This window comes from Vibrio sp. G-C-1, from assembly GCF_021728015.1.
Lineage (GTDB): Bacteria > Pseudomonadota > Gammaproteobacteria > Enterobacterales > Vibrionaceae > Vibrio > Vibrio splendidus.
Window position 1 is genome coordinate 1 of sequence record NZ_JAKKCR010000013.1, and the last position, 57671, is coordinate 57671.

53 protein-coding genes, 2 tRNA genes and 1 rRNA gene (1 of these 56 running past the window's edge) are annotated in these 57671 nt (G+C 43.4%); 40 read left to right on the plus strand and 16 right to left on the minus strand.

Features of this window, described 5'->3' with window-relative positions:
* The 5 genes from rrf to L3V36_RS17875 form a co-directional block, all read left to right on the plus strand.
* Positions 1-102: ribosomal RNA gene (gene rrf / locus L3V36_RS17855) — 5S ribosomal RNA — on the plus strand; the annotation flags it as partial.
* Positions 103-169: 67 nt separating this feature from the next.
* Positions 170-246 (plus strand) — tRNA-Asp (locus L3V36_RS17860).
* 34 nt (positions 247-280) lie between these two features.
* Positions 281-357 (plus strand) — tRNA-Trp (locus L3V36_RS17865).
* A gap of 308 nt (positions 358-665) precedes the next feature.
* Complete coding sequence (gene mepA, locus L3V36_RS17870) at positions 666-1505, plus strand: penicillin-insensitive murein endopeptidase (protein WP_017095424.1); 840 nt, start codon at positions 666-668, stop codon at positions 1503-1505.
* 275 nt (positions 1506-1780) lie between these two features.
* A complete protein-coding gene (locus L3V36_RS17875) occupies positions 1781-2089 on the plus strand; it encodes a hypothetical protein (RefSeq protein WP_017095423.1) in 309 nt (102 codons plus the stop codon).
* 42 nt (positions 2090-2131) lie between these two features.
* Here the strand turns inward: L3V36_RS17875 and L3V36_RS17880 are convergent, their stop codons facing one another.
* The 3 genes from L3V36_RS17880 to rdgC all read right to left on the minus strand — a co-directional run bounded on the left by L3V36_RS17880 (position 2132) and on the right by rdgC (position 4957).
* On the minus strand, positions 2132-2386 hold the full coding sequence (locus tag L3V36_RS17880; protein WP_004735061.1) for a YfhL family 4Fe-4S dicluster ferredoxin: 255 nt from the start codon (positions 2384-2386) through the stop codon (positions 2132-2134).
* Positions 2387-2418: 32 nt separating this feature from the next.
* Positions 2419-3837, minus strand: coding sequence for a tRNA 5-hydroxyuridine modification protein YegQ (gene yegQ / locus L3V36_RS17885; RefSeq protein ID WP_017095422.1), 1419 nt, complete (start codon positions 3835-3837; stop codon positions 2419-2421).
* 205 nt (positions 3838-4042) lie between these two features.
* Positions 4043-4957 carry a recombination-associated protein RdgC gene (gene rdgC / locus L3V36_RS17890; protein WP_004735063.1) on the minus strand — a complete coding sequence of 305 codons (915 nt, stop codon included), beginning with the start codon at positions 4955-4957 and terminating at the stop codon, positions 4043-4045.
* A 193-nt stretch (positions 4958-5150) separates the two neighbouring features.
* Between rdgC and phoB the strand changes: the two genes are divergently transcribed.
* Genes phoB through L3V36_RS17905 form a run of 3 tightly spaced genes read left to right on the plus strand, consistent with a single transcriptional unit; the run spans position 5151 to position 8146 of the window.
* Entirely contained in the window at positions 5151-5840 is a 690-nt protein-coding gene (gene phoB / locus L3V36_RS17895) for a phosphate regulon transcriptional regulator PhoB (protein ID WP_004735064.1), read from the plus strand.
* A gap of 33 nt (positions 5841-5873) precedes the next feature.
* Complete coding sequence (gene phoR / locus L3V36_RS17900) at positions 5874-7172, plus strand: phosphate regulon sensor histidine kinase PhoR (protein ID WP_004735065.1); 1299 nt, start codon at positions 5874-5876, stop codon at positions 7170-7172.
* Positions 7169-8146, plus strand: a complete 978-nt coding sequence (locus tag L3V36_RS17905; protein ID WP_102447145.1) for a phosphate ABC transporter substrate-binding protein PstS family protein — start codon at positions 7169-7171, stop codon at positions 8144-8146. The genes phoR and L3V36_RS17905 overlap by 4 nt, the downstream gene beginning before the upstream one ends.
* An 89-nt stretch (positions 8147-8235) precedes the next feature.
* Here the strand turns inward: L3V36_RS17905 and ppx are convergent, their stop codons facing one another.
* Together ppx and ppk1 are read right to left on the minus strand one after the other, a co-directional pair.
* A complete protein-coding gene (ppx, locus tag L3V36_RS17910; RefSeq protein WP_102447146.1) occupies positions 8236-9747 on the minus strand; it encodes an exopolyphosphatase in 1512 nt (503 codons plus the stop codon).
* Positions 9738-11834 (minus strand): polyphosphate kinase 1, encoded by a 2097-nt coding sequence (ppk1, locus tag L3V36_RS17915; RefSeq protein ID WP_102447147.1) that lies wholly within the window; start codon positions 11832-11834, stop codon positions 9738-9740. Before ppk1 ends, ppx begins: the two co-directional genes overlap by 10 nt.
* A 200-nt stretch (positions 11835-12034) precedes the next feature.
* Here ppk1 and L3V36_RS17920 point away from each other — a divergent pair, with 200 nt between their 5' ends.
* The 4 genes from L3V36_RS17920 to phoU all read left to right on the plus strand — a co-directional run bounded on the left by L3V36_RS17920 (position 12035) and on the right by phoU (position 17682).
* On the plus strand, positions 12035-14251 hold the full coding sequence (locus L3V36_RS17920) for an ABC transporter permease subunit (RefSeq protein ID WP_017087860.1): 2217 nt from the start codon (positions 12035-12037) through the stop codon (positions 14249-14251).
* A 129-nt stretch (positions 14252-14380) separates the two neighbouring features.
* Positions 14381-16090 (plus strand): phosphate ABC transporter permease PstA, encoded by a 1710-nt coding sequence (pstA, locus tag L3V36_RS17925; RefSeq protein ID WP_017087861.1) that lies wholly within the window; start codon positions 14381-14383, stop codon positions 16088-16090.
* On the plus strand, positions 16091-16909 hold the full coding sequence (gene pstB, locus L3V36_RS17930) for a phosphate ABC transporter ATP-binding protein PstB (protein WP_004735071.1): 819 nt from the start codon (positions 16091-16093) through the stop codon (positions 16907-16909). It begins immediately after the preceding gene.
* 74 nt (positions 16910-16983) lie between these two features.
* Entirely contained in the window at positions 16984-17682 is a 699-nt protein-coding gene (gene phoU / locus L3V36_RS17935; protein ID WP_004735072.1) for a phosphate signaling complex protein PhoU, read from the plus strand.
* A gap of 9 nt (positions 17683-17691) precedes the next feature.
* Here phoU and L3V36_RS17940 read toward each other — a convergent pair whose 3' ends face one another.
* The 5 genes from L3V36_RS17940 to L3V36_RS17960 all read right to left on the minus strand — a co-directional run bounded on the left by L3V36_RS17940 (position 17692) and on the right by L3V36_RS17960 (position 21711).
* Positions 17692-18183: a hypothetical protein gene (locus L3V36_RS17940; RefSeq protein WP_065682643.1), complete on the minus strand. Its 492-nt coding sequence runs from the start codon at positions 18181-18183 to the stop codon at positions 17692-17694.
* A gap of 148 nt (positions 18184-18331) precedes the next feature.
* Positions 18332-18883 carry a porin family protein gene (locus L3V36_RS17945; protein WP_004735074.1) on the minus strand — a complete coding sequence of 184 codons (552 nt, stop codon included), beginning with the start codon at positions 18881-18883 and terminating at the stop codon, positions 18332-18334.
* A gap of 128 nt (positions 18884-19011) precedes the next feature.
* Complete coding sequence (locus L3V36_RS17950; RefSeq protein WP_017095414.1) at positions 19012-19941, minus strand: LysR family transcriptional regulator; 930 nt, start codon at positions 19939-19941, stop codon at positions 19012-19014.
* Between the two features lie 99 nt (positions 19942-20040).
* Positions 20041-20784, minus strand: coding sequence for a copper homeostasis protein CutC (locus tag L3V36_RS17955; protein WP_017087865.1), 744 nt, complete (start codon positions 20782-20784; stop codon positions 20041-20043).
* Positions 20785-21102: 318 nt separating this feature from the next.
* Positions 21103-21711 (minus strand): peroxiredoxin C, encoded by a 609-nt coding sequence (locus L3V36_RS17960; RefSeq protein ID WP_004735077.1) that lies wholly within the window; start codon positions 21709-21711, stop codon positions 21103-21105.
* A 209-nt stretch (positions 21712-21920) separates the two neighbouring features.
* Here L3V36_RS17960 and L3V36_RS17965 point away from each other — a divergent pair, with 209 nt between their 5' ends.
* Positions 21921-22826 carry a hydrogen peroxide-inducible genes activator gene (locus L3V36_RS17965; RefSeq protein WP_004735078.1) on the plus strand — a complete coding sequence of 302 codons (906 nt, stop codon included), beginning with the start codon at positions 21921-21923 and terminating at the stop codon, positions 22824-22826.
* A gap of 829 nt (positions 22827-23655) precedes the next feature.
* Here the strand turns inward: L3V36_RS17965 and L3V36_RS17970 are convergent.
* From L3V36_RS17970 to L3V36_RS17990, 5 genes are all read right to left on the minus strand, one after another.
* Positions 23656-24057, minus strand: coding sequence for a hypothetical protein (locus L3V36_RS17970; RefSeq protein ID WP_017095413.1), 402 nt, complete (start codon positions 24055-24057; stop codon positions 23656-23658).
* A gap of 554 nt (positions 24058-24611) precedes the next feature.
* Complete coding sequence (locus tag L3V36_RS17975) at positions 24612-25052, minus strand: hypothetical protein (RefSeq protein ID WP_102445226.1); 441 nt, start codon at positions 25050-25052, stop codon at positions 24612-24614.
* Positions 25049-25459, minus strand: a complete 411-nt coding sequence (locus L3V36_RS17980) for a hypothetical protein (protein WP_017084401.1) — start codon at positions 25457-25459, stop codon at positions 25049-25051. Before L3V36_RS17980 ends, L3V36_RS17975 begins: the two co-directional genes overlap by 4 nt.
* A 443-nt stretch (positions 25460-25902) precedes the next feature.
* Positions 25903-27843 (minus strand): methyl-accepting chemotaxis protein, encoded by a 1941-nt coding sequence (locus L3V36_RS17985; protein WP_017095410.1) that lies wholly within the window; start codon positions 27841-27843, stop codon positions 25903-25905.
* 276 nt (positions 27844-28119) lie between these two features.
* A complete protein-coding gene (locus tag L3V36_RS17990) occupies positions 28120-28563 on the minus strand; it encodes a CBS domain-containing protein (protein WP_017095409.1) in 444 nt (147 codons plus the stop codon).
* 334 nt (positions 28564-28897) lie between these two features.
* Between L3V36_RS17990 and queA the strand changes: the two genes are divergently transcribed.
* The 5 genes from queA (at position 28898) to secF (ending at position 34561) form a co-directional block, all read left to right on the plus strand.
* The gene (gene queA, locus L3V36_RS17995; RefSeq protein WP_102447149.1) at positions 28898-29950 is read left to right on the plus strand and encodes a tRNA preQ1(34) S-adenosylmethionine ribosyltransferase-isomerase QueA; all 1053 of its coding nucleotides are present in this window, start codon (positions 28898-28900) and stop codon (positions 29948-29950) included.
* Positions 29951-30144: 194 nt separating this feature from the next.
* Entirely contained in the window at positions 30145-31281 is a 1137-nt protein-coding gene (gene tgt, locus L3V36_RS18000; RefSeq protein ID WP_004735086.1) for a tRNA guanosine(34) transglycosylase Tgt, read from the plus strand.
* 111 nt (positions 31282-31392) lie between these two features.
* Positions 31393-31722 (plus strand): preprotein translocase subunit YajC, encoded by a 330-nt coding sequence (gene yajC, locus L3V36_RS18005; protein ID WP_004735087.1) that lies wholly within the window; start codon positions 31393-31395, stop codon positions 31720-31722.
* 20 nt (positions 31723-31742) lie between these two features.
* Positions 31743-33599 (plus strand): protein translocase subunit SecD, encoded by a 1857-nt coding sequence (secD, locus tag L3V36_RS18010; RefSeq protein ID WP_004735088.1) that lies wholly within the window; start codon positions 31743-31745, stop codon positions 33597-33599.
* A gap of 14 nt (positions 33600-33613) precedes the next feature.
* Positions 33614-34561, plus strand: a complete 948-nt coding sequence (gene secF / locus L3V36_RS18015; RefSeq protein WP_004735089.1) for a protein translocase subunit SecF — start codon at positions 33614-33616, stop codon at positions 34559-34561.
* Positions 34562-34796: 235 nt separating this feature from the next.
* Here secF and suhB read toward each other — a convergent pair whose 3' ends face one another.
* Positions 34797-35600 (minus strand): inositol-1-monophosphatase, encoded by an 804-nt coding sequence (gene suhB / locus L3V36_RS18020; protein WP_004735090.1) that lies wholly within the window; start codon positions 35598-35600, stop codon positions 34797-34799.
* A gap of 181 nt (positions 35601-35781) precedes the next feature.
* Here suhB and trmJ point away from each other — a divergent pair, with 181 nt between their 5' ends.
* The 22 genes from trmJ to urtA all read left to right on the plus strand — a co-directional run.
* On the plus strand, positions 35782-36510 hold the full coding sequence (trmJ, locus tag L3V36_RS18025) for a tRNA (cytosine(32)/uridine(32)-2'-O)-methyltransferase TrmJ (protein ID WP_004735091.1): 729 nt from the start codon (positions 35782-35784) through the stop codon (positions 36508-36510).
* 116 nt (positions 36511-36626) lie between these two features.
* On the plus strand, positions 36627-37148 hold the full coding sequence (gene iscR, locus L3V36_RS18030) for a Fe-S cluster assembly transcriptional regulator IscR (RefSeq protein WP_017079865.1): 522 nt from the start codon (positions 36627-36629) through the stop codon (positions 37146-37148).
* 27 nt (positions 37149-37175) lie between these two features.
* Complete coding sequence (locus L3V36_RS18035; RefSeq protein WP_004735093.1) at positions 37176-38390, plus strand: IscS subfamily cysteine desulfurase; 1215 nt, start codon at positions 37176-37178, stop codon at positions 38388-38390.
* 33 nt (positions 38391-38423) lie between these two features.
* Positions 38424-38801: a Fe-S cluster assembly scaffold IscU gene (gene iscU / locus L3V36_RS18040; protein WP_004735094.1), complete on the plus strand. Its 378-nt coding sequence runs from the start codon at positions 38424-38426 to the stop codon at positions 38799-38801.
* A 103-nt stretch (positions 38802-38904) separates the two neighbouring features.
* Positions 38905-39228 (plus strand): iron-sulfur cluster assembly protein IscA, encoded by a 324-nt coding sequence (iscA, locus tag L3V36_RS18045; RefSeq protein WP_004735095.1) that lies wholly within the window; start codon positions 38905-38907, stop codon positions 39226-39228.
* An 80-nt stretch (positions 39229-39308) separates the two neighbouring features.
* A complete protein-coding gene (gene hscB / locus L3V36_RS18050; protein ID WP_009848288.1) occupies positions 39309-39824 on the plus strand; it encodes a co-chaperone HscB in 516 nt (171 codons plus the stop codon).
* Between the two features lie 22 nt (positions 39825-39846).
* The gene (hscA, locus tag L3V36_RS18055; protein ID WP_017090953.1) at positions 39847-41697 is read left to right on the plus strand and encodes a Fe-S protein assembly chaperone HscA; all 1851 of its coding nucleotides are present in this window, start codon (positions 39847-39849) and stop codon (positions 41695-41697) included.
* Positions 41698-41717: 20 nt separating this feature from the next.
* The gene (gene fdx, locus L3V36_RS18060) at positions 41718-42056 is read left to right on the plus strand and encodes an ISC system 2Fe-2S type ferredoxin (RefSeq protein WP_004735098.1); all 339 of its coding nucleotides are present in this window, start codon (positions 41718-41720) and stop codon (positions 42054-42056) included.
* 92 nt (positions 42057-42148) lie between these two features.
* Positions 42149-42349 carry a Fe-S cluster assembly protein IscX gene (gene iscX / locus L3V36_RS18065; protein WP_004735099.1) on the plus strand — a complete coding sequence of 67 codons (201 nt, stop codon included), beginning with the start codon at positions 42149-42151 and terminating at the stop codon, positions 42347-42349.
* Positions 42350-42555: 206 nt separating this feature from the next.
* Complete coding sequence (gene pepB, locus L3V36_RS18070; protein WP_017095408.1) at positions 42556-43851, plus strand: aminopeptidase PepB; 1296 nt, start codon at positions 42556-42558, stop codon at positions 43849-43851.
* A gap of 106 nt (positions 43852-43957) precedes the next feature.
* The gene (gene ndk, locus L3V36_RS18075; protein ID WP_004735101.1) at positions 43958-44392 is read left to right on the plus strand and encodes a nucleoside-diphosphate kinase; all 435 of its coding nucleotides are present in this window, start codon (positions 43958-43960) and stop codon (positions 44390-44392) included.
* A gap of 657 nt (positions 44393-45049) precedes the next feature.
* Positions 45050-46192, plus strand: a complete 1143-nt coding sequence (locus L3V36_RS18080; protein ID WP_004735102.1) for a bifunctional tRNA (adenosine(37)-C2)-methyltransferase TrmG/ribosomal RNA large subunit methyltransferase RlmN — start codon at positions 45050-45052, stop codon at positions 46190-46192.
* A gap of 440 nt (positions 46193-46632) precedes the next feature.
* Positions 46633-47568: a cytoskeleton protein RodZ gene (gene rodZ, locus L3V36_RS18085; RefSeq protein ID WP_017084407.1), complete on the plus strand. Its 936-nt coding sequence runs from the start codon at positions 46633-46635 to the stop codon at positions 47566-47568.
* 7 nt (positions 47569-47575) lie between these two features.
* Complete coding sequence (gene ispG, locus L3V36_RS18090; protein ID WP_004735104.1) at positions 47576-48697, plus strand: flavodoxin-dependent (E)-4-hydroxy-3-methylbut-2-enyl-diphosphate synthase; 1122 nt, start codon at positions 47576-47578, stop codon at positions 48695-48697.
* Between the two features lie 70 nt (positions 48698-48767).
* A complete protein-coding gene (gene hisS / locus L3V36_RS18095; protein ID WP_102447150.1) occupies positions 48768-50036 on the plus strand; it encodes a histidine--tRNA ligase in 1269 nt (422 codons plus the stop codon).
* A 79-nt stretch (positions 50037-50115) separates the two neighbouring features.
* Positions 50116-50730 carry a YfgM family protein gene (locus L3V36_RS18100; protein WP_004735106.1) on the plus strand — a complete coding sequence of 205 codons (615 nt, stop codon included), beginning with the start codon at positions 50116-50118 and terminating at the stop codon, positions 50728-50730.
* Between the two features lie 10 nt (positions 50731-50740).
* Complete coding sequence (gene bamB, locus L3V36_RS18105) at positions 50741-51901, plus strand: outer membrane protein assembly factor BamB (RefSeq protein WP_017084409.1); 1161 nt, start codon at positions 50741-50743, stop codon at positions 51899-51901.
* Positions 51902-52059: 158 nt separating this feature from the next.
* On the plus strand, positions 52060-53541 hold the full coding sequence (gene der, locus L3V36_RS18110; protein WP_004735108.1) for a ribosome biogenesis GTPase Der: 1482 nt from the start codon (positions 52060-52062) through the stop codon (positions 53539-53541).
* A gap of 133 nt (positions 53542-53674) precedes the next feature.
* Positions 53675-54595: an alanyl-tRNA editing protein gene (locus L3V36_RS18115; RefSeq protein WP_208775214.1), complete on the plus strand. Its 921-nt coding sequence runs from the start codon at positions 53675-53677 to the stop codon at positions 54593-54595.
* A gap of 289 nt (positions 54596-54884) precedes the next feature.
* Positions 54885-55886, plus strand: coding sequence for a sensor domain-containing diguanylate cyclase (locus L3V36_RS18120; protein ID WP_102537823.1), 1002 nt, complete (start codon positions 54885-54887; stop codon positions 55884-55886).
* Positions 55887-55922: 36 nt separating this feature from the next.
* Entirely contained in the window at positions 55923-56150 is a 228-nt protein-coding gene (locus L3V36_RS18125) for a zinc ribbon domain-containing protein (protein ID WP_004735111.1), read from the plus strand.
* Positions 56151-56444: 294 nt separating this feature from the next.
* Positions 56445-57671: the 5' portion of an urea ABC transporter substrate-binding protein gene (gene urtA / locus L3V36_RS18130; RefSeq protein ID WP_208775212.1), read on the plus strand. It continues 60 nt past the right edge of the window; only the first 1227 of its 1287 coding nucleotides appear in the window; the start codon lies at positions 56445-56447; its stop codon lies beyond the right edge, outside the window.

Here is a 57671-nt window from a genome sequence, read left to right on the forward strand (position 1 = left end):
CATTGTGGACCCACCTGATTCCATGCCGAACTCAGAAGTGAAACACAATAGCGCCGATGGTAGTGTGGGGTTTCCCCATGTGAGAGTAGGACATCGCCAGGCTTTAAATTAAATCTTTAGGTTGACCGACCTAGAGATATGGACGCTCACTTAGTGAGTTGATCACTGCGGAGTGGTAGTTCAGTTGGTTAGAATACCGGCCTGTCACGCCGGGGGTCGCGGGTTCGAGTCCCGTCCACTCCGCCACTTATTCAGAGTTTCAGCTCTTTAAAACTGAAATAGGGGTGTAGCTCCAATTGGCAGAGCAGCGGATTCCAAATCCGCGTGTTGGGAGTTCGAATCTCTCCACCCCTGCCATATACGAAGCCTCAGCAGAAATGCTGGGGCTTTTTTGCGTCTGTTGTTTCTTCGAAGTAATGTTGTGAGCTGGAACGCCAGCCCGGTCTAATCTCCGGAGTGCCGGCTCAGTCCACCCCTGCCATATTTAAGGCTCTAGACTGCGCGTCCCGGCAGAAATGCTAGAGCCTTTTTGCTTTCTATTATTTGGATATTAACCCTCTCTCCAAATGAAAATGCCTCTTTATCTTGAAAATATCATCCTCGATATGCACCTATTTCCTAATGACGACTAGTATGAAAATATAGATCATTTATTTGGAATTGTTATGAGGTTATTTTGTACATCAGCTCTTATCTTTTGTTCGTTTTACGTATCGGCAACCCCATGGGAAAAAGAAAAGAGCCCGACAAGAAATTCAACCTCATCTATCGGTAGTTACGCTAATGGCTGTCTAGACGGTGCGCAGGCTTTGCCAATTGATGGTCAAGGTTACCAAGTGATTCGTCCTCAGAGAGAGCGCTACTATGGACATACAGAGGCCATTCAGTTTATTGAAAGGCTAGGTGTGACCGCGAGCGAACAACTCAACACTAATTTATTGGTTGGTGATATTTCTCTACCTCGAGGAGGGCGCTTTTCGTCTGGTCATTCAAGTCACCAGACTGGCTTGGATATTGATATATGGTTAAGGCTTACTGATAAGAGGCTATCCGAAAATGAACTCGCTGTTCCTAAGCCAATCAGCGTTGTCGATCTTACCAACTACAAATTACGCAAATCGAATTGGACAGATGATCACTTCCAAGTCATTCGCTATGCCGCGAAAGATGAAAAAGTGGTGCGTATTTTTGTCCATCCAGTGATTAAACAAGCCCTTTGCGAACAAGAAGATCCTGATGCCAATGATAGAACCTGGTTAGGCAAAATCAGACCTTGGTGGGGGCACCATTCCCATTTTCATGTTCGTTTAAAATGCCCTAAAGGCAGTTCTAACTGTATCGCTCAAGCAAATCCGCCAAAAGGTGATGGTTGTGGCGATGAACTTGCAAGTTGGGCTCCGCAGACCATTCCAGTTCCTCCACCTAAAAAGGTGGCTAAAACTAAGAAAAAAAAGAAAGTTAAAGTGATGCCGAGTCAGTGTTTGGCCTTGATATCGAATAGGTAATGTATTTATCGAGGTGTTTTACAGTGGTAGTGCCACTGGTTTTCTCGACTCTAAAACTGGAGAAATGTCACACTTTTGTCTAGAGTTTATAAACACGTAATTAAGAACATCGTTTGATATCAAAACAGACGAATAACGACAAGAGCAAAAACAACGATGAATTTGATAATGCTTAGTCAGGGATGGCGTGTTTCTTGGGTGAAAGATGCGGCTTATGTGCAGTATATGAAAATCAGAGTCTGATACCCGTCTATAAAAATTCCAAGGATAAGACAATGACTATGATTTGTGCGAGGGAATTCTCTAAATGGTTAAGACATAGATTCAGTAGTGAAAATGTCGGTATTTCAATTTCTAGAGAAGATATAAATCACCTAACAGGTCGACAGCGATTAGACCCTAGCTTTGTGAATGATGTTCATTATGAACTGATGCAGTATGGAATGGCGTTTGTCACTGATACCAGTCGGGAGCACTTTTATTTGGTACCGGTATCTCAAGCTAAAAACTGGCGAGAACAACTCGAATATCAATTTGAGAAAGAGATGTTCTGCAACATATACCCCATTGAAAAATCGGGTTAAAAAAAAGGTTCAACTTGATGATTAAGTTGAACCTTTTTTCTTTTAGGTCAAGCCTTGAATGATGACAAACTTTTCTAATAATTCGTCGTCAGTTTCAATATGGTTTGGGTCAGTGATTATGCACTTTGTAATAGGGCACACTGACTGACATGTTGGCTTCTCATAGTGACCTTTACACTCAGTACATAAATCAGGATCGATTTCGAAGATACTGTCACCCATCGTGATTGCGCCATTTGGGCATTCTGGGTCACACATATCGCAGTTTATGCACTTGTCAGTTATTAACAGAGCCATTGCTTTCTTCTCAGTAGAGTTTCTAGGTAAAGTTATTTACCTGAAGCGTTACGTGTATCTTGGCCTGCGCTCAAGTTACGCATTAACAAACCAAATTCTAGGTCAAGATCTGCCGGTACTGGAATAAATACAAAGTGACCGTTACCTTTTGCGTCATCTACTGGCTGAGATTTACGGTTCTCCATAACTTCTAATTTGAAAACGATGTTACCTTTTGGTGTCATCATTTCTAAGCTATCGCCAACTAGGAACTTGTTCTTCACTTCGACTTCCGCTAAGTCACCACGGCGGTTGCCAGTGAATTCACCAACAAACTGTTGAGTATCAGAGATAGAGTAACCGTACTCGTAGTTTTGGTATGTGTCGTGAGTGTGACGACGCAAGAAACCTTCAGTGTAGCCACGGTGAGCTAGGCTCTCTAGCGTACCCATAAGGCTCTCATCAAATGGTTTGCCTGCAACAGCATCGTCGATAGCTTTACGGTAAACCTGTGCTGTACGTGCACAGTAGTAGAAAGACTTAGTACGACCTTCGATTTTCAGAGAGTGAACACCCATCTTAGTTAAACGCTCAACGTGTTGGATTGCGCGAAGATCTTTTGAGTTCATGATGTAAGTACCATGCTCATCTTCAAACGCTGCCATTTTCTCTTCTGGCTTGTGTGACTCAGAAAGCAACACGACTTCGTCTGTTGGCTTGCCAAGGCCTAGAGTGTTATCTGGACGTTCAGTTTGAACTTCAACTTCTTGCGCTTCTACTTCTTGAATAGCGACACCAGTTGGATTAGCTTCAACGATTTGACCGTTTTCGTCTTCTTTCGCAGCTTCTGTTTTGTATTCCCAACGGCAAGCGTTAGTGCAAGTACCTTGGTTCGGGTCACGTTTATTCATGTAACCTGAAAGTAGGCAACGGCCCGAGTAAGCCATGCATAGAGCACCGTGAACAAAGATCTCTAATTCAGTCTCTGGGCAGTGCTCGCGAATCTCTTCGATCTCTTCAAGTGATAGTTCACGAGACAGAATTACACGTTCAACACCTTGGGTAGACCAGAATTTTACTGTCGCCCAGTTTACAGCGTTTGCTTGAACTGAAAGGTGGATCGGCATTTCAGGGAATGATTCACGTACCATCATGATAAGACCAGGATCTGACATGATAAGAGCGTCAGGGCCCATCTCAACAACTGGCTTAAGGTCGCGAATGAATGTTTTTAATTTAGAGTTGTGTGGCTGAATGTTACATACAACATATAACTTTTTGCCTTGAGCATGAGCTTCATCGATACCGATTTGTAGGTTTTCGTGATTGAACTCGTTGTTACGAACACGAAGGCTGTAACGTGGCTGGCCAGCGTAAACTGCATCTGCGCCGTAGGCGAATGCGTAACGCATGTTTTTAAGGCTTCCTGCCGGTGATAATAGTTCAGGTACAAATGGTTTTTGTGTAGTCATTGCTTCGTTCTCTAATCTGATCTCAAGTCAGGTTGATACCACCAAGTGATATCAAAGGGGCGCAAATTTTACGCTAAAATGAGTTTGGTTGATAGCCCTAAAGATAACAATGGTATTGCGAAGAGTGTTGTTAGGTGTTGATAAGCGGGGTGGAGAAGAAAACAAGCTCAGATATCGTCGACACCTGAGCTCTAAATCGGAACAATTAAGCGTTAGGTTGAGTTAACCCGCCTAATGATTCAAATAGGTTTGGAAGGAAAACACTGAACTCACCACAAAGTAGAGAGAAATCTGCATCAAAACGCGCAGCTTGATCTTCGCGAGGAATGTCGTCGTTTTCGTCTTTTAGTTCATCACTGAATTTCAGGCGCTTGATGCTGCCATCTTCTGCAAGAATGAACTCAATGCGATCTTGCCAGTTGATCAGAAGCTTAGTCACAACTTTGTTGGCTTCGATGTGGTTTTTAATCTCATCAGCTTCTAGTTCTTGTTTCTTAACTCGAACAATACCGCCGTCTTCTTGGATTGATTTAAGCTCGGCTTCATCGAGCATGGTGATACCTTGAGGCGTATCACCTGATTTCACCCACTCTGTCAGAGTCGTTTCAATCGCTTGCTCTGGAATAGCGGGTACTACTGGCAGGCTACCCATAGTTTTACGTAGTAATGCCAATACATCTTCAGCTTTTTTGTAGCTGCTAGCATCAACCACAATAAAGCCTTCTTTCGGCATGATCAGTGCGTAAGTGAAGTTACTGCGGCTGAAAGCACGAGGAAGAAGATCGATGATGATGTCTTCTTTTAGGCTGTCTTTCTCTTTCTTTTTTAGAGGAGTACCAGACTCTGCCTCAAGCGTTTCTACTTTTGCATTCAATGAATCTTTGATAACAGAAGCTGGAAGCATTTTCTCTTCTTTCTTAGCACAGATGAGAATGCGGTTTTCTGATACATGCGTCATCATATCGCCGTGTCTACCCATCGCATTTACCCAACCAAACTTCTGTTTGTCTTGGCTACCACAAGGGGTAAAACGGAACTCTTCAAGTTGTTTCTCTAGCTGATCTGCGTTGAAGTCTATATCACGATTAAAGCGATAGACGAGGCAATTCTTAAACCACATAAATATTTCTCATACCTTTATCTGAAGACGCTCATCATAGGAGATTTCGATCCATTTGTCTTATACCTGCAATAAAAATTAAAAGTGAAATGTTTGAGACAGTTATATGAAAATTTGTTTTCAAAGGTCACAAAAGTGTCATAATTAAACCAGATAATGCAATGCGTTGATTAAATACTAAGGCTATTCAATTATGTCGAGAAGGATTCTGGTCGTTGAAGATGAAGCACCTATTCGTGAGATGCTGTGTTTTGTACTTGAACAAAAAGGCTACCAAGCAGTAGAGGCTGAAGATTACGATACAGCGGTAAACAAGCTATGTGAACCTTTCCCAGATCTAGTATTACTAGATTGGATGCTACCTGGTGGTAGCGGGATAAACTTTATCAAGCACATGAAGCGTGAAGAGTTAACTCGCAACATCCCAGTGGTGATGCTGACGGCTCGTGGCGAAGAAGAAGATAAGGTGCGTGGTTTAGAAGTGGGCGCTGATGATTACATCACCAAGCCATTTTCACCCAAAGAGCTCGTGGCTCGCCTGAAAGCGGTTATCCGCCGTGTAACGCCTACTGCATTAGAAGATGTGATTGATGTACAAGGCCTTAAGCTAGACCCTGTATCTCATCGTGTTACCGCAAGCGAAGGTCCAGTTGATATGGGACCAACAGAGTTCAAAATGCTGCATTTCTTTATGACTCACCAAGAGCGTGTGTACAGTCGAGAGCAACTACTGAACAACGTTTGGGGTACCAACGTTTACGTTGAAGATCGCACTGTTGATGTACATATTCGACGCCTGCGTAAAGCACTTGAATCTGCAGGTCACGATAAGCTAATTCAAACGGTTCGCGGCGCGGGCTACCGTTTTTCTACAAAGGCTTAATGTGGCTTCGCTACCCAGTTTACGGAGTCCTGAATGGTTGAAAAGTTAACATGGAAAAAGCTGGCTTGGGAGCTGGCTTTTTTTTACGCACCTTGGGTTTTAGTCGGTTGGATATTCGGCTACTTACCTTGGTTATTGCTGGCTGCTACGGTATTGCAGCTCGGCTGGCATCTACATTATCAAATGCGTTTGTCCGCCTGGTTATGGGATGAAAAGCGTTTAACACCACCATCAGGTTCTGGAAACTGGGAATCTCTGTTTAACGGTATTTATCGTATGCAGCAGAGACAGCGCCGTAAAAGAAAAGAACTGACTAACCTGATCCGCCGTTTCAGAAATGGTGCTGAATCCTTACCCGATGCCGTTGTGGTGTTTCGTGGTGAAGGAAACATCGTTTGGTGTAACAAGCTTGCTCAATATTTACTGGGCTTTCGCTGGCCAGACGATTCTGGGCAACCTATCTCCAACTTGATCCGCACGCCGGACTTCATCAAGTACCTTAATAAACAAGATTTCTCAGAGCCGTTAGAGATGCCGTCGCCACTTAATGTGGAGCGCATGCTCGAGCTGCGTATCGTGCCGTATACCGAGGGCGAACACCTCATGGTAGTACGTGATGTTACTCAGCTAAAACAGCTAGAAGGCATGCGTCGTAACTTTTTCGCTAACGTTTCTCATGAGCTACGCACTCCAATGACCGTACTTCAGGGCTATCTTGAAATGACGGAAGATCCAGACATGGTCGTTGGGCCTATGTGGCCTAAGGCTCATGGTGTGATGACCGAGCAGTTGAATCGCATGAACAGCCTAGTGAATCAGCTTTTAACACTTTCAAAAATCGAAGCTGCACCGATGCATGAGCTCGATGAAGTGGTGAATGTTCCGGCTATGCTTGAGGTTCTTGAAAAAGAAGCCGCAAGCCTAAGTGGTGATCGAGAACATAAGCTTGAATTTGATATCGACAAGAGTCTACGAGTTCTAGCTGATGAAGATCAGCTGAGAAGTGCGATATCGAATCTGGTTTATAACGCAGTCAAATACACACCACCGGGCGCAACGGTTAAGGTGCGTTGGTACCAAACCAGTCAAGGGGCGTGTTTGGATGTGTCAGACACCGGAGACGGTATTGAACCACAACACTTACATCGACTCACAGAACGTTTTTACCGTGTTGATAAAGCGCGTTCACGCGATACTGGTGGTAGTGGTCTTGGGTTAGCGATTGTGAAGCATGCGCTTAGCCATCATGACTCACATTTAGAAATTCAAAGTGAAGTTGGCGTTGGTAGCCGATTCCATTTCACGCTACCTAACCGATTGACCGTGTCATGAGTTGTTTGACTCGCAGGATGCGTTTACCCGTCAGCTTATTGTTAACATTTGCTTTGGTTAACCCAGTTCATGCCGAACAGGGTGTCGACTCACTTCCTGATTACGCTAAAGTTCCGGGTATTTCAGGGAGCCTATTGTCTGTTGGTTCGGATACCTTGGCGGGTATGACGACATTATGGATGGAAGAATTCAAGTCTTACTACCCGAACGTGAACGCTCAAGTTCAAGCTTCTGGTTCTTCTACTGCCCCTCCTGCTTTAACGGAAGGCACTGCTCACCTTGGACCAATGAGTCGTCCAATGCGCCTACGAGAAGTCGAAGCGTTTGAAAGAGAGCATGGCTATAAGCCGACAGCACTGAGAGTTGCTATCGATGCGATTGGACTTTTTGTGCATCGTGATAATCCTATTGAAGGGCTCAACTTTCACCAGATTGACAGTATATTTTCAGAGACATTGCGTTGCGGCGCGACTAAGCCGCTAAATAATTGGCAAGATTTGGGCATTGACCAACCGTGGGCAAAACATCGATTCCAACTGTTTGGTCGTAATTCCGTTTCGGGAACATATGGCTATTTCAAACAAAATGCACTGTGCGGCGGTGATTTTAAGAACCGAGTTAATGAGCAGCCAGGTTCTGCATCGGTTGTACAGTCGGTTGCTTCATCAATCAGCGGGATAGGGTACTCAGGTATTGGTTATCGAGTGGCCGGTGTTAAGTTAATTCCTATCGCAGAGTATGGTTCTGATTATGTAGAGCCGACTCGAACGAATATCTTGAGCGGTGATTACCCTCTATCTCGCTTTCTTTATGTGTATGTGAATAAGCACCCAGATAAACCACTTTCTCCTGTTGAAAGAGAGTTCCTCACTTTTGTGTTCTCAAAGCAAGGGCAAGAACTGGTAGAGAAAGATGGCTATTTAGCGATACCGTCAGAGTTCGCTGAGCAAGAATTGGCAAAAATCGGACTCTGATTTAGGTACTATGAACGTAGAAAATTAACGTAGAAACCTAACGTATGAACAGCTTGCTAGCCGCAGGCTGTTTTTATTTTGTTGGCGCATCATTCAAGCTTCAACGACCATCCAGCATCTTGCCAGCGTCGTTGTTCTTCTTTGAGCTCATAATCAAGCAGTTGATTTTCAGCTAACCAGTCGATGGTATCTCCTTCTAAACACCAATTCTCATCTTGCTCAATGGTTAATTTTACATTCGGTATTGGCGATTGGTTTCGCTGTCGATTGAGCAGGATTGCTATCCTCAGTATTCGAATTAACAACGCTATCTGCCCTGTATTGAATAGCGAGAGATCCGGTAAGTCACTAAGCTTAATCGCTTTTCTTTGATAGCGAACTAATGTTGAGATCAGACGCTGCTGCTCAGTATTGAAACCGGGCATAGTCGTATGTTTAAGCAGATAAGCTGAATGGCGGTGATAGCCTTGGAATGCGATGCTTTGTCCCACTTCATGAAGCAATGCAGCCCATCCAATCAGATCATAAAGTTCATTATTTACCGCAGTATTCACCTGAGGTTGCGCTTGTTTCAGTAATGAAAGGGCGAGTGCTTTGACTTTCTGGCCATGAACTACGTCAACATGGTATCGAGAGACAAGCGTTTCGGCGGTTCTTGTTCGAACATCAATATCTTTAAACCGATCTTCCATGTCATAAAGCACCCCTTCTCTTAAGGCACTATCGGAGAAATGCAATTCATTGATGTTTAGCATATCCATAGCTGCTGAAAGAATCGTGACGCCAGCGGCAAACACCGGCTTTCTTTCATCGCTTAAACCTGAAAGGCCTAATCCCTTAGAAGATGGAAATTCACATAAGTGGTTCTTCAAATAGGATAGGCGTTGCGGCGTAATGAGACCATCGGTGAACCCTAAGCCAATGAGTACCTCTTTTATTGATTTGGCGGTTCCTGATGAGCCAAAGGCAACTTCCCAAGAGATTTGTTTGTATTCTTCAATTAATGGCATCAACAGGCGAGTAGCAGAGACATAAGCATCGGAGAAATGCTGTGATGTCAGCCCTCCATCGGCAAAGAAGCGCTGAGTAAAACTGACGCATCCCATCGGTAAGCTACGCATTATTTGGGGTGTAAAGCCTTGTCCTGCGACGATTTCGGTACTCCCGCCACCGATATCAATAACTAATTTAGATTCGGAAGCGGCTTGAGTGTGCTCTACGCCGTTATAGATAATTCGAGCTTCTTCTTGACCTGAGATGATCTCTATTGGAAAAGGAAACAATGGTTTAGCTTGCTCTAAGAAGTCTTTGGTATTTTTAGCCTTTCTTAGGGTATGAGTCGCGACGACTCTGACATCATCAAGTTCAAAATCCGCTAGTCGTTCTGCGAATACCTTGAGGCACTCTAAACCTCGCTCGATAGCGCTTTTGGATAAGAAGTTACGCTCATCCAACCCATCGCCTAACCTCACTTTCTGTTTATGTCTGCTGACTAATTGCAGGTGTTGGTCGAATACTCGGGCAACCACCATATGAAAGCTGTTCGAACCTAAATCGATAGCGGCAATACATCGAGAATGTTTGTTATCAATTAGCGGCATGATTTCTTCTCTTGTTTGTACTTCTTGCGAGCAAGTTTCTCCATACGTTTAATATAGTGGTAAGTGGAGAGTTGTGACGTCGGGTATTCGAGTTGGTTTGCTGGTGCTTCTATGTAAGGGTTGCTCATCGCTTGGTCTAGCACTCGAGCTTTGTTGCTGTCATCGAAATGAAATTCGGTGATATCGATAATGGTTTGCTTGATATTTGGATCTAAAATTGGAGTGGCGACTTCGATCCGATGATCGAAGTTTCGCGTCATCCAGTCAGCTGAAGATATATAGACTTTCGGCTTTCCAGCGTTACCAAAGATCATCACTCTTGGGTGTTCAAGAAAACGATCGACCACACTGACAATCTCAATATGGTCACTGATGTTGGGTATGCCAGGGACAAGAGAGCACATGCCACGAATGACCATTCTCACTTTTACATTGACTTGGCTGGCCTGATAGAGCTTCTCAATGATCGCTCGGTCGACCAAATTGTTGAGTTTTAGAGTGATGCTTGCAGGCTTGCTCTCCATCGCGTTTTGTATTTCATTATCTATCAACTGATACAGACGTTTTCTTGTATTCTTCGGTGACACAATCAGTTGTTTGAACTGTGATTTTTGATAAGGGTTTTCAATATATTTAAAGACTTGTCTCACCTCTTGGGTCAAATCTTCATTCGCAGTGAGCAGAGAAAAATCGGTATACACGCGCGCTGTTACTTCATGAAAGTTACCGGTGCCAATATGGGCGTAATGCGCCGTATGCTTGCCTTCTTTCCGTTTAATGAGCAGCAGTTTGGAGTGGACTTTCAAACTTGGGATGCCATGGATGACTTTTATACCGGCTTCTTGAAGTTTCTTTGTCCACTGAATATTGGCTTGTTCATCAAAGCGAGCTTGCAGCTCGACAACCACTATGACCTTTTTTCCATTGTGTGCCGCATCGATGATTGAGCTAAGGAGTTTGGAGCCTTCTGCAACACGGTAAACGTTTATTTTTATGGAGGTTACTTTCGGGTCAAAGGAAGCCTGCCTCACGAGCTCAGTGATGTGATTAAAGGTGTGATAAGGGTAATGCAACAAGATGTCACGAGCTTTGATCGCTTCAAAATAGTTTGGATGGTGGCTCAAATGGGCGCACTTAATCGCGGGTAATGGGCGATTAACTAAATCACGTCGGTTAAGGCTTGGGAACTCAGAGAAATGTTTGAAGTTGTGGTAGCGACCTCCGGCGATAACACTGTCGTAGTCAGATAGTTTTAGTCTGACTTGTAAGAAACTGAGCATTTCAGCTGGCATTTCTGACTCATAGATAAGACGTATCGGTAGTGCCGTTAAGCGCTGTTCTAAACCTAAAGACATCGATTCTAATAGGCTGCTTTCATTGTTCTCTTGAAGGTCATAATCGGCGTCACGAGTCATTTTTATAGCAAAGCAACGCACTGAGTCATACTCAAAGAACCCTTTAAGTAAGTCATCTAAACAAAATCGAACTATATTATCTAATAAGATCAAAGTAGTACGCTGAGAACCCGAGGTGTCTGGTAATTTAACAAATCGAGGGAGTGCTTCTGATGGGATTTCGAGTAATACGTATTGAGAAGATGCCTCACGCTCGATGTCGATGGCTAAGTAACTTTGCTCGTCTTTCATAATATTGAGCAACTGGCGATCTTCGTTCAAGAGAAACGGAGTTAAATGTGGCAGCACTTTTTTCTTAAAGTACTTTTTGATCCACTCACTTTGCTCTTCGCTGATTTGCTGTTCGTTGACCAAAAAAATACGATTGCGCGCCAGTTCCAACAATAGGTCGTTATACAACTCATGGAATCGAGCATCGAGCTTACTTGCTTTGCTCTGCATTTGAGTGAGTAAGTTTTTCTGCGAGTTGGCAGGTAATTGAGGATCTTGAAGTAAGATCTTTCGTTTCACGTCAGCAAATCGGACCTTGTAAAACTCATCGAGGTTTTTTGAGTAAATACCTAAAAAACGAACTCTTTCGATTAAGGGAACTGACTTGTCGGCTGCTTCTTGGAGCACTCTTTCGTTGAAGGATAACCAGCTAAGTTCTTTTGTGACATAGTCTTTTTCCATCGAGATGATAATCCTTGAGTGCTGTCTATAGAGCTGATTACTTTAATTTAGAATGACAAAATTCACAAAATCTATGATCTTACTTTAAGAAATATGGTCAACAAACTTGTTATTAGTTTCAGTTGTTTAACGTAACTTGTAATATAATTGTCATCTAACGTACATATTATGTCAGTAGCTAAAAAAAGGTAGATAAACAGATGGCTTCAGCCCAATTTTCATTGAAAGAGCGTGACAAAAAAAGATGGTTGAAAGATCGTCTCGTCCGTTTTTCAGTGACATGTGGTGCCGTAAGTGTTCTAGCTGCTCTGGTATTGATCTTTGTTTACTTGGCGATGGTCATTTTACCGGTGTTTTCTGATACTGGTTTAGAGACAGACCAAGCCGTAAAGACCGTTGCTGTAGAAAAGCCTATCGCCTTATCTGTTGATGAATACGGTCAGCATGCATTTACTATCGAAAAATCTGGCTTGGTGCAGTTTTGGGATTTAGAGTCTCAAAATACACACTCTTACTTTGAGCGAAATGTTTTAGCCAATCCTGTTGCCTTCTCTCGAAATACCCCATCAGAAAACTGGTTTGCCTTTGCCGATAGTGCAAGCAACCTTACTTTTTTCTATCCTGAGTATAGTGCGCCTGTGCTGCAAAAGGGCAGTGAAGCCGATCCTAAAATTGAGCAAATCGATCTCCCTGAACCATTTTTAAATGATGAATCGTCAAATGGGACGACAATCGAAAAATTCGCGTTCTCGAAGAATGGACGTGGTATCACGGTTGCCGCTCAGCTAAGTGACCAACGAGTCTTAGTGAAGTGGTACCAAAGTGATGTTACGGGTCAGTATGTTTTTCAGAAGAGCCAATGGTTATCGGATAAGTTGGGCTTGCAGCAACAGTTGTTAGTCACACCTGATGGCCAAACCTTATATCTCCGAGCCCAATCGGATTTAGTGGTTTTGAAGCTATCAGATAGCGGCTTCAATGTTCGTGAAGTGATTGATCTTAGCTTGAATGATGCGAAGCACTCGGTGAAAAGTATCGATTTACTGTCTGGAGCTTATTCACTGTTGGTTACGCATGAGGACGGACAGGTTTCTCAGTGGTTCGATGTACTCAAAGATGAAAAGCGTAGCCTGACCCATATTCGAGACTTCCAACTTGCTGAACAAGTGCAATTTATTTTGCCTGATACTTATAGAAAGGGTTTTTATAGCTTCTATAAGAACGGCACATTACAAAGCCACTATACGACCAGTGAAAAGCTGTCGCTGTTCGAGCGAGCATTTGATAAATCACCACAATTAGCGGCTATGTCTGCCAATGAACTGCATCTGGCGACGCTGATTGATGGCACCATCAGTGTGGCTAAAGTCGACAATGAATATCCACAGATCTCATTCTCATCGCTTTGGCAAAAGGTCTGGTATGAAAGTTACCCTGAGCCACAATACGTTTGGCAATCAACCTCGGCGAACGATGACTTTGAAGAGAAATTCAGTTTAGTACCTATCACGTTCGGTACTATTAAAGCCGCTCTGTTTGCGATGATGTTTGCCGTGCCGGTTGCTGTGCTCGGAGCTATTTACACCGCTTACTTCATGTCTCCACGCATGCGAAGAGTGGTGAAGCCTTCGATAGAACTGATGGAAGCGCTTCCAACCGTCATCATCGGATTCTTGGCTGGCCTTTGGTTTGCTCCAATTGTCGAAACGCATTTAACGGCCGTCTTCTCATTAATGGTGTTATTACCGTTGAGTACATTGTTGACGGGGTTTGTTTGGTTCTGCTTGCCGAAGATGGTGACGAGTCGTTTCTCTAACGGTTGGCATGCCTTAATATTGATCCCGGTATTGGTGATTACGGTGGTGGCCGTCTTTGCTGGTGGAAACAGCATTGAAGCCTTGTTGTTTGGTGGTGATATTCGTACTTTCTTAGCGAGTTATGGCATCGACTTTGACCAACGCAATGCGCTGGTAGTTGGTTTTGCTATGGGTTTTGCTGTTATCCCAACGATTTTTACTATCGCCGAAGACGCTATTTTCTCTGTGCCTAAACATTTATCCGATGGCTCATTAGCGTTGGGTGCGACGGCGTGGCAGACCCTTATTTATGTGGTGTTATTGACGGCTAGCCCAGGTATCTTTTCAGCGGTCATGATGGGACTAGGGAGAGCGGTTGGCGAAACCATGATTGTCTTGATGGCAACAGGTAACACACCAATTCTCGATTGGAATATTTTGGAAGGGATGAGGACGCTATCCGCAACGATTGCTGTCGAACTACCAGAATCAGAGGTGGGTGGTTCTCACTTCCGCTTGTTGTTCTTAGCGGCACTCTTGCTGTTTATTTTCACGTTCGCGGTGAACTCTGTCGCAGAGTGGGTTAGACAAAGATTGAGAGATAAATATCGTGCGCTGTAGTTTTAAAGGTTCACCTCAATGTGTCTCAATGGCTTTTCGTTGCGTGACTAGCGTGACTAGCGTGACTAGCGTATCTCGCGAACTTGGCTGTTTCTTGGTTTCAGCACGTCAAGAGCAAGGTTGATCATGATGAACAAACTGAAGTCATTATTATCTTGGGTTAAATCGGGATCTCCGTGGATCTGGCTTACGGGCGGGGCGGTGAGCATCAGTATGCTTTCTGTTCTTGGCCTAATGCTGTTGATTGGCTGGAAGGGTTTAACCTATTTTTGGCCTGCTCCTTTGTATCAATGGCAAGTCGACTCCAAAGACTTATCGTTAGTGGTTGATCTGGACGAAACCGTATCAAAACAAGATGTATTGATTGGCCAGTTGTATGAACGTAAATACATCCCGATAGAGCAAGTTCCACAAGTACACGACCTCTTGTCGCCTCAAAATTTGTCGACGGGACTAATTCAGCGCTTAAGTATCAAAGTCGCCAACAGAGAACTGTACCCTGCGGATTTTGTTTCCATTCTGGATGTCAATTTACGTGAACCAACAACGCCGCTTGATTGGATTGTGATTGAACGAAGTCGAGGTGGTTATTTCTTTGGTAAGCCTGTGGGTTTTAAAACCGCTTCTGGCACCTTTAATTCGAACATAGACCAAAAGCTCGAACAAGGCTTGGCGTTCGCTGATACGTTACGTAAAGAAACGTCGCGTGTTGTGAACCAAGAAATCCGCAATATCAGTTGGCAATTGGAAAATCTGCGCTTAGAAAAACGTAAGCTTGAACTCAATGAGTCAGTGAGCGATGAATACCTTAAAACCTATACTCAAACTAAACTGGAATTAAATAGCCAGTTAGCGGAAGCAGAAGTAAAGCTTGAGCATCTTAGAACACAGCTCAATGTTGAAAGCTTGTTGGTGGAAGATATGACAGGAGAGCAGGTTGAAATTTCGCTCAGTCATATCTTGGATTATTGGTACCCAAATAATATGTCTTATCTTGAAAAGGTTGGGCATTGGGGCAAACAAGTTTGGAAGTTCTTATCAGAGAACCCACGAGACTCAAACTCTGAAGGTGGGGTGTTTCCTGCCATTTTCGGCACTGTGCTGCTAGTTATTCTCATGTCGATCGTAGTGATGCCACTTGGTGTAGTTGCTGCGATATATCTTCATGAATATGCAAGAAACAACGCATTAACACGTTTGATTCGTATTGCCGTGATTAACTTAGCGGGTGTGCCGTCGATTGTGTATGGCGTATTCGGCTTAGGATTCTTTGTGTATACCATCGGTGGCTCAATCGATTCTTTGTTTTACGCAGAGCGATTACCCGCTCCGACATTTGGTACACCGGGCCTATTATGGTCTGCTCTGACCTTAGCGGTATTAACATTACCCGTTGTTATTGTAACTACGGAAGAGGGCTTAACGCGTATTCCTAGTTCGGTGAGGCACGGTTCATTAGCGCTTGGGGCTACTCAATTTGAGACGCTTTGGCGCATTGTTTTACCGATGGCAAGCCCTGCGATTATCACCGGTTTGATATTGGCAATCGCGAGAGCTGCGGGGGAAGTTGCCCCACTTATGCTGGTGGGTGTCGTGAAATTAGCATCAAGTTTGCCAGTGGATGGTCAGTTTCCATATCTACATTTAGAAAGAAAGTTCATGCATTTAGGCTTTCATATCTATGATGTTGGTTTTCAAACTTCTAATATCGAAGCAGCACGACCTTTAGTGTATGCGACTTCATTTTTACTGGTTACGGTGATTGTTGGCTTGAACTTAACCGCTATCAATATCCGTAATAACTTGCGTGAAAAATACCGAACCTTAGGACAAGATTAGATGTTCTCGATTAATGAAACCTTGGGTTACCAAGCACCACTTGATGTACACAACCTGAAGGATGAGCAAATTGCTATCTCGATTGAAGGGCTGAACCTTTATTATAAAGAGAGCCAAGCACTCGATGATATTTCAATGCAGATCCCTAAGGGGCAGGTGACCGCGTTTATCGGCCCATCAGGGTGTGGTAAGTCGACTCTTCTGCGCTGCATTAATCGCATGAACGATCTTGTTGAAGGCTGTAAGGTTTCCGGGAAAGTGAAGCTTCATGGCAAGAACGTGTATCACCCTAAAGTGGATGTTGCGACCTTAAGACGCCGTGTCGGCATGGTATTTCAGCGACCGAACCCTTTTCCTAAATCTATCTATGAGAATGTGGTTTATGGTTTGAGGCTACAAGGCGTGAGCAACAGTCGAGATCTGGATGATGCGGTTGAGCGCTCTCTGCGTGCAGCTGCGTTATGGGATGAAGTGAAAGACCGTTTGCATGAGAACGCCTTTGGTTTATCGGGTGGTCAACAGCAGCGTTTGGTTATCGCTCGTGCGGTTGCTATCGAACCTGAAGTGCTTTTATTAGATGAGCCGACCTCGGCACTCGATCCGATTTCTACTTTGACGATTGAAGAGTTGATCAATGAACTGAAGACCCAATACACCGTTGTGATTGTTACTCATAACATGCAGCAGGCAGCTCGCGTGAGTGACCACACCGCTTTTATCCATATGGGTAAGTTGATCGAGTACTCAGATACTGATTCTATTTTTACGTCTCCATTGAAAAATCAAACGGAAGACTACATTACTGGTAGATATGGCTAACCTCTACAGAGGCGTCATCTAGAGCTAAGTCACTCTACAAAAACGGCTTTATTCATTTCTTTTAAGGAGCTGACATGCATTTTGGTCGCCACATCTCAGGACAGTTTAATGTCGAATTGGAATCTATCCGTACACACGTATTAACCATGGGTGGATTGGTAGAGCAGCAGTTGTCCTTTGCGATGCAAGCTCTGCATAAAGATGACGCGGAACTGGCCAAGAAAGTGATTCGTGATGACCACAAAGTGAATGCGATGGAAGTTTCAATCGATGAAGCATGTACTCGTATTATTGCGAAGCGTCAGCCGACCGCAAAAGATCTGCGTTTGATTATGGCGATCATCAAAACCATTACCGACTTAGAACGTATTGGCGATGTTGCCTCTAAAATTGCTCAAGGCGCAATCGAGATCCCTTCGACCAAAGAGCAAAAATTTCATGTCTCATTAGAGCCTCTTTGTCGTCAGGCAATCACCATGCTTCACCAAGTATTAGATGCGTTTGCTCGTATGGATGTCGATGCTGCGGCAGAAGTTCACAAACTTGATGATAAGTTGGATGCGGAATACGAGGCAGTCATTCGTCAGTTAATGACGTATATGATGGAAGATCCTAAGAACATCCCAAATATTTTACAGGTGATGTGGTCAGCTCGTGCGATTGAGCGAGTGGGAGACCGTTGCCAAAATATCTGCGAATACATTATTTACTTTGTGAAGGGTAAAGATGTACGTCACCTAGGCGATCAAAGCCTTGATGACGCACTGAAGTAGGTAGAGCCTTTAAAAGCTAATAATGGCACCAAGATTGAAATTGACCGTCGTGTCGTAAGGCACAAAGGTTTTATTGTGATCAAAGATATTCATATCAACACCTGCACGTAGTCCAAGCATTGGTGTCGCTTGGTACACGTAGGCACCGCCTATGCTTAAACCATGTGTTGTCTTCTCTTCAACTTCGCCTGAGCGCGTTTTTGTACCGTCATAGCTTGCCACACCAATTTCAGCCTGAAAGCCTTGGTTTTGGTTTCTTCCAAACATGTTCTGGATACCAACGCGATACGCATCAACCGTTTCATCATATCGATCGCTGTCATACCAAATATGAGAGTAGCTTAGGTAAACGGCACCTAAACTGGCCACATCAGTAATACCCGCCTGAACTCCAAAGCCATGATAAGAGCCAATCTTTAGTTCTGGGGATAAATGAAGAGCACTTGCTGAAACGGAAGTGGAGAGGACAGAAAGTAAAAGCAGGGAAGTTTTTATCTTCATAAAAATACCTAAAGCAATTAGCCGTCCGTGGCTGCAATGAATTTTGATTTGAGAATTGTTCAAAAGTGAGTCAACTTTGATGAGGTGTTAAAACCCAGCAATTGACTGATTGTAAAAAGCCAGCTTAGACGCTGGCTTTTTCAATCTATTAGAAGCGGTAACCGACAGTCCATGAGAATGTTTCGTAATCTACGTCATCGTAGCTCGCGAATTCAAAGCGCATGTCAGTGTATAGGTGTGGTCCGAATTCAGCACGACCACCTAGGCCAACAACGAAGCTGGTATCGTTGTATGATTCAGTCCACTTCTTGTCTAGGATGCTAATTGAATTATCTTCACTTTGACGAGCTAGGCCCAGAACACCATAAGGTTTCAAAGAGAAGCCATCTAATTCAAATTTATAACCGATATCAGCATCAACTTGGAATTTGTAACCATCGATCTCGGCTTTTATACCTTCAACGTTTTCGTCGTCACTATTCGTTGCGTAAGAAACATTGATACCTACGATACGGTTAAATTCATAACCATATTCAAGTTTGATACCGTTACCCCAATCAACTGTGTCATCGGTTAGCCAGTCGTCTACCTGAGTTTGGTTGTAACCAATACCCACACGGTGTTGGCTGTCAAAGTTGTTTGCAAGAACTGGAACAGAAAGTAGTGAAGCTGAAATTAGGGTAGTAAGTGCAATTTTCATATTAGTCTCTATTTAGGGTTAACTTAACTGCACGATCCTTCGTAGTTCAGTATCCGTTTTGATAGGGCTAATATTAAACAGTGTTTTATTTTTCGGCTAAGTAGATATTGGTATCTCTATAATAAGCATTACTTATTAACCTGAGTTGATAGTGCTTTTTGTATTAACTCAAATAGCCAATTGGTAATAGGGGAGTTTCTGTTTTTAATATGTAAATGGCAGTAAACAGGAGTTTTGGGAGGCTCGCCATCTATCACAACATCGATTCCGCGTAGGGTTGGGTAATTATCAACGAGGAAAAGATTCGAGTGTGGCATGTACATATCTGTGTGTTGAATGACATCAATGACCGCCATAATTAGCTCACTACGGAAACCAACATTATGTTCAACGGAGAGATCAGTTAGGATATCCGATGCCAAACTATGGTTGTCGTTCCAACCGGGTGTGACTAATGAAGCGATATCGTAGCCTGCCACATCGTAAGGTGTAACGATTTCTTGCTTTAAAGGGTGGTCTTTTCTTACAAAAATACGCCCTGTTAGTTCAATTAACTTTTTCGTATAAACTTCTTTACTCGTTTTACTGCCAAGGTAACTGATCCCCATCAACACCTCACCTTTCTGAATGTCAGAAACTGAAGCATTGGTCCAAGAGACTAATTCTAGATTCGCATTCGGTGCTTGCTCTCTTATCATTTTAAATAAAGAACCAGATAAACAAGATAGCACGATAGGTGATAGCGCTATTTTGAGTGTGTAATCGATCTCTTTTGGATCAAAAGTGTTTGATGTATTGATCGCGACAGATAGACCGTCCATGAACGGCTTTATTTCATTGGTGAGTTGTTCTGAGAAAGCGGTAGGCTGCAAACCGCCATGAACTTTAACGAAAAGGTCATCGTTGAAGTGGTGTCTTAGCTTTTGCAGGGCTTGGCTAACCGCTGGCTGAGAAACGAATAAACGCTCCGCAGCCTTTCTGGTGTTTTGTTCTTGATAAACAATCAGAAATGTTCGTAACAGGTTTAAATCAAGAGAGCTGAATAAGTCTTTAGCCATATCTATCCATGAAAATTTTCTGCGCTATTAAATCTAATATACGTCAGTCAGTTAGATTAGTCAGCGAGGTTCTCTGGATTTGTGTTAGCGACTATTGCCCTAAGCGATGAGAGCGGCTCTCACACTGGATATCTTGCTAGCATCAGTTACTGGTATCTGATAATCATCAATATCATCACTGCCCATTTGAGCGCTTGAGTTGCTTTCCATTAGACTCGGTCTTGTCGATTTACCTGAAAGGTGAAGTGCAGGTACTTGGGTGGTACTTTGAATCATCTTAGCATTCGTTGCATTGACGCCAGCGCCAGCCATGATATCGATTCTGCCATCGGCTTGTTTGACCATATCTGCGAGCACATTGATGCCTTGCTCAGCATTAACAGCGAGCCCTGATGTCAGGATTCTTTCACATCCAAGTGTGATGACCTGTTCTAATGCTGTTTGGTAATCAGAGCTTTGATCAATGGCTCTATGGAACGTAATTCCAAGCTTCAATGAGTGCGCTTTGTCAGCCAGTTGCTGCATTTTTGGCATATCAATACTTCCGTTCGACGCTAACACACCAAGTACGACTCCATCCAACCCAGAACTTGCACAAGCTTCAATATCTTCAAGCATACAGAGCATATCGTCATCATCGAAAATGAAGTCGCCTTGTCTTGGTCGTATCATCGCGTAGACAGGAACGGACGAAATTTTTGCCGCTTGCTTCATCATTCCGAAGCTTGGAGTTAACCCGCCAAGTGCCAATGAAGAGCAAAGCTCAATTCGATTCGCGCCACCAGATAGTGCGTTATGTAGAGATTCTAAGTTATCGATACAGACTTCAATTTCGGTGTTCATCATATTTATCCGTTCAAAAGATACTGATGAAATCATAGCAATCTAGATACGGATATGAATAGGTGGTCGCAGAGGAAAATAGGGGTAAAGTTTGTTTTTGTAATTACCTCTATTAAATGTTGCAGAGGGAGCTTTGGGGAAATGAAAGGCCGTCGAATAGATATGAAAAAAGCCCGAAGCGTTAACTTCGGGCTTTTAATAGGACTTTACTTCTTAACTGATTGGCGGTGCGCTTTGCGCTATTAGCTTATGCTTTATTTCTCTTTATAGAGAGTCTTCCAACCATTAACCTGAGTTGAGTTCAGGCTTAAGAGGTAATTACTTGCTTAGGTCGTCAGCGTGCTCAGATAGGAACGCAGCAACACCTGTTGGTGATGCGTCCATACCTGCTTTGCCTTCTTCCCATTGTGCAGGACAAACTTCACCGTTCTTCTCGTGGAAGTTTAGTGCGTCTACCATGCGTAGCATTTCGTCGATGTTACGACCTAGTGGAAGATCGTTAACTACTTGGTGACGTACAAGGCCGTCAGCGTCGATTAGGAAAGAACCACGGAAAGCAACGCCTGCTTCTGGGTGCTCAACATCGTATGCTTTGCAGATCTCGTGCTTAACGTCAGCAATTAGAGGGTACTTAACTTGACCGATACCGCCATCAGCGATAGCAGTGTTACGCCATGCGTTGTGAGAGAATTGAGAATCGATTGAAACACCGATTACTTCAACGCCTTTAGCTTGGAAATCTTCTAGACGGTTGTCGAAAGCGATTAGCTCTGAAGGACAAACGAAAGTGAAGTCTAGTGGGTAGAAGAAAACTACAGCTTTCTTACCTTTAGTGAATTCTGCGAAGTTGAAGTTATCAACGATCTCACCGTTACCTAGAACAGCTGCTGCAGTAAAGTCAGGGGCTTGACGACCTACTAGTACCATTTGGAATCTCCTAAAAAATTAGTTGGCCCAACACATCTTTGTTTGGGCTCCGTTTCTACGGGACAAACTATAGTACAATCGGTACTATAGAAAAAAGCGAATTAAATAGATTAAGTTAATCGAAAAAAGCGATGAGCTTAATCTTTGCCCAGTCCTTAGGTCTACTGACCTTTACGTAACTTATCCTACTCATATTACAAAGTAATTTCATGAATAAATGGCCAAGTCTAAAGCAGCTTCATTATCTTGTTACCCTTCACGAAACCCGTCACTTTAGCGACGCTGCGGATCGCTGTTTCGTCAGTCAATCTACGCTAAGCAAAGGCATTCAAAACCTCGAAGAGCTGATTGGTTGTCCTCTTTATGAGAAGAAAGATAAAAAGAGCCCATTGGTTTTCACTCAAGCGGGTGAGCTGGTGGTTAAGCACGGTCGAGAGCTATTGGCGAAAGGGCAAGATCTTGTCGAACTTGGAAATCTATGTAATGGAGACGCGATGCAAGGGCAGCTAAGAGTCGGGTGTATCCCTACCATTGCGCCATTCCTTCTGTGTGATTTGGTTCAAGAAGCCAATCATCGTTTTCCTCAGTTGAACTTACTGTTACGTGAAGACACGACGACTAACTTATTGGCTGCATTACGTCATGGTGAGTTAGATGTGTTGATTCTGGCTCTGCCTGTCGATATCGACAACATGGAGAGTAAAGTTGTTGGACAAGACCCGTTCAGAATGGTGATCAGTCGTAATCAAGCCGATGGCATTCGTGTTCCGATTAAATACGATGACTTGCCAGATGAGTCTGTATTTTTGCTGGAGAACGAGCACTGCTTAACCGAGCACGCGGTATCAGCTTGTAAGTTAACCGACAAAGAGAAGATAAATCCGTTCACAGCCACAAGCCTCCACACATTGGTGCAAATGGTAGCAAATGGTTTAGGAACCACCTTTATTCCGCAGATGGCCATCGATCATGGTTTATTGGAAAACCAAAACCTAGTGGTGATTGATCCTCCAGGCCAACAGGCATACCGAGATATTGGTCTTGTGTGGCGACCAAGTTCATCTCGTCTAGAGACATTCCATCAGTTAGCGGATGTGGTGTCTGAGTTGTTGTAAGAGTGGCTATCTATAAATATTCATTTTTTTATTAATTATTATTTTTAAATTGTTTTTATTTGGTACATTCCTTTGTAAATGAAAATCTTTCTAGTAACTGTGTTGAGCGTCCTATTTGAAGTTCTGCACCACAATAAGATTCACTATGTTGAGTTTTCAAAGTATCAAGATCTGAGTAGTATGTAAAACAAGGATAAAGGGTTACGATAATTGCTAGTATAAAAAAAAACATAGATATCTTGTCTGAAAAACCTTCGCTTATACTCCCCCCCAAAAAATTGTAATAGAAAAAATAAGGTGAAAGAAATGCAGAGCAGTAAACTGTAATTGAGAATGAAGCTGTTGACAAAAAATACACATCTTCATTATCTTCCATGATGTTGGGCCAGAAATAAATTGCGTAACACATACATAGAGTAAAAAACAAAAACATAATATTCATCTTTATTGTACTTTTATTTTCTTTTTCCATTTCTTATTCTCGGTTTGTATTTATGATAAAAAGAACATAGCCCTATACAGTAAGGGCCATGTTATTTATTAATCTAAAGTAACTTTATTTTATAACCTTAGTTTAGGTCAGCACTTGATGACTGTTCACTTGGATTACTTGCCCCATCGGTGCTTCCGCTGCTTGCTCATCGTTCTTTGGATAATATAAGTTACTGTAATCGTCTCTGCGCTATTTTCGTAGTATTAACAAGTCAAATTCATCACGCCACGAAACCTTCACCAGGTAGCGGATTTGGTCTCTAAGTTGCTATCAGAAAAGGTCTTAGTTATAGATGTATTCATCCTACCTTGTATAAAGGCAACGTAAGGTTCGTACTTAACTATTTTTTGTAAACTGGTGGTATTTTAATACGGCATATAAACATTTTAATGCAATAAAGCTAAGCATTATGTTTAAAGGCTCCATTGGCATATCATAAAAAAATCCAATTCCAATGTCCAGCAGTGGGGTTAGCGCTAAAATAATTGCATAGAATCGATTGATGGAACTATTTACATAATAAGATGATAATAATATAACTATAGTTTTTACTAATTCGGTAGCTAAAGGAATTAAAGAATCTCCCCCTGATATTATTAGGCTCATACCTATGAAAAATAACATAAATAAACTATAAAATTTTAATAATCTACTAGATAACCTGATTGTTTTTATTGAATCCATTCTTTTTACTATAGGTTTATATAACCTATAATATTTGATGATATTTTTATTCATTACACATTTCTTCAGTGATGGCGAATTTTTCAAATATGCCACGCGAGCTTTTTAATTCTAGTTCTGGGCCGCAGTATATATGAGTTGGGCTGTTTATTTTATAATCTTCCATTTTAAAGTAATATAGAAGAGAAAGAATGAACGATATAGAAAGTAAAACATATGAAGTTTTATTTTTCATTCTAATATGATCTTTCTTTGTTTTAAATATTAATTTTAATTGAACTATACTTATGAAAAAAGCCCAAAAGAAAGCAGGAGTAAGTAGTATTGATAAGAGATATATTTTATCGGTTCTATAAGAGCCGAGTGGGAAGTATAATATAGGGTAAGAACTGATTAATAATATAATCGTAAACCTAATAGCTTGTTTGTGCTTGCGTAGTTTCATATCTTTTCCTGTGTTCATTCTGCTGCAGCACTGTTTAAGTGCTAGTAAGTGATTTAAATTTTCATTTTTTAATTTTATTTAACCTAATTTTTATCGGAAGTTATGACCTGCTGTAAATATTATTCAACCTCGATAATTTATTCGATAGATAAACCTGAATTTTCTAGTTGTATGGATTTCTAGGTCTTGTGAAATAGTACTTTACGAGTTTATATGACATATAAGTTATGAATGCGATGATACTATAAGTGATAGTAAAACCAAATACAGATTTAAATATATAGAATAGGCTGCTATTTTTACTTCCGAGTATGATTTTTTTGCCATCTTTAATAGTTAAAATATTATATTTCTCATTTTTAATTAATTCAAAATCAAATCCATGAATTGATAAGTTGCTATCTATCTCTAGTTTATAATAATAAGTTTTAGACCCTTTAGTATGAACTTGAACATGATCAAGGCTTACGACTCTGGCTTGCTTTTCTATACCGGACACCCAAAATTGGTAGGTATCTACTGCAAGTCCATAAACTAAAAAAGATAGGAAACTATAGCTAAAGATAACAAGAGAAAACTTAAAAAATGGAAATGATTTATTCATAAACCGTTACCACATTTTTCTTTTGAAAGCGCAAACTTTTCTAAAAGCCCCACAGAACTTCTCAGTTTCATTTTCATTATTGAGCCACAATATATGTGGCTAGTGCTACTTTCCTTGTAATCTTCAACTTTTAAGTAATAAAAAGTAGATAGTGATATAGCGATAATAAAATAAGTACCGAGACGATGATTTTCAGATTGATGCTTATCGTCTCTATTTTTTATTATTAGTACTAGCTGTACGATAGTGTATGTTAATAAAAAAAATGCAATGAATGAACTAATTACAGTAACAAAGTAAATTCTATCTGAATCATACTCTCCAGAAGGGAAGTATATGAATGGGTAACTGCATACAGTGATGATTACTAGGCATATTATTGAATATTTATAGTTTGATACTTTCATTTGTACTCTCAAGAACCGTAACTTTTTGGGCGCCTCATAATGAGATGCCAGTATATTCTCCGAAACATTAAGTGGACCAAATGAATGGTCGTCAATTGCTTTTATATAAGTTTCCAACACTCCGGAAGAAGTAGCTACATTCTCTACTGTGAATGTAACAACAGTGATACAAGCAATGACAGGAGCTGAATTCGTTATAACCTCTGCATCAAGCCTATTGATAAATATGATTTTTTCACTTTATTACGGAGGTGGTTGTATATGGCGGGTAATATAAACTTCATCAATATATTATTCAACTAGTTTTATATTTAATATGGTGTGCGGATTGGTTGTTTATTGTAATGAGTTACGGGGTAAGCGGCAGTGCATTTCTATCGATTAAAGTTACCTAATATTGAGCCTCATAGTTTTATGAGGCTCTTTCTACTTTATCTATAGCGTTAGATTTTGAAAAAGCTCAGTAAGTCTTTTTGTTTCACTGCTAATGAAGACAGCTCTTCACTCGCTTGCTTGCTTTGTTCGATTCCTGAAACATTTTGGTGAACGATATCAAAGGTCAAAGAAACATTTTGTGAAATATCCTGTGTTACTCCTGATTGCTCTTCAGATGCTGTTGCTACTTGTGTATTCATATCTGAAATCAGGCCAACAGACTCCGTTATTGATGCGAATGCCGTTCTAAGCTGTTCGCTGTAATGACGCGACTCGACGGCTAACGACAGGTTAGATTGCATGAACTGGTTGGCATCTTTTGCTTGTGCTTGAAGTCGAGAGATTATCTCTTGAATATCGACAGTTGATTGTTGCGTTTTAGCGGCCAGAGAACGAACTTCATCAGCAACGACAGCAAAACCACGCCCTTGCTCACCAGCTCGTGCGGCCTCAATGGCTGCGTTGAGTGCTAGCAAGTTCGTTTGTTCAGAGATGGAGTTGATCACTTCAATAACAGTACCGATCTCTACCGAGTACTCTTGCAGTTGATTGACGATATTTGATGTCTCTTCGATTGAGTCTTCAACCTTGCGAGATATATCATCTGAGGCATCGAGTGAAACGCCGCCCTTTTTAACATTGGAAGTTGCACCAGTTGCCGCGTTCTCAGCACTAGCTGCATTATGGCTAACCTCATTCGCAGTACTAGAAAGCTCATTGATGGCCGTTGCTATTTGCTCCATTTGGCTCAGTTCTTGTTGAGCGTTCCCTTCTGTTTGACTCATCACGGCCGTTAACTCGACTGAAGCCGCTGAAACATTGTCTGAAATTTGGTGGAAGCCATCGATGATACGACGTAGTTCTTGACGCATCTCTAAAATGTTTGCGTATATACCCGTTTCTTTGCCTGTTATTGGAATCTGTTTTGAAAGGTCACCGGAAGCGACTTCCTCTACAATTGCTTGAATGTCGCTAGGCTCTCCCCCTACGACTTTCCAGACGCTACGATAAATCGAGATGGCAATGCCAAGGGCAATCGCGATAACAATAATTGAAAGCACACCTAAGATAAATTGAGCGTTTGAAAATCGTTCAACCATGCTTGGTCCGACAGAGTCTTGTTTTGACTTGGTAGAGAGCTTTATTTCTTCAATTGTTTTCGCCGCATTGCTACCAGCAATATCAAGGGTTCCAGAAACGATGTTGTTTCGTTCCTTTATCGTGTTAACAACTTCTGAAAAAGTGACTCGGTAGGTTTTAAAGGCATTATTAAAATCAGCTAAGTAACGAATTTGCTCGGCTGACATCAATTGAGATTCTATGGTTTCTACGAGAAATGTGGCGGATGCAAACTCTTTTTGAGCTCGTTGAGCATCTTCTATTTTGTTGCTAGTCAAAAATTTAGAAGCATACAATCGTGATAACAACACATGTTGTTGAAGTTGCCCTGAACTGACAGCAACTTCTAAATCTTCTTCAGCAGAAGCTTGCATCATCAAGTTAGTCACTGCTTGTCGCATCTTAAGACCTGATGGATCCAAGTTTTCTTTAACTAAGTTGTTCCTAGTATTGACCAGTTGTACAACCTGGTTAAAGCCTTGGCTGTATTGTTTAAGCTGCTTCTCTATCGCTAAAAACTCATTTTTATGTAGGTCGTCGATATGAGCGTCCAATACTTCGTCAATCAATTGAATTGATGTTGTGATGCGCTTATTGAGCTCCGAAGCATGCGATGCAACAGGGTTCTTTATATATTTTAATGCAGATAAACGAGCTTCCAATATGTTGGCTTGGATTCGGCCAGTGGATACACTGGTTAATGCAAGAGAACGATAGGTATTAAACCCATGACTAGATTGATAAAAGCGCAATGAAGCAACGACTGAAATAACCAAAATTAGCGCAAGAATCACGCCAAAACCCAAGGACAGCAATTTCTTTAAACTCATAAGTATCATTCCCAGAAAGGCAGTTTGTTTTTATTGTTAACAAATTTTTACATTATCCAAACGATAGATATATCAATAAATCTAATTAGAGTCTTACATTCTCATATGTAAGAACAATAAGTGAGGTCGGTTTATTGAGAGGCCTGAACTTTGGAACTGGTCTCTAAGAAGAAATGAGGGCTGTAGTGAGTTTCATAGTGAATATGTGATAGTTGGACATGTAAAGAGCCTTGGGTTGAAAGGCTCTAGGGGGGATAGTGGATAGCACAACGCTGGTTAACTTTCGACTTCTTCTGGCTCGACTTCTTCCTGTAGCTCTAATAAGTTAATCGCTATCGTGACAAAGTCGCTGTCTGTGATAATGCCTATTAGTTCGTGGTTTTCTACGACAGGTAAACAGCCCACTTTGTGTTTCTGCATATAGATAGCTGACTCTTTTAAACCCGCACGCGGCTCTACTGACATAACACTTTTGTGCATGATGTCGTTGAGGGGAGTAGCAAGAGTAAAAGATTGAGCTTGTGGGATGTTTTGTAGGCTGGATTCTTGAGCGGCTAGAACGTCTCGCTGTGTGACGACGCCAAGTAGTTGCCTGTCGGAATCAACGACCGGAATATGGCGGATATCAAGCGCTTCCATCATGTGCTTAGCATCGGCCAGTGAGTGTGAGCGCAATAGGGTATGAGGGTTGCGAGTCATCATATCTTCAACCTTGATCATACGAACCTCCTTCTTTTTTATTTGTTGCTATTACTATAGTTTTTTATCCAAAAAATAACTGAGATCTGACGCATTCTTGGGTGAGTTTTATGCAACTAATTCTTTATTTTGAGGTGGTGAATCAGTAGCATTATTTTACGCCTCTTTACAATAATCCAGTGCTGTAAACCTTGCTATTGCGGCTCGTGTGCCTATACTAGCCCACTGCGAAATTTTTAGTCGTGTTTGTGATGTGTTTCTGGTAACGATTGACTTACCGTAACGATTGATTTGCAACCATGATTTATTATTCGTCAACAGCACAAATCTCATCAACTAAGACAAGACTACAAACATGCAAGTTTCAGATTTTCACTTTGACCTACCAGATGAACTCATTGCTCGCTACCCTCAAGAGGAGCGCACAGCAAGCCGCCTGCTTAAATTGGATGGCAACAGCGGTAACCTAGCTGATGGTTCGTTTAAAGACGTTTTAGACTTGGTTGAGCCCGGCGATCTTGTTGTTTTTAATAACACTCGCGTGATTCCTGCTCGTGTATTCGGTCGCAAGGCATCAGGCGGTAAGCTTGAAGTGCTAGTGGAGCGTATGCTCGATGAGAAAAGCATTCTTGCGCATGTTCGTTGTTCTAAATCACCTAAGCCGGGCACGAAGTTGTTCCTTGGTGAGAACGATGAGTATGAAGCTGAAATGGTGGCGCGTCACGATGCGTTGTTTGAAATCCATTTCACTTCCGATCAAAGCGTTCTAGAGATTCTTAACAGTGTTGGTCACATGCCACTGCCTCCTTACATCGATCGTCCTGATGAAGATGCAGATAAAGAGCGCTACCAGACTGTCTATAATGAAAAGCCGGGTGCGGTTGCAGCGCCAACAGCAGGCCTTCACTTTGATGACAAGCTAATGGCTGGCATGAAAGAAAAAGGTGTCGAGTTTGCTTACGTGACGCTTCACGTTGGTGCTGGCACGTTCCAGCCGGTAAAAGTAGATAATATTAACGATCACCACATGCACGCAGAGTACGTTGAAGTACCGCAAGAAGTGGTTGATGCCGTTGCAGCAGCAAAAGCTCGCGGCGGACGTATTATCGCTGTCGGTACAACCTCTGTGCGTTCACTAGAAAGTGCGGCTCAAGATGCATTGAGAAATGGCACTGAGTTAGTTCCTTTCTTTGGTGACACAGAAATCTTTATCTTCCCTGGTTATGAATACCAGTTGGTGGATTGCTTGATTACCAATTTCCACTTACCAGAATCAACATTGATCATGTTGGTGAGTGCATTTGCTGGTTATGACAATGTGATGGGCGCATACGATCACGCAGTGAAGAGCGAATACCGTTTCTTCAGCTACGGTGATGCGATGTTCATCAATAAGAAAACGAGCTAATTTTAGCTGGTTATAAACGATATAAGCAGAATTTACGGGTGCTAGCAGTAAGCTAGGAGTCGGGCAGGGTGTCTGTCTAATCTCTCGCAAGGAATACGCGACCGCTCCTCATAGAACTCGCTAGATTGAACTTATGTTTAGCTTAAGGTTCTGAATTATCAGTCAGATTGTTTCTCTGGCATATTGGAGGCTTCGTGAAATTAAAATACGAACTTAAAAAAACAAACAGCGGCGCACGTCGTGGTCAACTTCAGTTTGAACGTGGTAGCGTTGAAACACCAGCATTCATGCCTGTAGGTACTTACGGTACGGTTAAAGGTATGACTCCTGAAGAAGTGAAAGACACAGGTGCTGAAATCTTGCTAGGTAATACGTTCCACCTATGGTTACGCCCTGGTCAAGAAATCATGAAACTGCACGGTGACTTGCACGATTTCATGAACTGGAAAGGACCTATCCTGACTGATTCAGGCGGTTTCCAAGTATTCAGTTTAGGTGCGACGCGTAAAATCACTGAAGAGGGTGTTCACTTCCGTAACCCTGTAAACGGTGACAAGATCTTTATGGACGCTGAAAAGTCGATGGAAATCCAAAAAGATCTAGGCTCAGACATCGTAATGATCTTTGACGAATGTACGCCTTACCCTGCGACGCATAAAGAAGCTAAAGACTCAATGGAGATGTCTCTTCGTTGGGCTCAGCGTTCACGCAATCACTTTGACAAGCAAGAAAACCCGAACTCACTATTCGGCATCGTTCAAGGTGGCGTATACGAAGACCTTCGTGACGTATCCGTTAAAGGCCTAACAGAAATTGGTTTTGACGGTTACGCTGTTGGCGGCCTAGCAGTAGGCGAACCAAAAGAAGACATGCACCGTATTCTTGAGCACACATGTCCTCAACTGCCGGAAGATAAGCCACGTTACCTAATGGGCGTAGGCAAACCTGAAGACTTAGTTGAAGGTGTTCGTCGCGGTATCGACATGTTTGACTGTGTAATGCCAACGCGAAATGCACGTAATGGCCACCTGTTTGTCACTGAAGGTGTGATCAAGATCCGTAATGCGAAGCATAAAACGGATACAACACCACTAGATTCAGATTGTGACTGTTACACTTGTAAGAACTACAGCAAGTCGTACTTGCATCATTTGGATCGTTGTAACGAAATCCTAGGTGCTCGACTGAACACGATTCATAACCTGCGTTTCTACCAACGAATTATGTCAGACATTCGTCAATCTATTGATGAAGACCGTTTTGAAGAGTTCGTTGCTGAGTTCTACGCAAGAATGGGGCGTGAAGTGCCACCGTTAGGTAAAGAATCTTAGTATTTCTTTTTTTGCGAGCCCCATCTCTCTTCCGAGAGTTGGGGCTTGAAAATAAAGGGATACAACCCAATTAGACAAACAATTACCAAAATATAATAGAGGATGTTTTTAATGTTTATTTCTCAAGCTCACGCAGCAGTAGAAGGTGCACCAGCAGGCGGCGGTTTCGAAATGCTTATCATGCTAGGTATGTTCGCTGTGATCTTCTACTTCATGATCTACCGTCCACAAGCTAAGCGCGTAAAAGAGCATAAGAGCCTTATGTCTTCTATGGGCAAAGGCGATGAAGTTCTAACAAGCGGCGGTCTAATCGGTAAGATTACTAAGATTGCAGAAGACAGCGACTACGTTGCTATCGAACTGAACGCAAACAACGAAGTCGTTATCAAGAAAGACTTCGTTACAGCAGTGCTACCAAAAGGTACTCTGAAATCACTATAAACAGCTAGAGGATCCTCGCTGTGCTAAACCGTTATCCGTTATGGAAGTATTTGATGGTGGTGTTTGCCATCGCTATCGCCGCGTTGTACGCACTTCCGAATATATACGGTGAAGATCCGGCAGTTCAAGTTACAGGGGCGCGTGGCGCCTCTGTAGATCTGTCTACGCTGGATGCTGTCACCAATGCTCTGGAAGCAGAGAACCTTTCTACTAAATCCGTTGCTCTAGAAAACGGTTCCATTCTTGTTCGCTTTAACGATACAGATACGCAAATTAGTGCCCGTGATATCATCACAGAAGCACTAGGTGATGATGTTATCGTTGCTTTAAACCTTGCGGCTTCAACTCCTGATTGGCTTGAATCTATTGGTGCTGCACCAATGAAACTGGGTCTTGATCTACGTGGTGGTGTTCACTTCTTAATGGAAGTGGATATGGATGCTGCGATGCAAAAGCTAGTTGGCCAACAAGAAGAAGCCTTCCGTAGTGAACTTCGTGAAGAAAAAATTCGTTACCGTGCTATTCGCCCATCGGGTAAAGATGCAGTTGAAGTGATTCTACGTAACGAAGAGCAGCTTGCTGAAGCGAAATCGCTACTGCAATCTAAGCACCAAGATATGACGTTCGTAGATTCAGAATCTAATGGTCGTTTCTCTTTGGTTGCTCGTTTTACAGATGCTCGTCTTCAAGAAATCCGTAACTACGCAGTAGAGCAAAACATTACCATTCTACGTAACCGTGTTAACGAACTTGGTGTTGCTGAGCCTTTGGTTCAACGTCAAGGTGCTAGCCGTATCGTAGTGGAATTGCCTGGTGTTCAAGACACGGCGCGCGCTAAAGAAATTCTTGGTGCAACGGCGACACTTGAGTTCCGTGAAGTTGATAGTAGTGCTGACTTAGCCGCTGCCGCTTCTGGTCGTGCCCCTGCGGGTAGCGAAATCAAGCAAGACCGTGATGGTCGCCCTGTGGTACTTAAGAAGCGCGTTATTCTAGGCGGTTCAAGTATTACTGATGCAAGCTCAAGTGTTGATGAATATGGTCGTCCACAAGTTAACATCTCGCTAGATAGCGAAGGTGGTAGCAAGATGTCTACATTCTCTCGTCAGAATATCGGTAAGCTTATGGCTACGGTATTTGCAGAGTACAAAGACAGTGGTCGTAAAACACCTGAAGGTCGAGTGATCTTAAGTAAGCACGAAGAAGTGATTAACCAAGCGACGATTCAATCTGCGTTAGGTCGTAACTTCCGTATTACGGGTATTGACTCAACGGCTGAAGCTCATAACTTGGCACTTTTACTACGTGCTGGTGCATTGATTGCACCTATCTCGATTGTAGAAGAACGTACGATTGGTCCATCTATGGGTCAACAAAACATCGATATGGGTATCATGGCGATGGTTTGGGGTATGGCTGCAGTAATGTTGTTTACACTGCTTTACTACCGTACTTTCGGTTTGATTGCGAACGTTGCTCTGATGGCTAACTTGGTGTTGATTATCGGTGTGATGTCGATGATCCCGGGGGCTACTATGACTCTGCCAGGTATTGCCGGTATCGTATTGACGGTTGGTATGGCGGTCGATGCCAACGTACTTATCTTTGAGCGTATACGTGAAGAACTTCGAGATGGACGCAGTCCACAACAAGCGATTCACCAAGGTTATGCGAACGCATTTAGCACCATCGCCGATGCCAATATCACCACACTACTAACAGCAATCATTCTATTTGCTGTAGGTACAGGTGCAATTAAAGGCTTCGCGGTAACGCTGTCTATCGGTATCTTAACTTCAATGTTTACAGCTATTGTCGGAACACGTTGTATCGTGAACCTGATGTATGGCGGCAAACGCGTTAAGAAACTGTCGATCTAAGGCTAGGAATTAATATGTTTCAGATTCTAAAAGCAGAAAAAATGATCGACTTTATGCGTTGGTCAAAGGTTGCCTTTTTATTCTCAATCTTGATGATTGGTACTGCCATCTTTACCTTAACAACGAAATCGTTGAATTGGGGTCTAGATTTTACCGGTGGTACTCTGATTGAAGTGGGTTTTGAGCAACCAGCAAACCTACCTGATATCCGTAGTGCACTAGAAGCGGAAGGTTTCGGTGATGCAACGGTACAGAACTTTGGTTCTGCACGTGAGGTCATGGTTCGTTTACGTCCACGTGACGGTGTTGCTGGCGAAACGCTTGGTAACCAGATCCTGTCTGCAATTAAAGATGGTACTGGTGAGCAAGTTGAGATGCGTCGTATCGAGTTCGTTGGCCCTAATGTGGGTGACGAGCTAACAGAAGCGGGTGGCCTTGCTATCCTTGTTTCTCTGATCTGTATCTTGATCTATGTGTCAGTGCGATTCGAATGGCGCTTGGCAGCAGGTGCGGTACTAGCACTGGCGCACGACGTTATCATCACACTGGGTGTGTTCTCTCTAATGCAAATTGAGGTGGATCTTACCATCGTAGCAGCCTTGCTAACGGTAGTCGGTTATTCCCTCAACGATACCATAGTCGTATTTGACCGTATTCGTGAGAACTTCCGTAAGATGCGTAAGGGTGAAGCACCTGAAGTACTGAACAGCTCAATCACACAAACATTGAGCCGTACATTGATTACTTCTGGTACAACGTTATTCGTAGTTATCGCGCTGTTCGCTCAGGGCGGTGCTATGATTCACGGCTTCGCGACTGCACTTCTATTGGGTATTACCGTTGGTACTTATTCTTCTATCTACGTTGCATCTGCACTCGCTATGAAGTTGGGTATTACGCGTGAACACCTAATGCCACCACAAGTGGATAAAGAAGGTGAAGAGTTTGACGAAATGCCTTAGGCCCCGGCTTAACAATTTTCGCTGAACCAAAAAAACCGCTAGGCAACTAGCGGTTTTTTTACGTCTGTATTCTGTCGATAAACTCAACGTAATGTATCGGTGAAGTGCGTTGTGCTCGTCGCAACTAACCGCCATCTTGCTCGTAGCTCGTATCGCAGATACAAAAAAGCCCCGCAATAGCGAGGCTTTGAAAATATTCGGCTCTTAATTAGAGAGCATTAACGTAAGGTCTGAATTACTTCAGCATACCTTCGTTAGAGTTCTCACGAACGTGCTTAAGAATAGACTTAACACCACGTGCGCTTGAAGCAACAACATTACCAGACGTCATGTAATCAGTACCGCCAGCAAAGTCAGTCATGATAGCGCCAGCTTCACGAGCGATTAGATCGCCAGCTGCTAGATCCCATGGCTTAAGGCCTAGTTCTAGGTAACCGTCAACACGGCCAGCCGCTAGGTAACATAGGTCAAGTGCTGGAGAGCCAGTACGACGGAAGTCCGCGCAATCAACGAATAGACCTGAGATGATCTTCATGAAAGATTCAGAGTGTTGTTTTTGCTTGAATGGGAAACCAGTCGCTAGAACAGTACCTTGAAGGTCTTTAAGTTGAGTAACACGCATACGAGCGTTGTTAAGTTGAGCGCCAGAGCCACGTTGAGCTGTGAATAGCTCGTTTAGCATTGGGTCATAAACACAAGCAACTTCTGTACGACCGTTCATACGAACAGCAATAGATACAGAGAAGTGAGGGAAACCTTTTACAAAGTTGTTGGTGCCATCTAGTGGGTCAACGATCCATTGTACGTCAGAATCTTTACCTTCAGTAAGGCCTGACTCTTCAGAAATAATGCTGTGCTCTGGGTAAGATGATTTGATTGTCTCAATAATCATGTACTCAGCTTCTTGAGCAATGTTAGTAACGTAATCGTTGTTACCTTTCAGAGACGATTCGATCTTATCAGTTGTTTCTAGAGATTTAGCAATATGGTTGCCAGCTTTACGCGCAGCGCGTATCGCAATGTTTAGCATTGGATGCATATGGTTTTTCCCACAAGATGTTAAAGAACAATTTAAAGCGGCGGCGAGTATACCAAAGTTTCCCCAAAAGGGAAGTGGTTATTTTTTGAACTCTTAGTTTCACATTCCGAGAAGGGTCTGACCATTTTACTTTGCTATGTGTTAATATCTCGCGATTATTTTTAAAGTGGTGTCATATAGCATGTTAGACAATGTAAAAGTCGTTCTGGTTGGTACGTCTCATTCGGGAAATATCGGATCAGCAGCTCGCGCAATGAAAGTGATGGGTTTGAGTCAATTAGTTCTTGTAGACCCTCAATGTGAAGTTGACGAGCAGACCTTAGCACTGGCTGCGGGTGCGGGTGACATCGCAGAAAACGCGACCATTGTGTCTACATTGGATGAAGCAGTAAAAGACTGTGGTTTGGTGGTCGGTTCAAGTGCACGTTCACGTACGCTTGAATGGCCAATGCTAGAGCCTCGTGAGTGCGGACAAAAGTTTGCCGTTGAAGGTCAAAAGCACCCAGTCGCATTAGTCTTCGGCCGTGAGCGTACTGGCTTGACTAACGATGAGCTTCAGAAGTGCCATTTCCATGTATGTATCCCAGCCAACCCTGAGTACAGCTCATTGAACCTAGCGATGGCCGTGCAAACGCTAAGCTATGAAGTTCGCGTGGCACACCTTGATATGGTTGCGAGCCAATATCAGCCACAGCAACAAGATGAGTACCCACGTCACGAAGAACTAGAAATGTTCTATGAACACCTTGAAAAAGTGATCATTGATACCCAATTTATCTCTAAGGATAAACCGGGTCAGGTGATGAACAAGCTACGTCGTCTGTTCAGCCGAGCTCGTCCTGAACTGCAAGAGATCAATACTCTACGTGGTATTTTGACTTCAATTGAGAAGAGCAAAAACGACAAATAAAACCCACTCTGCTTGTAGGGATGAATACCTGACTAAAATAGTCAACTAAATACTTGACCAATTTAGTCGGGTATGGGAAAATTCCAACCACATAAACAATGTGGATACGGTGTGATATGAAACTTACATCTAAAGGAAGATATGCGGTAACAGCTATGCTAGATGTAGCACTGCATTCGCAAAAGAGCCCAGTTCCTCTGGCTGACATTTCAGAGCGACAAGGCATCTCGTTATCTTACTTAGAACAACTATTTTCTAAGTTACGTAAAGCTGGCTTAGTTGCTAGTGTTCGTGGTCCTGGCGGTGGTTACCGTTTAGGTGCTGAAGCGAGCGACATCGCTGTCGGAACTGTGATTGCTGCAGTAGACGAATCAGTGGACGCAACTAAGTGTCACGGTCGAGCAGACTGCCAAGGTGGTAGTCGTTGTTTAACTCACACTTTATGGCGTGATTTAAGCTCCCGAATCAGCAGCTTCTTAAACGACATTACGCTCGGTGAGCTAATGAAAGATAACGAAGTTTTACAGATTTCTGATCGTCAAGATATCGATCTTGCGGTTAATAATGGTTTTGCACATAAAAATACGAGCACTACAACGATTAGTGCAGCACCTCACGGTGTTAATGCCCGCTCTTAGCGGTCAGTTTTTACATTGGAGTAGAAAATGAAACTGCCTATTTACTTTGACTATTCAGCTACATGCCCAGTCGATCCACGTGTTGCTGAAAAAATGGTTCAGTGCATGACGATGGACGGTAACTTCGGTAACCCTGCATCTCGTTCACACCGTTACGGCTGGCAGGCAGAAGAATCAGTAGATAATGCTCGTGAGCAAATTGCCGATCTACTAAATGCAGACCCACGTGAAATTGTTTTCACGTCAGGTGCTACAGAGTCAGACAACCTTGCTATCAAAGGTGCAGCGCACTTTTACGAGAAGAAAGGTAAGCACGTAATCACGTGTAAAACAGAACACAAAGCGGTTCTTGATCCATGTCGCCAACTAGAGCGTGAAGGTTTTGAGGTAACTTACCTTGAGCCAGAAGCAAACGGCATCATTGATCTAGACAAGCTACAGTCTGCAATGCGTGAAGATACTGTTTTAGTTTCTATCATGCACGTTAACAACGAGATTGGTGTAATCCAAGATATCGGTGCAATCGGCGAGTTATGTCGTGCACGCAAGATCATCTTCCACGTTGATGCGGCGCAGTCTGCGGGTAAAATCCCACTAGACGTAAAAGAGATGAAAGTTGATCTTATCTCTATGTCTGCACACAAAGCATACGGCCCTAAAGGCATCGGCGCTTTGTACGTTCGTCGTAAGCCACGTATTCGCCTTGAAGCGCAAATGCACGGTGGCGGTCATGAACGTGGTTTCCGTTCTGGTACTCTTGCTACTCACCAAATCGTGGGTATGGGCGAAGCGTTTGCTATCGCTAAACAAGACATGCAGAAAGATTACGATCACGCACTAGCACTTCGTGAGCGCCTATTGAAAGGTGTTCAAGATCTAGAAGCAGTAACCGTAAACGGCGACTTAGACCAACGTGTACCACACAACCTAAACGTGAGCTTTGCTTTCGTTGAAGGTGAATCTCTGCTTATGTCTCTTAAAGACCTAGCAGTATCATCAGGTTCTGCATGTACATCAGCAAGCCTAGAGCCTTCATACGTTTTACGTGCTCTTGGTCTGAATGATGAACTGGCACACAGCTCAGTACGTTTCTCATTCGGCCGTTTTACAACGGAAGAAGAAATCGACTACGCGATTGCACAAATTCGTGTAGCGGTAAATAAATTACGCGACATGTCTCCTCTATGGGATATGTATAAAGAAGGGATTGATTTGAACACTGTTGAGTGGGCTCATCACTAATCTCACGGAAATAGAGGATTCGAGGTAACTATCATGGCATATAGCGAAAAAGTAATTGATCACTACGAAAACCCACGTAACGTAGGTTCGTTTGATAAAGAAGACCCAAGTGTAGGTAGCGGCATGGTTGGCGCACCGGCTTGTGGTGACGTAATGAAACTGCAAATCAAAGTATCTGCAGAAGGTATTATTGAAGACGCAAAATTCAAGACTTACGGTTGCGGTAGCGCAATCGCTTCTAGCTCACTAGTTACAGAGTGGGTTAAAGGCAAAAGTATTGATGAAGCAGCTGCTATTAAAAACTCTGAAATCGCAGAAGAGCTTGAGTTGCCACCAGTGAAAGTTCACTGTTCAATTCTTGCTGAAGATGCAATCAAAGCAGCTGTTGCGGATTACAAAAAGAAGCACTAATCGCTTCAATACCGTAATCACGTCGAAAAAATAAGTAATATTTGGGAGCACCCTTTGTGCTCCCACCTGAGTTCTCAATTTATATAAAACACAAGGTTGTAGTATGGCCATCACCATGACAGATACGGCAGCAAGCCGAGTTCAAGCTTTCCTAGATAACCGTGGTAAAGGTCTCGGATTACGCTTAGCAGTAAAAACTACTGGCTGTTCGGGTATGGCGTATGTACTGGAATTCGTTGACGAGCTTAACGAAGAAGACGAAGTGTTTGAGCATTCAGGTGTTAAGGTCATCATTGATCCAAAGAGCCTAGTATACCTAGATGGTACTGAGCTTGATTATGTAAAAGAAGGCCTAAACGAAGGTTTTGAATTCAACAACCCGAACGCGAAAGGCGAATGTGGTTGTGGTGAGAGCTTCAATGTTTAAACGCTTGAATCGTTAAGCGTTGTAAGCGAAGAATAAAATTAGGCTCTGAGCAAAGAGCCTAAACTTAGGACCACCTTTACATGAATCATTTCGAATTATTTGGGCTACCACTTCAGTTTCAACTGGATGGTAGCCTTCTTTCTTCTCAGTTTAGAGATCTGCAACGCCAATTCCATCCTGATAAATTCGCGATAGCTTCTGAGCGAGATCGCTTATTAGCCGTGCAAAAAGCGGCACAAATCAATGATGCGTACCAGGTATTGAAGAATCCAATTAGCCGAGCAGAATACCTGCTGGTTCAACACGGTGAAGACATTCGTGGCGAACAACAAACCATGCAAGATCCGATGTTCCTGATGGAGCAGATGGAATTGCGTGAAGAGCTAGAAGACATCGCAGACAGTTCTGATCCCGAAGATGCGCTATTTGCATTTGAAGGCAAGGTTAGCAAAATGTATAAACAACAATTAAGCGCTATCCAACAAGAACTCGAAAGCGAAGCTTGGCTTGAAGCTGCAGACCGAGTAAGAAAGCTTAAGTTTATTGCAAAATTAAAGAATGAAATCGAATTAGTTGAAGATCGTTTGATCGGCTAGTTTGTATAACAAGGACACCTCCATGGCACTACTTCAGATTGCAGAACCAGGGCAAAGCGCCGCTCCTCACCAGCATAAGCTTGCTGTGGGTATTGATTTAGGTACAACAAACTCGTTGGTTGCTGCAGTACGCAGTGGCGAGGCGAGTACACTCGTTGATCAACAAGGTCGAAGCATTTTACCTTCAGTTGTTCACTACCAATCGGAATCTTATACGACTGGTAATGAAGCGCGTGCAAATGCACAAACTGATCCTAAAAATACCATTATCTCAGTTAAGCGATTAATCGGTCGTTCACTGTCAGATATTCAACAGCGATACCCGTCTCTGCCATATCAGTTTGAAGAAAGTGATAATGGTTTGCCTGTGATTCGCACAGAGCAAGGCAACAAGAACCCAATTCAAGTATCAGCAGACATTCTGCGAGCGCTAGGTCAACGTGCTGAGTCAACACTAGGTGGCGAGCTATCTGGTGCAGTGATTACCGTTCCTGCGTACTTTGATGATGCACAGCGTGCAGGTACGAAAGACGCTGCGCAACTTGCTGGTCTTCACGTGTTACGTCTTCTTAATGAACCTACTGCCGCAGCGATTGCTTACGGTCTGGATTCAGGTAAAGAAGGGGTAATCGCCGTTTATGACTTGGGTGGTGGTACGTTTGATATCTCTATCCTACGCCTATCTAAAGGTGTCTTTGAAGTTTTAGCAACCGGTGGTGACTCTGCGCTAGGTGGCGATGACTTTGACCATTTGATTGCAGAGCATTTCCAAGCGCAAATGGGCTTATCAGAGCTAACGGCAGAACAGAACCGTATTCTTCTAGACGCAGCAACAGAAGCGAAGATTGGCTTATCTGAAGCTGAAAGTGTTGATGTTGACGTACTAGGTTGGTCTGGTTCATTAACTCGTGAAGAGTTCGAAGAGCTCATCAAGCCATTAGTTAAGAAAACGCTACTTTCGTGCCGTCGCGCACTGAAAGATGCTGAAGTTGACGCGGACGAAGTTCTGGAAGTGGTTATGGTTGGTGGTTCAACTCGTACCTTACTTGTCCGTGAAATGGTGGGTGGCTTCTTTGGTCGTACGCCATTAACCAGCATTAACCCTGATGAAGTGGTTGCGATTGGTGCGTCGATTCAAGCGGATATCTTAGTTGGCAACAAGCCTGACTCTGAGATGCTACTTCTAGATGTTATCCCACTTTCCTTAGGTATCGAAACTATGGGTGGCTTGGTCGAAAAGATCATCCCTCGTAACACCACGATCCCTGTTGCTCGCGCACAAGAATTTACCACGTTCAAAGACGGTCAAACTGCAATGACAGTGCACACCGTGCAAGGCGAGCGTGAAATGGTCGACGACTGTCGTTCACTGGCTCGATTTGCTCTGAAAGGCATTCCGCCAATGACAGCAGGTGCTGCGCATATTCGTGTCACTTACCAAGTGGATGCTGATGGCCTGCTATCGGTTACCGCGATGGAGAAGAGCACTGGCGTTCAAGCTGAAATCCAAGTTAAGCCTTCTTACGGTCTAAGTGACAACGAAGTGGCTAGCATGCTGAAAGATTCGATGACGTTTGCAAAAGAAGACATGCAAGCGCGCGCTCTGGCTGAGCAACGCGTAGAAGCGGATCGTGTTATCGAAGGCCTTATTGCTGCGATGCAAGCTGATGGTGACGAGCTGCTTGATGAACAAGGAAAACAACAACTTGTTCAAGCGATTGAAGCACTGATCGAAGTGCGTAATGGCGATAATTCCGATGCCATTGAACTAGAAATTAAGAATACCGACAAAGCGAGCCAAGACTTTGCTTCTCGTCGTATGGATAAATCAATTCGAGCTGCACTGTCAGGTCAGTCAGTCGATAATATTTAATAGTTAGAGAATAGATAAACATGCCAAAGATTATTGTTTTACCTCACGAAGATCTATGTCCAGAAGGCGCTGTTTTAGAAGCAAAAACTGGTGAGACGGTTCTTGATGTTGCACTGAAGGCCGGTATTGGTATTGAACACGCATGTGAAAAGTCGTGTGCATGTACTACATGTCACGTTGTGATTCGTGAAGGTTTCGACTCATTAGAAGAAAGTGATGACCTAGAAGACGACATGCTTGATAAAGCATGGGGTCTGGAAATGGAATCTCGTCTTGGTTGCCAAGCTAAAGTGGCGGATACTGACCTTGTTGTTGAGATTCCAAAGTACACATTGAACCTAGCTTCTGAAGAGCACTAAGAACTCAGCTCGGCTAAAACTGTTAGTAAAACTGGCATAGAATATAAATCATGAAGATGACAAATCGTCGCTGATAAATATAAGGAAGTGTTATGAGCTTGAAATGGATTGATTCGCGAGATATTGCGATTGAACTATGTGATTTATACCCAGATACCGATCCTAAAACGGTGCGTTTTACGGACTTGCATCAATGGGTGTTAGATCTTGAAGATTTTGATGATGAGCCGAATCACTCGAATGAGAAAATTCTAGAGGCCATTATTTTGTGCTGGATGGATGAGATGGACTAGCCCTCTTGTTCTATAATTTGGCCGTTGGTTGGAATTTATCCAATATAAAACACAGCCAAGTTAACAATTCTTACTAAAAAAAGCGGACCTTATGGTCCGTTTTTTTATCAAAATGACATTTTTCTCCTACATAATGCTAACATCAGTCCGCTAATAAAAAATAATCAGAACCACACACTCAAGGTGGTTCATGACAAGGAGAAATCATGTCTACACAGATGTCAGTATTTTTAAGTCAAGAAGCTGCCCAGCCTCAGTGGGGAGCAAGAGCTATTTTATCGTTCTCAGAAGCGGGAGCGACAATTCACATTGGTGAAGGCCACGATTTAGGGGCGGTTCAACGTGCTGGTCGTACGCTTGACGGACAAGGTATCGCATTGGTTTCACTTAGCGGTGAAGGGTGGGATTTAGAAAGCGTTTGGGCTTTCTACCAAGGCTACCGTGGACCAAAGAAAAAGAATGCATTGGAATGGGATACACTTTCAGAAACAGACCAAGCTGAGCTAGAAGCTCGCATTCGCTCTACTGATTGGACGCGTGACATTATCAACAAAACCGCTGAAGAAGTGGCACCTCGTCAATTAGCGACGATGGCTGCGGAATACATCAAGTCAGTGGCTCCTGCGGGCACAGTTAAAGCGAAAATCGTTAAAGACAAAGACCTACTAACCGAAGGTTGGGAAGGCATCTACGCGGTAGGTCGCGGCTCTGAACGTACTTCTGCAATGCTTCAACTGGACTTCAACCCTACCGGCGACGAAGACGCACCTGTATTTGCTTGTCTGGTTGGTAAAGGTATCACTTTCGACTCAGGCGGTTACAGCATCAAGCCAGGTCAATTCATGACAGCAATGAAAGCTGACATGGGTGGCGCAGCAACTATTACCGGTGGTTTAGGTCTAGCGATTGAACGCGGCCTGAATAAGCGTATCAAGCTTATCCTATGTTGTGCAGAGAACATGATCTCGGGTCGTGCATTGAAGCTTGGCGACATCATTACTTACAAAAATGGTAAGACTGTCGAGATCATGAATACTGATGCGGAAGGTCGTTTAGTTTTAGCTGATGGCCTGATGTTCGCAAGCGCTCAGAATCCAGAGTTGATCATCGACTGTGCAACGCTAACAGGCGCGGCTAAAAATGCATTAGGTAACGACTACCACGCATTATTGAGCTTTGATGATGAGTTGTCTCATCAAGCACTAACGGCTGCAAACCAAGAGAAAGAAGGCCTATGGCCATTGCCTCTTGCTGATTTCCACCGTGGCATGTTGCCTTCAAATTTTGCTGATCTATCAAACATCAGCTCTGGTGATTACACTCCGGGTGCAAGTACCGCTGCTGCGTTCCTTTCTTACTTTGTCGATGACTACAAAAAAGGTTGGATTCACATGGACTGCGCGGGTACTTACCGTAAATCATCAAGTGATAAGTGGGCTGCAGGCGCGACCGGTATGGGTGTTCGTACACTGGCTCGTCTTCTTATCGACCAAGCAAAATAATAATAAGAGTGAGCGGTATTTCGATACCGCTTATTCATAAACTCAGATCGAATGATCTTAGTAATTTCAGTATTTAATAACAAAAAAATGAAGTGAAGGAATCCCTATGGCTCTAGAAAGAACGTTCTCAATTGTTAAGCCGGATGCAGTTAAGCGTAACCTTGTTGGTGAAATCTACCACCGCATTGAAAAAGCAGGCCTACAGATTATTGCCGCTAAAATGGTTTCTCTTACTGAAGCGCAAGCAAGTGGCTTCTATGCAGAACATGAAGGTAAAGAGTTCTTTGGACCACTAAAAGAGTTCATGACTTCTGGTCCTATCATGGTTCAAGTACTTGAAGGCGAAAACGCGATTGCTCGTTACCGTGAACTAATGGGTAAAACTAACCCAGAAGAAGCGGCATGCGGCACTATCCGTGCTGACTACGCAATCAGCATGCGTTACAACTCAGTACACGGCAGCGACAGCCCTGAGTCTGCAGCTCGCGAAATCGAATTCTTCTTCCCAGAATCTGAAATTTGCCCACGTCCAGCTGAATAAGCAGACAACAGCAAGTATCAATAAAGGCTTCACTTCGGTGAAGCCTTTTTCGTATGTGGACTTTGCATTCTCGATAATCTATTTAGTCGCCATTCCCGAAAGCGGCGGAGGAGCGTAATCGGGAATCTGAGTTTGTTATTGGAGATTCCAGATATCTCGTTCCTCGATTCTGGAATGACGAGCAAGTCGTGTTAGTTGGAAGGCGGGGGAAGGTAACGGGTAGCGTTAGCTGGAGATCGGAGAAAGGCTCGAATATTAGGTGGTTAAAGCCCGTCATTCCCGAGAGCGACGTAGGAGTGGAATCGGGAATCTCTGTTAGTTGTTGGAGATTCCAGATACCTCGTTCCTCAGTTCTGGAATGACGGGCTTTGAGGCGTTCATGACCTGATAGCGATGAATGGTGGGGCCACAATCTTGTGGTAAGTATTGGTTAGATTGTGGAGATTATTTACGTCATTCCCGAAAGCGACGGAGGAGCGTAATCGGGAATCTTTTTTTTAATTTAGGTATTCTCAGACCGAACAAAACAATTGTTCAAGTTTTAATCGCTTAACTTTGAATGTCTTAATAAACACAGGGTTTTACAGCGCTTGTTGAAGTTGCGTAAAGCCTGTACAATTCGCGCCCTTAATTATTGTTCCGTCATTGAGAGGCATCATGACCACAGCTAAAGTCAATCTACTCGATTTTGATCGTAAAGGTCTTCGTAAATTTTTCACAGAAGAACTGAATGAGAAAGCGTTTCGAGCAGAGCAAGTGATGAAGTGGATTTATCACTTCGGTGTCGATGACTTCGAACAAATGAACAACATCAACAAAAAATTACGTGAGAAACTGCTGCATCGCTGTGAGATTGTTGCACCTATCGTTTCTGAAGCTCAGCACTCTGCAGATGGCACCATTAAATGGGCTATGAGCGTTGGTGACCAAGACGTTGAGACGGTATACATCCCAGATGGTGACCGTGCGACGCTATGTGTATCTTCACAGGTTGGTTGTGCACTAGAATGTAAATTCTGCTCTACGGCTCAACAAGGCTTCAACCGTAACCTGAAAGTTTCAGAGATCGTTGGTCAAATCTGGCGCGCTGCACGTGAAATCGGTTTAGAGAAAGATACGGGTCGTCGTCCAATTACTAACGTCGTAATGATGGGTATGGGTGAGCCTCTGCTTAACATGAAGAACCTAATTCCATCATTAGAGCTGATGCTTGATGATCTTGGATTCTCACTGTCTAAGCGTCGTGTGACAGTATCAACATCTGGTGTTGTTTCTGGTCTTGATCAGATGACAGACAACATCGATGTAGCTCTGGCGATTTCTCTACACGCACCAAACGATGCACTACGTAGCCAAATCATGCCAATCAACGACCGTTGGGATATCCAAGATTTCCTAGCATCGGTTCGTCGTTACATTGCTTCTTCAAATGCTAACCGCGGTAAAGTAACGGTTGAGTACGTTCTATTGGATCATGTGAATGACGATATGGACCACGCTCGTGAACTTGCTGAGTTAATGAAAGAGACGCCTTGTAAGATCAACTTGATTCCATTCAACCCTTATCCGGGTTCGCCTTATAAGAAGCCAAGCAACTCTCGAATTGATCGCTTCCAAAAAACGCTGATGGAATACAACTACACAGTAACGGTTCGTAAAACACGTGGCGATGATATTGATGCCGCATGTGGTCAGTTGGTTGGTGATGTCATTGATAGAACCAAGCGTACTAAAATGCTGAAAGCCGCCTCTGAAGCTAACTTAATCGCAGGTGATGTGATTCAAGTAAAAGCGGTTTAAATACCATTTAGATCTAAACAAGCCAGAAGGATTCCTTCTGGCTTGTTGCTTTTCTGGAAGGTGAATTTCCAAAAATTGGATTTTTTCCCCACGCTTTCTTACATTTTTCGTTAAATTTTGGACAAAACCATGAGCTGACGGTAAATTTTGTCGAAAGTGTTTTTGCCTTGTAATGGCATTAGCTTATGATTAAATAATCTTAAATTAATTTAAGTGCTCGCTTGTTACCCGATAATCGTCAATGTGTCTATTTAGGTTGGCTACTTGATAAACTAGCTTCCTGAGAAAGTCGCTCACCAACAGTGTGTGGTTTTCTACTTTAAGGGTTGATGAACCGGGTGACAGGAAAAATTCCACATAGTAGGTTGTAAGATTGAGCTTAAACGAAAATAAAAAATGCTCTCATCAACCTGCAATAATACTTTAGAAGTTCACTCTCTATGAACACAGAACAAGAAACACAAACGCAAGAAACTGTCGCTCCAGCAATTGAAGCGGGAACGCTGCTCAAAAATAAACGAGAATCTCTTGGTTTAACACAAAAGCAGATCTCTGATCGCTTGAAGCTACGCGTTACGCTTATCCAGCAAATTGAAGAAAACCAATTCGAGTCAGATCAGGTTGCCACCTTTATGCGTGGTTACATTCGTTCATACGCGAAATACGTCAATCTTGATGAAAAAGTCGTGTTGAACGCGCTTCATCATTCTGGTGATGCCCAACATCAAGAACAAGAAATGTTGAGCTTCTCTCGTAAGACTAAAACCGAGAAGCACAACAGCCGTATTATGCTCCTTACTTGGAGCATCTTTGCTGTGATTGTGGGTATCTCTTCACTTTGGTGGTGGCAGAACCAACAGCAAGACACCTTATCTCAATCTTTAGCCAATACTGAAAGCTCGGAAGAGCTAGTGGTAGAAGAGTCGCTTGATCCTGAGCTGACTTCATTAGAAGTGATTGAAGCAGAACAAAACACAGAGACATCTCCTGTTACTGAAAATTCTGATGAGCTTACTGAAGTGAGTTCAGCTGAAGATTCAGTAACTCTTGACCCCGTTGAAGTCATTGAAGAAGCACCAGAAGCAGCAGACGTTGCTTCGGTTACTGCGGAACCTGAGACTGTAGCGCCTGAAGCTGTGGTTAACGAGCTAGTGATGCAGTTCTCTGCTGATTGCTGGATCCAAGTGAAAGATGCTTCGGGCAAAACGTTATCTACAGGCATTAAAAAAGCAGGCCAGACATTAAATCTTTCTGGAACTGCACCATATAAAGTGATTCTGGGTGCGCCTGAAGGCGTATCGATGACATTTGCAAGTGAACCTGTCGACCTTTCTGGGTATACTTCAGGCAAAGTAGCTAGAATAACCTTACCTTAGAGTTAATATGCAACACGAATCTCCTATTATTCGTCGCAAATCAACCCGTATTTATGTGGGTGATGTGCCGATCGGTGATGGTGCACCAATTGCTGTGCAATCCATGACCAACACAAGAACAACAGATGTCGCCGCGACCGTCGCTCAAATTAGAGCTTTGGAAAAAGTGGGGGCAGATATCGTTCGCGTATCTGTACCGACTATGGAGGCCGCTGAAGCTTTTAAGCTAATCAAGCAGCAGGTCTCTGTTCCTTTGGTTGCTGACATTCACTTCGACTACCGTATCGCTCTTAAAGTGGCAGAGTATGGGGTTGACTGTCTGCGTATCAACCCAGGTAACATCGGTAACGAAAGCCGCATTCGCTCTGTTGTGGATTGTGCTCGTGATATGAATATCCCGATTCGTATTGGTGTTAACGGTGGTTCTCTTGAAAAAGAGATCCAAGAGAAATACACAGAGCCTACAGCAGAAGCGCTGGTTGAATCTGCAATGCGTCACGTCGATATCCTAGACCGTCTGAACTTTGATCAATTCAAAGTCAGCGTGAAGGCTTCTGATGTATTCCTAGCCGTCGGTTCTTACCGTTTGCTTGCTAAGCAGATTGACCAACCACTTCACTTAGGTATTACTGAAGCGGGTGGAGCACGTGCGGGTTCTGTGAAATCGGCTGTAGGTTTAGGCATGTTATTGTCTGAAGGTATCGGCGATACGCTGCGTATCTCGCTAGCAGCAGATCCAATCGAAGAGATCAAAGTTGGCTTTGATATTCTCAAATCTTTGCGCATTCGCTCGCGTGGTATCAACTTCATTGCGTGCCCAAGCTGTTCTCGTCAAGAGTTCGATGTTATCAACACCGTTAACGCCCTTGAAGAACGCTTAGAAGACATAGTGACTCCAATGGATGTCTCTATCATCGGTTGTGTCGTTAACGGCCCTGGTGAAGCTGAAGTGTCTCACTTAGGCCTTGCGGGCAGTGCTCGTAAGAGTGCCTTCTACGAAGACGGTAAGCGTCAGAAAGAGCGTTTTGACAACGATGACCTTGTCGACAAGCTTGAAGCGAAGATCCGAGCAAAAGCATCGGTGCTTGATAAAGCAAATCGCATTGATGTAGAAAACTTAGAAGATTAATACAACGCGATGGGGTGTGTTTGTCTATTCGCACTAACACCTGGTCGTGAGAAATTACGGAATAAATACTGTGGCTAAAAATATCCAAGCAATTCGAGGCATGAACGACTGCCTACCAACTCAATCACCACTGTGGCAGAAAGTAGAAAGCGCAGTTAAAAGTGTGGTGAGTGCATACGGTTACAACGAAGTACGTATGCCTATCGTTGAAGAAACGAACCTATTTAGCCGTGCGGTTGGTGAAGAGACAGACGTTGTTTCTAAAGAGATGTACACCTTTGATGACCGTAATGGCGACAGCCTAACGCTGCGTCCAGAAGGCACAGCAGGTTGTGTACGTTCATGTATTCAAAACAGCCTTATCAACCGTGATGAGCAGCGCCTATGGTACATGGGTCCAATGTTCCGTCACGAGCGTCCTCAAAAAGGTCGTTACCGTCAATTCCACCAATGTGGTGTTGAAGTGTTTGGCCTAGACGGTCCAGACGTTGACGCAGAACTTATCATGATGACAGCACGTCTATGGCGTGAACTAGGCATCGATAAGCACGTTCGCCTCGAGCTAAACTCAATCGGTTCTCAAGAAGATCGCGTAAGCTACCGCACTGCGTTAGTGACTTTCCTTGAGCAACACATTGATGTGCTAGATGAAGACTGCAAACGTCGCATGCACACTAACCCTCTACGTGTACTTGATACTAAGAACCCGGATGTTCAAGCTATCTTAGGTGACGCACCTCGACTATCTGAATATTTAGGTGAAGAATCGAAGCAACATTTTGCTGGTTTGTGTGAACTTCTTGACGCTGTTGGTATCGAATACCAAGTTAATGAGCGTCTAGTACGTGGCCTAGATTACTACAACCGCACAGTATTTGAGTGGATCACTGACAGTCTTGGTGCTCAAGGTACAGTTTGTGGCGGCGGTCGTTACGATGGTCTTGTTGAGCAATTAGGCGGCAAAGCAACCAATGCTGTTGGCTTCGCAATGGGTCTAGAGCGTCTAGTTCTTATGATGGAAACGCTAGAGCTAACAGAAGTTCGCCGTAGCGTTGACGTATACGTGGTTGCTGCTGGCGAAGGTACTATGATCGCAGGCATGCAGTTAGCGAATCAATTACGCGATACCGTTGAAGGCGTACGCGTAATGAACCACTTCGGTGGTGGTAACTTCAAGAAGCAATTCAAGCGTGCTGACAAAGTAGGTGCTGTTGTGGCGCTGGTACTTGGTGAGAACGAAGTTGCTGACAATACAGTTGTGCTAAAAGATCTGGTTGGCGGCGAGCAAGAAACCGTGTCTCAAACGGAAGTTGCAGAGAAAGTTGCTGCGCTAATCTAATTAGCCATTGAGCAAACGCTCATCATTAATATCAACGTCAGCACTATGCTGGCGTTTAAAGAATTAAAGAGGACAGGAAGTGGAACTTTACGATAGCGAAGAGCAACAAGTTGAAGCCATTAAAGATTGGTGGAAAGAGAACGGTAAAGCCGTAATCTTTGGTGCAGTTATTGGTTTAGGCGGTCTATTTGGCTGGCGCTATTACCAAGATTCAGTCGTTGAAGCGCGTGAAGTCGCTTCAGAAGGCTACACCTCTGTAATTTCAGCTCTTGATGCTAAGGGCGTTGATGCTCAATCTGATATTCAAGCTTTTATCGACGCTAACAAAGACGCTGAATACTCTGTACTTGCTGCTATGCAATTAGCAAAAGCGCAAGTTCAAGCGGGTGACCTTGCAGCTGCACTTGAACAGCTTGAGTGGGCAAAATCGGCAACTAAGGATGCGGCACTTACGCCACTACTGACTTACCGTGCTGCACGTATCAAAGCTGAGCAAGGTGAATTTGACGCAGCATTGACTGATCTTGAAGCGATGACTGACGAATCTTGGACAGGCCGTGTTGCTGAACTGCGTGGTGATATCTCACTTCGTAAAGGCGATACAGATGCGGCTTACAGTGCTTACTCTGAAGCACAACAAGCAGCTGATGCGAGCCAAACGCTTCAAATCAAACTTGACGACCTAGCTAAATAAGGCGCTTTGAATGAAGAAGATGTTTCCAAAAGCGGCGTTGTGTGCGATTGCTCTTGGCCTATTGGCTGGCTGTGCGGGTGAAGAAGACACCGTCATCATGGCGCCAGTACCAACAGTAAATAGCGAGTTCACTCCTAGTCAGGAATGGTCTACGTCGGTTGGTGATGGTGTTGGCCACTACTTTTCAAAACTAACGCCAGAATTGGCTTACGACAAAGTGTTTGTTGCGAGCCGTGAAGGTATGGTTAAAGCGCTGGACCCTGAAACAGGTAAAGAGCTGTGGAAAGTCGATCTTGAGAAAGAAGTACTGGCTCGTTTATCGGGTGGCTTAACGGCGGCTTACGGCAAAGTATTTGTTGGTTCTGAAAATGGCGAAGTGATCGCGATGGATGAATCAACTGGTGAAGAGCTGTGGCGTGTATCAGTGAATGGTGAGGTGCTTGCATCCCCAGCAACTGAAAGCAACATGGTTATTGTTCATACCAGTCGCGGTATGTTGATCGCGTTAGATCAAGAAAGCGGCGAACAAAAATGGACGATTAGCACTGAAGTTCCAAGCCTAACACTTCGTGGCGATAGCTCGCCTGTTGCGGTTTCTGGTGGTGTATTCTGGGGGACTGCAAATGGTCGTTTAGCAGCCGCTATTGTTGACCGTGGTCAGCTTATTTGGCAACAGCCAGTAGGCACACCAAAAGGTGCAACGGAAATCGATCGCTTGGTTGATGTTGATGCATCACCGATTGTTCTTGGCGGAACCCTGTATACCGTAGGTATCAATGGTCAGCTAATCGCTATCGATCTTCGTTCTGGTAAGCCAATTTGGAAGCGTAACTACTCGTCAGCGATTGATTTAGCGAGTGATGGTAGCCGTTTGTTCGTTGTTACCGACAAAGACCATGTGGTTGCGGTTGATGCGCGTAGTGGTACTGAACTTTGGAGCACTCCATTGTTAGAAAACCGCTTACTGACAGCACCTGCTATTATTAATGGTTATGTAGTTGTTGGTGATACAGAAGGTTATCTGCACTGGTTAGATCGTTCATCGGGTGAGTTTGTTGCTCAACAGCTCGTCGATGATAGCGGCTTTGCGGTTGCGCCAATTGAAATGCCTGAAGGCTACTTAGTGACGACTCGCAATGGCGATGTAAAGAAACTAACGATTAGCCAATAAAAGCGTGATACAATTCACAGTCGGCTCCTGGTTGGTAACAGCTAGGAGCCGTTTTGTTGTTATAAATTAATAAACCGTGTGGTTATAGGTAAGAGTTTAAACTTGCGATCAAGTGCTTACCTATAACTACATTTAGAGAAGAAATTGTAGAGGTTGTTATGGTACCTGTTGTTGCTCTAGTAGGGCGTCCGAACGTAGGTAAATCTACGTTATTTAACCGATTGACTCGAACTCGTGATGCATTGGTTGCGGATTTCCCTGGCTTAACGCGTGACCGTAAATACGGTCATGCTCATTTTAGCGAGCATGACTTTATTGTTATTGACACTGGTGGTATCGACGGTACCGAAGAAGGTGTTGAAACTAAAATGGCTGAACAGTCGCTAGCGGCGATTGATGAAGCTGATGTCGTTCTATTTATGGTAGATGGCCGTGCGGGTCTAACACCTTCAGACGTGGCTATTGCTAAGCACCTTCGTCAACTAGAAAAGCCTTCAATGCTAGTAGTAAACAAGGTTGATGGTATCGACCCTGATGCTGCAAGTGCTGATTTCTGGCAACTAGGCGTAGAAGACATGTACCAAATCGCTGCAGCGCACGGTCGTGGCGTAACAGCGTTGATTGATCTTGCTCTTAACCCGTTCGCAGAAGCGTTAAAAGCTGAGAATGGCGAAGTAAGCGATTTAACTGAGTTTGAAGACGAAGAAGAAGAGCAAGTTGATTTCACTGAAGAAGAAGCTGAAGAAGAATTCAAGCGCCTTCAAGATCAACCAATTAAGCTAGCGATCATTGGACGTCCTAACGTTGGTAAATCAACACTAACTAACCGTATTCTTGGTGAAGAACGTGTTGTTGTTTACGATATGCCAGGCACAACTCGTGACTCTATCTACATTCCAATGCAGCGTGATGAGCGTGAATACGTTCTGATTGATACTGCAGGTGTTCGTCGTCGTAAAAATATCAACGAAACAGTAGAGAAGTTCTCAGTGGTTAAAACACTGAAAGCGATTGAAGATGCTAACGTTGTATTGCTGCTTATTGATGCTCGAGACAACATCTCTGATCAAGATTTAAGCTTGTTAGGCTTTGCGTTGAATGCTGGTCGTTCAATTGTTATTGCAGTAAACAAGTGGGATGGTCTAGACAGCGATGTTAAAGATCGCGTTAAGAAAGAACTAGACCGTCGTTTAGGTTTCGTTGATTTCGCACGTATTCACTTTATCTCTGCACTTCACGGTACAGGTGTTGGTCACTTGTTTGAATCTGTTCAAGAAGCTTACAAGTCAGCAACGACTCGTGTTGGTACTTCTGTGCTAACTCGTATCATGAAGATGGCGACTGATGATCACCAACCGCCTATGGTTCGTGGCCGTCGTGTTAAATTGAAATACGCGCACGCTGGTGGCTACAACCCACCGATTATCGTTATCCACGGTAACCAAGTACGTAACTTGCCAGATTCATACAAACGATTCTTGATGAACTACTACCGTCGTTCACTAGAGATTATGGGTACACCTATTCGCATTCAATTCCAGAACAGCGAGAACCCATTTGAAGCTAAGACAACCAAGCTGACAATTTCTCAAGAACGTAAACGTAAGCGTATGATGAGCATGGTTAAAGGTCGTAAGTAAACCTTTCCAATAGATTTGATACCCGAGCCTGTCTCGGGTATTTTTTTAAGCAAAATTCGCGTTAAGCCATAACCTCATATCTCCATATCGTGATGGGTTAACGAATTAGACTCAATTTCAAAAGAAGAACGATATGACCACTAGCGATCCAATGACACCAACGACATCCATGAAACCAATAATAGTTATCACACCAACCATTACTCAATTTTGTCATCAGGCTTGGCAGATCAAAGCAAAGGCGTTGTACGTTGAAAACGATGACAGCAAAACCTACTTGATCACCGACATGACACCTTTCCACCCAGTGAGTCATATTTGGCCAGATCACCCTGCAGACCAAGGCTTTGTTAATGTTGGTGACGTGCAATATCCAGTTGAAGACTGTCTTGTTGGTGCAATAGAACAATCTACTGGCAAGCTTCATATCGCAGAAGATATCCCTGTTAAGCGTGATACGGAAGGGTGGGCGTTTGTGGTTGTCCACCAGCTCCCCGCATCTGCTTCTATGATTAAGGTTAGCGACGACGTCCTGTTGTCGGTTGATAAAGAGTATCAAGCTAGTTTGAGCCGTGGTCACAGCGCTGGCCACATTGCTTTCCTAGCCTTGAATAAAGTATTGGCTGAGAGCTACTGGCGTAAAGATGCAGATAGAAAAGATCCGCTTGGCAGTTACGACTTCAATAGCTACGCGCAAGTGACTAGCTTTGTGACTCCAGAGTTGTGTACCGATAAGTATCGTTTGGGAAAAACCCTGAAGAAGCGCGGTTTGAACGTTGCAGACATGCTAACCAATCTTGATGGTATCGAAGCCGACATCAATCAGATGATTAAAGGTTGGCTCGCAGACTCAACGCCAGTAGCAATGAGACTGGAAGGTGAGGCATTAACAGACTCTCGCTATTGGGAATGGCAGTTGGATAGCGACACTTTAGTGTCTATTCCGTGTGGTGGTACTCACATCGAGAATACGTCAGAGCTTAAGTCTTTATCGGTTAAGTTAACCCAGTTAGATGACCAGCATATTGAAATGCTGACGCATGTAATACGATGATTTAGACTACAGATCGAAATGGCTTGTGCTGTTTATTTTATTTTTACATGTAACTTTTAATATAAATGACTATTTAAAATTGAAATGCAGCACATGTAACTTATGCTTTCGGTGTGTGGTGATATAAATATTCTTTTTGGGGTAGATCGCTGATCAAAATAGATAAAGCGAAAGATCAACCTATGATCTTCGATTGTGTGTACGGCTTATTTAGTGTGTTATTATTAACCAATAGCAAGCTTGCATAAGAACAAGCTGTACCCTATTACACAATTGAAAGCTTTAGTGAATGGAACAACAATTTTTATTAGAAGGCCATCGAGCCGTCAATAGTTTGCTGCGCAAGCTTGCTCTTGGGATGGATCGCAAAGATTTAAACCATAAGATCATTCAGCTTACCGAGCAGATTTTTGGGCAGCGTATGGCTTCAATTTTACTGCTTAACTCAGAGTCTAAAACTTTACACCTTGAATATGCCCCAAACCTGCCTGATTTTTACAATCAGCAGATAGAAGGGGTTGGGATTGGTGCAGGGATTGGTTCTTGTGGCGAGGCGGCTGCACTCAAGAAAGCAGTGATGGTCTCCAACATAAATGCACACCCAAACTGGGCACCTTTTTTAGCCCTCACCAATCAAGCGAATCTGCATGCCTGTTGGTCGGTACCTATTATCTCGTCGCGCGGTAATGTGTTGGGTACCTTCGCTATTTATAGTCAGTACGTATCTGAACCGCATGAATTTGAGCTCGAGATCTTAGAACTACTGGCTTCCCTGTATTCGGTAGCACTAGAAAAGTTCGAGCTGGAGAATCAGCTTAACTTTTTCGCCAATCGTGATTCTCTAACCCATTGCTTGAATCGCCGCGCACTGTTCAATGAAGCTGAAAAAGTGTTGGCTAAGCGATGTTTTTCAGAAAAGGTGATGGCGTGTCTGTTTGTTGATGTCGATAAGTTCAAATCAATAAATGATACCTATGGCCATAGTTTTGGTGATGATGTGCTGTTGGCAGTTGCCGAAGTTCTTGATGAGGCAACCACAGCATGTGCCAAGATAGGGCGTTATGGTGGCGATGAGTTTGTGGTGTTCTCTTGCTTTGATGATCAAGAAAGTGTTGTTAGTTTCTACCACAGCTTAGAGAAAGCACTGCAACAAGCGCTTTATATCAATGATGTGCAGTTCTCAGTGAGTGTTGGGTTGTCTTGTGAGAAAGATCCTCAAGGATTAGACCAGTTGATCGCACAAGCTGATAAGAACATGTACCAAATCAAGCAAGCGAAGTCTCAGCGGTAGTAGATTGTAAAAATAGTAGTGAATTAGGAAATGCTAATGAGTGAAAATATCTGCCCTAAGTGCCAGTCTGAGCTAGCTTGGGATGGCAAGTATCACTGTGAAAGTTGTCAGGCTCACTTTACTAAAGTTGGGTTTTGCCCTGAGTGCAGCAGCCAACTTGAGAAGCTTCAAGCCTGTGGTGCGGCGAGCTATTTTTGTAATGCCGATTGCAACGAATTGAAGTCTAAGTCGAGAGTAAAATTCGAATTCCAACCAGCGGAATAGCCTTAAACAGCATGGTTTGAACGACCATCGGTGATGTTATACCAGAGACCCAATACCAAAGTGTTGGGTCTTTTTTGTATCTGATGAACAGGAATGTGTCATCTTGGTTCATTCTCATCGTCACTGCACCAGTATGAAACATAGTGACATGATTGCTCTGCACTTTATTGGTTTGGCTTGCTATTAAGTTTAATTAATACAAAAGCTTATAAATTTATTGATTGCTTTTTAAGTTTGGCACTCTTCTTGTAACTCTGTAATTGAATAACAAAAATACAATTATGGAGTAATATCATGAACAAGGTGTTCAATTTATCGCTAGCTGCACTGTGTACAACACTTTCATTTTCTTCTGCAACAGTGTTTGCTGCTGATGAGACCATCAAGGTCGGTGTTCTACACTCACTTTCTGGCACTATGGCGATCAGTGAGACAACGCTAAAAGATACCGTGCTAATGCTTATCGAAGAGCAGAATAAAAAGGGCGGTTTGCTTGGCAAGAAGCTAGAGCCTGTCGTGGTTGACCCTGCGTCAAACTGGCCGCTATTTGCTGAGAAAGCGCGTGAGCTTATCGAAAAAGAGAAAGTAGATGTGGTGTTCGGTGGTTGGACATCGGTATCACGTAAATCCATGCTGCCTGTTTTTGAAGAACTCAACAGCATCCTTTTCTACCCAGTACAGTATGAAGGTGAAGAGTCTTCTAAAAACGTTTTCTACACCGGTGCCGCGCCAAACCAACAAGCGATCCCTGCAGTGGATTACTTGATGGAAGAGCTTGAAGTTGAGCGTTGGGTACTTGCAGGTACCGATTACGTTTATCCACGTACCACCAATAAGATCCTTGAAGCCTACCTAAAAGATAAAGGTGTCGCAGAAGAAGACATCATGATCAACTACACGCCATTTGGTCACTCTGATTGGCAATCTATCGTTTCAGACATCAAGAAGTTCGGTGAAGCGGGCAAGAAAACCGCTGTTGTTTCTACTGTGAACGGCGATGCGAACGTACCTTTCTATAAAGAGCTAGGCGCTCAAGGCATTTCATCTGAAGATATCCCAGTTATTGCATTCTCTGTTGGTGAAGAAGAACTGTCAGGCATGGACACAGAACCACTGGTGGGTCATCTAGCGGCTTGGAACTACTTCATGAGTGTTGATACCGAAGCCAATGAAGAGTTCGTTGAAACGTGGCTGTCGTTCATCAAGAGTGAAAAGCGTGTCACCAATGACCCAATGGAAGCGCACTATGTTGGCTTCAACATGTGGGCTCAAGCGGTCACTAATGCAGGCACAACCGATCCTGAATCTGTGCAAGATGCCTTGATTGGTGTGTCTGTTCCTAACCTTTCTGGCGGCTACTCTACCATGCTACCAAATCACCACATCACCAAACCAGTACTGATCGGTGAGATCCAAGACGATGGTCAATTCGACATTGTTTGGGAAACCACTGGACTCGTTGCGGGTGATGCTTGGTCGAGCTACTTACCTGAATCGGCAAAACTGTTCTCTAGCTGGTCG

Bases quoted from the DNA above. Each gene is read 5' to 3' on its own strand.
- yajC (WP_004735087.1), top strand. From the start codon at position 31,393: ATGTTTATTTCTCAAGCTCACGCAGCAGTAGAAGGTGCACCAGCAGGC.
- L3V36_RS18120 (WP_102537823.1), top strand. From the start codon at position 54,885: ATGGAACAACAATTTTTATTAGAAGGCCATCGAGCCGTCAATAGTTTG.
- L3V36_RS17965 (WP_004735078.1), top strand. From the start codon at position 21,921: ATGAATAAATGGCCAAGTCTAAAGCAGCTTCATTATCTTGTTACCCTT.
- phoB (WP_004735064.1), top strand. From the start codon at position 5,151: ATGTCGAGAAGGATTCTGGTCGTTGAAGATGAAGCACCTATTCGTGAG.
- pstB (WP_004735071.1), top strand. From the start codon at position 16,091: ATGTTCTCGATTAATGAAACCTTGGGTTACCAAGCACCACTTGATGTA.
- ppx (WP_102447146.1), bottom strand. From the start codon at position 9,747: ATGCCGCTAATTGATAACAAACATTCTCGATGTATTGCCGCTATCGAT.
- L3V36_RS17940 (WP_065682643.1), bottom strand. From the start codon at position 18,183: ATGAAGATAAAAACTTCCCTGCTTTTACTTTCTGTCCTCTCCACTTCC.
- suhB (WP_004735090.1), bottom strand. From the start codon at position 35,600: ATGCATCCAATGCTAAACATTGCGATACGCGCTGCGCGTAAAGCTGGC.
- L3V36_RS17975 (WP_102445226.1), bottom strand. From the start codon at position 25,052: ATGAATAAATCATTTCCATTTTTTAAGTTTTCTCTTGTTATCTTTAGC.
- phoU (WP_004735072.1), top strand. From the start codon at position 16,984: ATGCATTTTGGTCGCCACATCTCAGGACAGTTTAATGTCGAATTGGAA.
- iscX (WP_004735099.1), top strand. From the start codon at position 42,149: ATGAGCTTGAAATGGATTGATTCGCGAGATATTGCGATTGAACTATGT.
- L3V36_RS18125 (WP_004735111.1), top strand. From the start codon at position 55,923: ATGAGTGAAAATATCTGCCCTAAGTGCCAGTCTGAGCTAGCTTGGGAT.
- L3V36_RS18035 (WP_004735093.1), top strand. From the start codon at position 37,176: ATGAAACTGCCTATTTACTTTGACTATTCAGCTACATGCCCAGTCGAT.
- L3V36_RS17950 (WP_017095414.1), bottom strand. From the start codon at position 19,941: ATGGCTAAAGACTTATTCAGCTCTCTTGATTTAAACCTGTTACGAACA.
- rodZ (WP_017084407.1), top strand. From the start codon at position 46,633: ATGAACACAGAACAAGAAACACAAACGCAAGAAACTGTCGCTCCAGCA.
- L3V36_RS17990 (WP_017095409.1), bottom strand. From the start codon at position 28,563: ATGATCAAGGTTGAAGATATGATGACTCGCAACCCTCATACCCTATTG.
- yegQ (WP_017095422.1), bottom strand. From the start codon at position 3,837: ATGACTACACAAAAACCATTTGTACCTGAACTATTATCACCGGCAGGA.
- iscA (WP_004735095.1), top strand. From the start codon at position 38,905: ATGGCCATCACCATGACAGATACGGCAGCAAGCCGAGTTCAAGCTTTC.
- queA (WP_102447149.1), top strand. From the start codon at position 28,898: ATGCAAGTTTCAGATTTTCACTTTGACCTACCAGATGAACTCATTGCT.
- L3V36_RS17920 (WP_017087860.1), top strand. From the start codon at position 12,035: ATGGCTTCAGCCCAATTTTCATTGAAAGAGCGTGACAAAAAAAGATGG.
- phoR (WP_004735065.1), top strand. From the start codon at position 5,874: ATGGTTGAAAAGTTAACATGGAAAAAGCTGGCTTGGGAGCTGGCTTTT.
- L3V36_RS17970 (WP_017095413.1), bottom strand. From the start codon at position 24,057: ATGAATAAAAATATCATCAAATATTATAGGTTATATAAACCTATAGTA.
- L3V36_RS18115 (WP_208775214.1), top strand. From the start codon at position 53,675: ATGACCACTAGCGATCCAATGACACCAACGACATCCATGAAACCAATA.
- fdx (WP_004735098.1), top strand. From the start codon at position 41,718: ATGCCAAAGATTATTGTTTTACCTCACGAAGATCTATGTCCAGAAGGC.
- rdgC (WP_004735063.1), bottom strand. From the start codon at position 4,957: ATGTGGTTTAAGAATTGCCTCGTCTATCGCTTTAATCGTGATATAGAC.
- secF (WP_004735089.1), top strand. From the start codon at position 33,614: ATGTTTCAGATTCTAAAAGCAGAAAAAATGATCGACTTTATGCGTTGG.
- iscR (WP_017079865.1), top strand. From the start codon at position 36,627: ATGAAACTTACATCTAAAGGAAGATATGCGGTAACAGCTATGCTAGAT.
- der (WP_004735108.1), top strand. From the start codon at position 52,060: ATGGTACCTGTTGTTGCTCTAGTAGGGCGTCCGAACGTAGGTAAATCT.
- L3V36_RS17955 (WP_017087865.1), bottom strand. From the start codon at position 20,784: ATGAACACCGAAATTGAAGTCTGTATCGATAACTTAGAATCTCTACAT.
- bamB (WP_017084409.1), top strand. From the start codon at position 50,741: ATGAAGAAGATGTTTCCAAAAGCGGCGTTGTGTGCGATTGCTCTTGGC.
- L3V36_RS18080 (WP_004735102.1), top strand. From the start codon at position 45,050: ATGACCACAGCTAAAGTCAATCTACTCGATTTTGATCGTAAAGGTCTT.
- hscB (WP_009848288.1), top strand. From the start codon at position 39,309: ATGAATCATTTCGAATTATTTGGGCTACCACTTCAGTTTCAACTGGAT.
- ndk (WP_004735101.1), top strand. From the start codon at position 43,958: ATGGCTCTAGAAAGAACGTTCTCAATTGTTAAGCCGGATGCAGTTAAG.
- pstA (WP_017087861.1), top strand. From the start codon at position 14,381: ATGAACAAACTGAAGTCATTATTATCTTGGGTTAAATCGGGATCTCCG.
- L3V36_RS17945 (WP_004735074.1), bottom strand. From the start codon at position 18,883: ATGAAAATTGCACTTACTACCCTAATTTCAGCTTCACTACTTTCTGTT.
- trmJ (WP_004735091.1), top strand. From the start codon at position 35,782: ATGTTAGACAATGTAAAAGTCGTTCTGGTTGGTACGTCTCATTCGGGA.
- mepA (WP_017095424.1), top strand. From the start codon at position 666: ATGAGGTTATTTTGTACATCAGCTCTTATCTTTTGTTCGTTTTACGTA.
- ppk1 (WP_102447147.1), bottom strand. From the start codon at position 11,834: ATGGAAAAAGACTATGTCACAAAAGAACTTAGCTGGTTATCCTTCAAC.
- hscA (WP_017090953.1), top strand. From the start codon at position 39,847: ATGGCACTACTTCAGATTGCAGAACCAGGGCAAAGCGCCGCTCCTCAC.
- ispG (WP_004735104.1), top strand. From the start codon at position 47,576: ATGCAACACGAATCTCCTATTATTCGTCGCAAATCAACCCGTATTTAT.
- L3V36_RS17875 (WP_017095423.1), top strand. From the start codon at position 1,781: ATGACTATGATTTGTGCGAGGGAATTCTCTAAATGGTTAAGACATAGA.
- L3V36_RS17880 (WP_004735061.1), bottom strand. From the start codon at position 2,386: ATGGCTCTGTTAATAACTGACAAGTGCATAAACTGCGATATGTGTGAC.
- L3V36_RS17905 (WP_102447145.1), top strand. From the start codon at position 7,169: ATGAGTTGTTTGACTCGCAGGATGCGTTTACCCGTCAGCTTATTGTTA.
- L3V36_RS17985 (WP_017095410.1), bottom strand. From the start codon at position 27,843: ATGAGTTTAAAGAAATTGCTGTCCTTGGGTTTTGGCGTGATTCTTGCG.
- pepB (WP_017095408.1), top strand. From the start codon at position 42,556: ATGTCTACACAGATGTCAGTATTTTTAAGTCAAGAAGCTGCCCAGCCT.
- L3V36_RS17960 (WP_004735077.1), bottom strand. From the start codon at position 21,711: ATGGTACTAGTAGGTCGTCAAGCCCCTGACTTTACTGCAGCAGCTGTT.
- L3V36_RS17980 (WP_017084401.1), bottom strand. From the start codon at position 25,459: ATGAAAGTATCAAACTATAAATATTCAATAATATGCCTAGTAATCATC.
- iscU (WP_004735094.1), top strand. From the start codon at position 38,424: ATGGCATATAGCGAAAAAGTAATTGATCACTACGAAAACCCACGTAAC.